This window comes from Candidatus Solincola tengchongensis, assembly GCF_015711935.1.
Classification (GTDB): domain Bacteria; phylum Actinomycetota; class Geothermincolia; order Geothermincolales; family RBG-13-55-18; genus Solincola_A; species Solincola_A tengchongensis.
In genome coordinates this window covers 1-57201 of the sequence record NZ_JACVJJ010000103.1, presented here as the reverse complement: position 1 = coordinate 57201, position 57201 = coordinate 1, and the positions used below count along the sequence as shown (strand labels likewise).

Below are 57201 nucleotides of genomic sequence, written 5' to 3'. Positions count from 1 at the left end.
AGAACCCCTTCAACTATCCGATCGTGGCCGGTATCACGGCCGCCTTCCTGTCGCGCGGGGAGCCGGTCTCCTGGGAGTGGGAGAGGACGAGCAAAGCCCGCCTGGAGGTCCGGGTGAGGTTCCGATGACCCTTTCCGCTCCAGGCCCCTTTCCTGGGAGACCCGTGTTCGACGCGCGTGGCGATGCCGGAAGGCATCGCAAGGAGAGAGTGGTCCTTACCCACTCCTGAGGATGAAAAAAGTTTTCCCGACCCCCCGTGACCGCACCTCGTCTGCCACCTCTTACGTGTCGCGGTGACGACATAGCGGCAGGAGAGAGATTTCGCGGTGACGGCATGGCCGCAAGAGGCCACAAGAGATAAGCAAAACCTGTCTTGAAGGTGCTCGTGAGAGGAGGCGAAAATATCGACCGGCCGCGCATTTTTCTTCATCGTCTTCCCGGCCGCCTGGGTTGGAGGCTCTCAGGTCCCGGGATTGCCGGTGTTGCCCTGGGGAAGGAAATCGCCCCATTCCTCCTTCAGGCGGCTCAGGATCTCCCTCACCTCTCCCCGTATCTCGGACTTGCGCGCCTCCTCCCGCAACCTCCGCCTCGTCTTGAAGTCGGGATCGTGGAAGACGCGTCTGATGAGCTCAGCAGCCTCGGGGCCGCTGAACTCGGGGAGAAGGAACAGGGCCTGGCGGTCCTCACCGTCCTCGCGGTTCCATTTCTCCACCGCGATTCCGTAGTAACGGCAGAGGATGTTCTTGGCCTTGATGACCTCGAAGTCGTCCACGCCGAACTCGTAGCCGATGTCCTCGTCGTAGAGGTGCCCCCTCTCCAGGAGGAGCAAGGCGATCTTTTCCGCCAGTTCGCGAGCTTCCATGGGGAAGTTTGACCTCCGATTCAAGCGTGAACATGCAGCGCGTTATATTTTATCGGAGGATGCGAGGCGAAATTTAACCCCCAGGACGGCGGAGAAAGCGAGTGGTGCGGTTGCATGTCGCCGCCACTGGCCGACCGGCAGGAAGGGCTTCACCGAAAGATCCGGGAGGGATGCGTTCCCCACCACACTCGGCTGGAGCGTCAGGCTCGTTGTGAGGAGGGGTGATGGTGCAGTATAGCCGACCTCAGCGTTTCGCCCGCATCGGTTGAGGCCTCAGGCTCTTTGGGAGGAGAGGTTAGTGATATAGGAACGGCTGCCGGTCTCGTTGCGCAGGAACTCGTCGAACTCCTCCTCGGACACCTTGACCCCGGAGTGGAGGAAAAGGGTGTAGAGGTAATAGCTCATATAGGACCATTCCCTGCGCAGTTCCTCGATTATCTTCTCCCGCTTGCTCTTCACGGGGATGAGTTTTTCCCCCTCGTATTCCAGCTCGTTGAGCTTCCTGCGCAGGTCCCGGCAGGTGCGTATGGCGTCCCGGGTCTCGTATTCCAGATCCGTCTTGCTCATGTTGTTGATGTTGCGAATCCAAGGCGGGACGCTGTCGGAAGGCGTGCCGTGTTTGTACAGGTTGTAGTACCGAGCCAGCTTCTTCAGGACCTCTTCCGGCACTTCCTCCATCTTCACACTCCTAAACCCGGTTCTTCAGGGTGATATGTGAAAGGTCCAGGGTCAAGATCTTGCGGGCCAGGTCCGGGTAGCGGGCGATAAACAGGAGCTCGTCCTCCACCAGCGGCTTCTGGGTGGTGACGTTGGCATAACGCACCAGCTCAAGTATGTCGCGAGCCTCCTCTTCCGACTGGAACTCCACCTCCAGCTTCTCGTAGACGTTGCGGAATCCCTTGATGCCCGAATATTCCCCCAGGGTGATGTTGCGTCCCGTCTCGATGATCTCCGGTTCTCCGCGGCCCAGTTCCTCGTAGTCGTAGAGCTCGTAATTGCGCCGGCTCTTGAGGGCCCCGTCGGCGTGTATGCCCGATTCGTGAGCGAAGGCATTTTCGCCCACACCGGGCTGGTTGATGGGAATGGGGACCCCGAAGGCATAGGAGGCGTACTTGGCCGTCTTCCAGGCGGCCATCAGGTTCACCGCATCGTCCAGGACGTCCTCACCGTCGAAGAGGGAGGATTTCTTTATGGCCAGGATGACCGAGACCAGGTCCGCGTTGCCCGCCCTTTCCCCCATCCCGTTGATGGTGGTGTTGATGTAGGCGTTGACCCCCCCGTCCAGGGCGCCCTTGGCGCCGGCCACCGAGCAGGCCACGGCCATTCCCAGGTCGTTGTGGCAGTGGAGCTCGATGTCCATGCCCGTTTCCCTGGCCAGGAGGTTTATGCGTTCGTATATGGTGAAAGGGTCGTTGTAACCCAGGGTGTCGCAGTAGCGCATGCGCTCCGCCCCGTGTTCCTTTGCCGCCAGCGTGAACTCTATGAGGTGCTCGTCTGAGGTGCGGGATGCGTCCTCCGCGTTGACCCCCACGGACTGGAAGCCGAGCTCGTGTGCGCAGTCCAAGGCGTCGGTCATCATGCGCACCACGTCCTCGAACTGGTAGCGGCCGTTCCACTTGCCGCGGATCATCTGCTCCGAGGTGGATATGGATATGTTGATGTACTTCAGGTTGGGAACCAGCTCCCGGGCCAGTTCCACGTCGGAGCTCACGGCCCGTACCCAGCCGGAGAGTCGGGTATGGTGGATGACCCCCATCTCCGCCAGTTCCAGGTTGGCCTGCAGGTAATTGGTCTCGTGGCGTGTGGTGGGGAACCCGAACTCGCTCTGCCAGATGCCCATCTCGTCCAGGAGAAGGTTGATGATGGTCTTCTGGAGCTTGGCCAGCCCAAGGCGGGACGTCTGGACTCCGTCCCGGTTGGTGACGTCGACGATATATATCCGTTTGGAGCGCTCCCTGTTTCCGGCCTTACCGTTATCCGACAATTTCATCCTCTCTTTCCCGATATCGTCCCTCCATAAATCCCCTTTCCCGGCTTCACCGGACGCCGCCTCTTGATCGCTTCCCTGGAGGAGGAAATCTCCCCGCTCTCCCTGTCGGAAGGGGGTAGGCCCTGTCCCCTTGCCGGGTGGGTCAGCCGCCCGGCGTCTCCCCTTCCCCGACTTCCCGGACGGCATCATAAAGTATATCAAAGAGGTCGGCTATGTGCTCCTTTTCCAGGCAGGAGAAGGCGATGCGCAGATCGCGTGGGCCGGTGGCCACAACCCCCACCCCATACTTTTGCAGCAAGTGGCGGCGCAGGGTCTCCGCATCCACGTCGTGGAGGCGGAGGCACATGAAATACCCGCTGTTGAAAGGATAGGGCGTGAAGGCCTCAGCGAAGCGCGGGTCGCGGAGCACCGTTTTCACCTCATGGTATCGCTCTTTGAGGATGCGGAATTTTTCCTCTTTCTCCTCCCGGTATCCCGCGGTCTTGATGGCCTTGACCAGAAGGTGCTGGGAAGGAGTGGGACATGTGGATATGGTGCCCCGGATGAGCCCGGCCACCTTTTTCTCCAGGGCCTCATAGACCGCTTCCCCACCTTCCGGGCATCGATGGCTGAAGGTTATGAAGCCCACGCGGAATCCCCAAACGTAGTCCTCTTTGGTGGGTCCGTCGATCTTTATCGCCGTTATGCGGGGGTGGCTGTCGGCCAGGATGGAAAAGATCGATTCCGGGAAGCAATCGTCTTCGTAGAAGAGGCCGGTATAGGCGTCGTCCACCCCTACCACCAGGTCAAGGCCGCTTTCGGCGGCTTCAAGAAGGCAATCGGTAAGCTTGGTGACCTCATCACGGTTGGGGGTATACCCGGTGGGGTTATGAGGAAAGTTCAGGATTACCAGGGCCTTTCCGGGACGGGGAAGGGATTTGAGGGCTCCGGAGAAGGCTTCCAGGTCAAGGCCGCCGTGGGCGCCGAAAAAGGGGTAACGGACGATGTCCGCTCCCCTGCGGATCCCGAAAATCATGCGGTAGTTGCCCCAGCACGTATCGGGCAGGAGGAGGCGGTCTCCGGGGTCGCAGAACATGTCCGCCATGATGCTCAGGGCGTGGGTGAGGCCGCTGGTGACCACGGGGTGGGAGAAGCCCTTGCCAGCCAGGCCGGGATTCATGGCCAAAAGGTGCTCCCTCCACAGGCGCCTAAGCTCCGGCACGCCGGCAGCGGGAGAATAGGGAAAGGCCTCCTCCGCCTTGAGGTTCTTGACGTACCTGCGGAGAGCGCGCAGGTACATGGGCTTTCCGTCGCGGGTGGCCATGCCGATGGTGGCGTTGTAGCGATGGGCCATGCTTTTGGCCTCCGCCGTCTGGGTCAGGATTCCCCTGGGAAAGAACAACTCCTTCCCCAGGGACGAAAGGCAACGGTGGAGGCTGGGGGCGTTGTCTTCCAGGACCCGGTTCAGTTCCACGGCCAGCGGGTCTATGGTCCTCACCTCCCTACGTCCCGCCGCGATCAAGTACTTCCTTGTGTCGCTTAATCTTTCCTGTTCCGCCGAAAACCACTTTGAACGAGCGACCTTTACGCGGCCCACGGCCGCCTTCGATGTTAGCGCCCGGTTACCGGGTTAAACCATTATAATGGAATGGCACACGTTTGACATATCCCCTATGATCCTCCCTTCGGCGCCTCACCGCGAGCTCCCGCACCGCGTTACGGTCGGCAGTCGGCCGAGAAGGGCTTACAAGCCGACGCCTTTACTGCCGGTCGGAGGAGGAGTGGCTCTCCGGATTGCCGTGTACCCACTTCCCCGTCAGGCCCTGGTTCTGGCTCATGATTTCCCCAGGCGTATCTTAGCCAGCTCCCACGCATACTCGTAGAGGTGCATGCCCTTGGAGAGGGCGATGGTCTCTCCGGGCTCCACACCGATCTCCTCCGCCATGTATTCCTTGAGCAGCTGGATGCCCGCCAGGTTGGAAGGAAACCCGGCCCAGAGGTCCCAGGAGCGGAAATAGACCACGAAATGCAGCTTGCGCTCCTCCGGATAGATGCGGGTGTCTATCTGGCGGAGACAGGGCGGGTCTTCCAGATAGATGGATTGAGGGTCGCACACCGCCATGCATGCCTGGTTGGTGCCGAAGCCCTCCTCCCGGTACATGCGGATGACCTCCTGTATCTGGTGTTCGAGGTACATGCCGTAGGTGTAGTCCTCGTTGTCCGCCTTGGAGCTCGCGGAGCATAGCTTCTCCAGATATTCCTGAACGTATTCCATGTCCGTGGGTGGCGGCAGCCCGATGCCGGGGGGGATATCCGGTATGAGAGGGCGGGTCTCGGGATACCTTATCTTCACCACCACGAAGTCGTATTCCAGGCGGCGGTTCCCCTTAAAGCTCCCGCGGTCGATGACGTACTCCCTGCCCTTGTCGAAGATGTTGTACACGCACTGGAACCAGGCGTCCGGAAGGTCCCTGGCCTCTATGAAGGTTATCTCCATCCCTCACTCCCCCGCCTTCGCTTAACCTCTTCAGTCTGGATCGACGAGCGCCCCCGCCTCCGCCGGCAGCCCCCGGCGGAAGGGCCTTTTGGGGATAATGCTAACACCGGGCGGTGACGAAGAACATATCGGGCGAATCCGTGATCCGCCCTTCCCGCGGTCGCGTAGAGACCCGGCGAATAGATGCGCCTCCCGGTGTTCGCCGCCGGGCGCACGGCGTGGGTATGCGAAATCCAAGGCTCGCCCCACCGGAGGGCGATGTGTGGGAGAGGACGCTGGTTCTGGTAGAATGTCCCTGGACCGGGGCTTGTGATCGCCGGCCAGAGACCTTCAGGACGAGGAGACGGGAAAGATGGGCCTTCCGCGGATAGTTGCCGGATGCGACGTGGGATCCACCACCGGCAAAGCGTTGCTCATGAGGGGGGACGAGATACTCGGCTTCTCCGTCATCCCCTGCGCCGTGAGGCCCGAGCTGACCGCCGAACAGGCCCTCGAGCTGGCCATGCGCGAGGCGGGCGTCTCCTCCCGGGAGGAGATCGCCTATGTGGTGGGCACGGGCTACGGCCGGGTACGCATCCCCTTCGCCGACGAGAACGTGTCCGAGATAACCTGTCACGGGCTGGGAGCCTTCTTCCTCAAACCGGGGGAGCGCACGCTCATCGACATAGGCGGGCAGGATTGCAAGGTCATCCGTGTCAATTCCCAGGGGCGGGTGGTGGATTTCGCCATGAACGACAAGTGCGCGGCGGGCACGGGGAGGTTCTTCGAGGCCATGGCCCGTGTACTAGAGGTCTCCCTGGAAGAACTTACCATGTTGTCCCTGCGCTCCGGTAACCCGGCGCAAATCACCAGCCAGTGCAGCGTCTTCGCCGAGTCGGAGGTCATAACCCTGCTCAATGAGGGCGTGGGACTTGAGGACATCGCCGCGGGCATCAACGAGGCCATCGCCTCCCGGTTGGCGGTTCTGGTGCGCAAGGTAGGCCTTGAGGGGAGGGCTTCCGTATCCGGAGGTTGCGCCAAGAACCGCGGACTCATCCTCTCCCTGGAGAGGAGGCTTGATGTGGAGCTCGAGGAACTGGGCATGGATCCCCAGGTCATAGGGGCCCTTGGAGCGGCGGTGATCGCGGGCAGAAAGGCGGGAAGCGCGGACACCGGGGGTGGGTGATATGGAGCGGGCCGGGATACCCGAATCGGGGGAAGAGAGGTACATCCGGAAGATAAAGGAGCTGGACATGATCTGGCGGCTCAACGAGCAGATCATGTCCTTCCGGGACATGGGGAGCCTTCTGCAGAGCATACTCAAGGGAGCCCTGGACGTCATGGAGGCCACCTCGGGTTCTTTGATGCTCATCGACCCTCCGGGCAGCGACACCCTGGTCATAAAGGCCGCCCACGGACTGCGCCGGGATGTGGTGGACAAGGCACGAACCCGGGTGGGGGAGGGAATAGCCGGGCTGGTGGCGGAAAGACGTGAGGGCATGCTCCTCCTCGATGACCTCATGGACCCCCGACTGCGCACGCGGCGCAAGGTCAGCGATGCCCTGAGCGTGCCCATCATAGCCGAGGGCGAACTGCTCGGAGTCCTGAACCTCAACACCAAACGCGGCCAGGCCTTTGGAGAGTTCGACCTCTTCCTGCTCAACACGCTGATCAAGCAGATCGCCACGGCCATAGTGAGGGGCGAACGCCTCGAGGAACTGCGCTCCAAGCTGTCCGGGATAGAGGAGAAGGAGCGGGTTGTGGTGGAGGAGATAAAGCGCCTGGACCGCCTCCTGGACGAGAAGCGCCGGGAGTACCAGAGGCTGCGCCAGGAACACGAACGGCTACTTCGCGAGATGCAGGGGCTGACGGGGCCGGTGGCCTGAACGCAGCCGCCGTTTCCGGGCGGGGAGAGCGCAACGTCATCAAGGGGGCCAACGCATATGAGACCGGAGAACCGTTACCTCCTGGCGCTCTATGCCAGCCCGCGTCGCCGGGGAAACACCTCCCTGCTCCTCGATTCCCTCGTGGAGGGAGCGGGGGAGGCGGGTGTGGAGGCAGTCTCCTTCCGGGTGGCGGAGATGGACATTCGCCCCTGCCGGGGATGCGAGGCATGCTCCCGCGACGGGGAGTGCGTCCAGAGGGACGACATGCAGGCCATCTACCCTCACCTGGAAAGGGCGGGCGCCGTGGCCCTCGCGGCCCCCATCTTCTCCATGCACATATGCGCCCAGGCCAAAGCCCTCATCGACCGCTGCCAGCGGTTCTGGGCCCTGACCTATGTCCTCGGAAAGCACCCGGTGGACGACGGCCTCGCCGCCCGGAGGAGGGGGCTTTTCATCTCCTGCTGCGGGAGGGACGCGCCGGAGACCTTCGAGTGCACCCGGCCCACCGTAGCCTATTTCTTCCATGTCATCCGCGTGAAGGACTGGGATTCCCAGACCTATGCCGGGGTGGACGCGGCGGGGGAGATAAGGAAGGTGACCGGGGCGCTGCAAAGGGCGGCGGGGTGGGGCAGGAGCCTCCGGGACTGGGGGAGCGGCGCGCCATGAGGAGTGTCGTCCCGCCGTACCGTTGCCCCCCTCCGTTTTCCGGGGGAGCGGCGTTGGCGGCCGGACTGGAGGGCGCAAAAAGCGGGAACGGTGCCCACGAATGGGGGATACCGGCCTACCGTGTCTCATCGGCCCTCTACGACCGGTTGGTGGGCGAGGTCCTCCACGAGCTGTGGAGGGAGAACTTCGAGCGCCTGGCCAGGAGGTACGCGCTGGGGCTCGACCGGGTGGCCGACGTGGCCTGCGGAACCGGGATGGCCTCACTTTATTTGGCACAGAGGGGCAGCAGGGTCATCGCCGTGGACCGATCGGAGGAGATGTTACGGGTCGCCGCAGCCCGCCTCAGGGGCAGAGGAAGTGTGCTCCTCCTCCGTCAGGACATGCGCCATCTCTCCCTTCCTTTCAAGGTCCAGACCATGGTGTGTGCCGCCGATTCCCTGAATCACCTGCTCCACGAGGAGGACGTGCGCAGGGCTTTCCGTTGCTTCGCCTCCGCGCTGGAGGCAGGTGGTCACCTGCTGTTCGATGTGAACACCGCTTACCAGTTGAGGGAGGGGCAGGACGACAGGGAGTGGGTCTTCCGGCTGGAGAACTGGCGTCTTTCCTGGAGGAGTGAATGGGAGGAAGAGACTTCCAGTGCCACCCTTACCATGCGCCTGGGGCAGGTGGACGGGCGGGGGGACGTGTGGGTGGAGGTGCATCGCGAAAAGGCCTATCCCGCCGACCTCCTGGCCGCCCTTCTCGAGGAGGCTGGCTTCCGGAGGGTGGAGGTTTGGGATGCCGCGGGTCTGGGCAAGCCGGGGGCGAGGACGAGGAGGCTGCAGTTCGTGGCACTGCGGGGGTAGACGCAGGCCGCGTATGAAAGGGGTCTCCCGCCCGTAGGAGGGGGAGCGGACACCTATGGCCCTGAGGTCTTGCGCTGCATATAATAGGAAAGAATCGGTTCCCGATTAGGCTGTAGCGGGTTCCCGATGAGGCTGTAACGATAAACGATATAAAGATCCGGAAAACTCTGGCAACCTCTGGGTGTTGTTGTAAATATCTTCCAATAGGTTGCGAAGGGATCAGTGATGAGGGAGGAAGAGCAGGAGGAGGGATGGTCATGGCCCTGATGAACGGAGGGGAAGTGCTGGTGCGGGCGCTGCTCAAGGAGGGGGTGAGGTGGGTCTTCGGCATCCCGGGGGGGCAGCTCTGTACCTTCACCGACGCCATCGCCCGCGTGGGACGCCCCAACGGCATGGAGTTCGTGATGACCCACCACGAGGCGGTTGCGGCGCATATGGCCGACGCCGTCTCCCGGACCTCGGACATGGTGGGGGTGTGCACGGGGACAGTGGGTCCGGGGGCGGCCAACCTGGTGGCGGGGGTCTACGTAGCCTATAACGACAGCATACCCATGGTGGTCATCACCCCCCAGATACACTCCGACCGCTCCTACCCCTTCAAGGGGTCCCAGCAGCAGCTGGACCAGGTGAACCTCTTCCGGCCCATCACCAAGTGGAACGCCCTGGTGAACCGCTGGGACCGCATCCCGGACCTGGTGCACTGGGCCTTCCGGGAGGCCACCACCGGGAGGCCGGGGCCCGTGCACCTGGACTTCAACGTGGACGTCCTCTTCCAGAACGGGGAGATAGACGAGAAGGTCTTCCTGCCCCCCGAGCGCTACCGCACGGAGGTCCGCCCCTGCGGCGACCCGGAGGCGGTGGACAGGGCGGTGGAGATGCTCCTTTCCGCGGAGAAGCCCCTCATCCACGCCGGGGGAGGCGTGATGCGCTCCAAGGCCTGGGATGAGGTGCGGGAACTGGCAGAATACCTGCAGATCCCGGTGACCACCAGCGTGTCCGGGCGGGGCACCCTGCCCGAGGACCATCCCCTGCTGCTCCTGCCCAAGGGCATGGGGGCGATTATGGCCGAGTCCACCTCCGACCTGGTGCTCAACGTGGGCTGCACCATGTCCGAGCTCGACTTCTGGGGGCAGCCAAACATGTGGGGGGATCCCTCCACGCAGAAGTTCATCTACGTGGACATCGACCCCGCCAACATCGGGCTCAACCGGGAGTTCGACCTGGGCATCGTGGGTGACGCCAAGGCCGTTCTGCGCCAGATCATCGAAAGGGTCAAGAAGGAGACCGGACCGGTGGAGGGTCCGCGCGACTTCATGGCCGGATACCGCGAGCTGGAGGAGCAGGCCCTGAGCTCCTACGAGGAGATGGCGCGCTCCGACGCCAAACCCATCCATCCCCTGCGCCTGGTGACCGAGGCGGTGGAGTTCCTGGGCCGGGACGGCATCCTGGTCATGGACGGCGGCAACACCGCCCTGTGGACCAACATCGCCGGCCGGGTCTACCATCCCCGTTCCTACCTCTTCGCCGAGGGGACCGGGCAGCTGGGAGTGGGCATCGGTTTCGCCATGGGGGCCAAGCTCACCAACCCAGATCGCCCGGTGTATATCATCCACGGGGACGGCTCCTTCATGATCAACTGCCAGGACATCGAGACCGCGGTGCGCTACAAGCTCCCGATCATCGACATCATCGCCAACGACAGCGCCTGGGGGATGATCAAGGGCGCTCAGCACGCCGCCTTCGGGCAGCGGTACTGCGGCGTGGAGTTCGGGGAGATCCGCCACGACCTGCTGGCCGAGGCCATGGGGGCCAGGGGCATCCGGGTGGAGAGCCCCGACGAGATACGACCCGCCCTGGAGGAAGCGGCCGCTTCGGACCGCCCGACGGTCATCGACGCCGTGGTGGACAAGGAGGCCAACCTGGATGTGCCGGTGCTCTTCCAGATGATCGTCCAGCTCTGGCTTAAGGGGTGCCCGGAGCCCTACTGCGGGACCTGATCCGCATCATCTTCCAGGATCTCCCAATCCGGGGGCAGAAGCTCCCGGACTTTATCGCGTATGAGGCGGGTGAGCTCCGGGAGGACCTTATGGGGCCTCCCCTCCAGGCGGGGCACCTGGAAGGGTTTGCCGATGTTTATGTGGTAGTCCTTCCCTTTCTCCTCGGTGATGCCGATGGGGAGCACTGGCACCCCGGTCTTCCAGGCGAAATAGGCCGCCCCGTGGGTGAAAGGGTGGAGCTTGGTATCGTCGTGGCGAGTGCCCTCAGGGAATATCCCCACGCAGTCGCCGCGTTCCAGGTATTCCATGGTGCGGCGTATGGCTTCCGGGCCGGGCTTCTCCCGGTCCACGGGATAGGCGAAGAAGATGCGCACCATGAGGCATTCGAAGAGGCTGTTGCGGGGGTCGAAGGCCTCCTTCTTGGCCATGAAGCGGACGGGTCGCTTGAGGGCTAGGTTGATGGCCACGGGGTCTTTGCGGCTGTTGTGGTTGGCCACCACCAGAAGAGGCCCCTTGCGGGGGACGTTCTCGTATCCGGTGCAGCGGAAATGGTAAAAGAGAGCGACCACGCGGAAGATGGGCCAGCCGATCCAGAAGCGTATCACTCGAGACACCTCCTGCCCCTCCAGGGGAGCGGGTTGGCCCCACCCGGATTCCCATCCGCGGAGCGGTGCCCGTGTGGGGTTGCCTTTCCCAAGGTTTTCCCTCTACTCCTGATTCAGAGGCGAGACGCCTTCCCCATAAAAGGTATCACAGCCGCGGCAGAGAAGAATATAGTCGGGAGGGGAGTTGAGGATGTGAGAGGAAGGATGAGAAAAACGACGGGGTTTAAGAGGATCTTGAGGGGCGGGGTCGACAGTTTCAACGGTCCTCGCCCGGGGAGGCGGGAAGAACCATGGTGAAGCACAGAGCTTTCTTTTACGCCTACCAGGGGACGCCCGGGGTGGGGGTGTTGGCCCGCCACCAGCACGAGGGGTGGCAGAGGGTGAACCTGTACGCCTTCGGGGTGGATATGGACAACCTGCAGCGGTTACTGGAGGAGGAGAGAGGCTCCTCCCTCATCGATGGCGGCATACTGTCGGCCAGGCCCGCACAGTCGAAAGTGATAATCGCCGGGGGCGTGGTCTTCAAGGGCATCACCTGTCTGGCCGGCGAGGGGCGCGCAGCCGAGGAGGTGGTTTCCGCCCTGGAAAAGACAGTCCCGGATTTCAGGGTCATGGGCACCGAGGATTTCCGAAGGCCGGAGATAATCTCTCCTCTCGAGGTCTACGGGTTCTCCTACCGGGGGAAGCTCATCGGCATCTCCCGGGTGGTCTTCTTCGAGTACGCCACCCAGTTCTCACTGGCCGGCATCTTTAGGGATCAGGACAGCAACCTGATGGACGAACTGCACCACTCCCTGGCTGAGCTTCATCCCTACCTCACCATCCCCAACCCCCTGCATACCGAGGAGAGGGACCAGAGGGTGGAGGTGAACCTCTTCATGGAGAGGTTTCCCCTCAAGGAGGACCTGCAGGAGGACTTCGTGCGCGCCATTCAGGCCCTGCCCGAACTCTCTTTCTATGCCATCTGATCGGCCCTACCCGGGCCTCACCTCTGCCCCCCACTCATTAGTGCAGAGGTGAAGGGCACCCCAAGATGTCGAAAGACATGCTGCATGGCGTTTGTGCGGGCCGAATCGGCCGGGACCTCCACGGGGAAAAGGGTAGCGGGAGGCCGCACTGGCGGGGAGAAGGTCCACGACGGGTTCAGAGGGTCCTCCCGATGGCCGTGGCCACCTTCCGTAGTTTGCCCATGAGGTTGGAGAAGGTCTCGAAATCCAGGGACTGCGGGCCGTCGCATAGGGCGGCATTGGGGTTGGGGTGGATCTCGATGAGCAGACCGTCGGCGCCCGCCGCTACCGCGGCCAGGGACATTGCCGGCACCAGGGAGGCGATGCCCACGGAGTGGCTGGGGTCCACCACCACCGGGAGGTGGGTGAGCTTCTTGAGCGCGGCAACCGCGGAGAGGTCTAATGTGTTGCGGGTGTAGGTCTCGAAAGTGCTAATCCCCCTCTCGCAGAGGATGATGTTCCGGTTGCCCTCCTTGATTATGTACTCCGCCGCCAGAAGGAGGTCCTCTATCTTGGAGCTGGGACCGCGTTTGAGCAGTACGGGATGTCCGCTGCGGCCGATCTCGGTGAGGAGGACGAAGTTCTGCATGTTGCGCGCTCCCACCTGGATGATATCCGTGTACTGACAAAAGACGTCGATGAGTCGTGGGTCGGTCAGCTCGGTGACCACCGGGAGGCCGGTCTCCTCCCGGGCCTCCGCCAGGTAGCGCAGCCCCTCCTCCCCCAGGCCCTGGAAGCTGTAAGGGCTGGTGCGGGGCTTGAAGGCTCCGCCGCGGAGAACGGAACCGCCCGCCAGCTTCACCAGCCGGGCGGTGTTGAGTATCTGTTCGCGGCTTTCCACCGCACATGGTCCGGCCATGACCACGACCCGGTCACCACCGATGCGCACCCCCGCCACCTCGATCACCGTGTCCTGGGGATGGGTCTCGCGGGCGGCGAACTTGTAGGGCTTCAGGATAGGGATTATCTGCTCCACGCCGGGATAACCGGCCATGGTCTCCACGATCTTCGTCTTGTCGTCCCCGATGACCCCGATGACCGTCTTGCGGACACCGTAGATAGGATGGGTCTTTAGGCCGAACTCCTCGATCTTGCGCATCACCGCTTCGACCTGCTCGCGGCTTGCGCCCTCGGACATGACCACGATCAACGATACCACCTCGCGAAAAAGGGTTTGAGAAGAAAGCTACCACCGGGGGGCTGGGGTGTCAACGAGCGCACCGGGAAACGGCGCTTGCCGTGGCGCAGCGGCGTGGAGATGGCCTGTTTCTTTTTGCGAGCGAGGGATGAAAGGGGGTGGCCGGTTTCCGCCCCGCAGCCATCCTCTTTGTGGCGACTTGGGAACCGATCCGGCCGGGGAAGAAGTGAAGACGCGTCCACCGTGCCTCGAGCGGACGGGGCGCGGGAAGAGGGCCTAAGAGGTGCGCCCGCTCTCCAACATCTCCACCAGGGTCCTTATGAGGTCGGTCTCGGTTATGATGCCCACCAGCCTTCCTCCCTCCACCACCGGGAGGCCTCCTATCTTGTTGTCCAATATCAGGCGCGCCGCCTCCTCGAGGGGGGTGTCCGGGGTGACGGTGATGGGGTCCGGGGTCATGATGCCCCTCACCTGTATGCGGTCCAGGATATATTCCACGTAACGCCTTTCCTGCACCACGGCCGAGCTCATGTCCGCCTGGCGCACGTCCCTGTCGGTGACGATGCCCACCAGCCTGCCCTCCTCCACCACTGGAAAACGGCGCAGGCCCAGTTCCCTTATCAGCCGGCGGGCTTCCCTCAGGGTGTCATCTGGGGAAAGGGTCACGGGATCGGTGCTCATGCGTTCCCTCACCAGCATGGGGACCTCCTTGCTCCGGGTCGCCAAGGCGTGCTTTTCAACGGCAATAATTATAAACCATCCCGCCGTTGAACCCCGGGAAAGGGTTGTTTTTCCCTTCCTGATATTTCCAACGAGGACCGGTCCGGAATCCCGGGGTCAACGGGGAACGAGAGAAAAGCTGGAAATCTACACGCGGCCATCATGCGCTCAGGTCCGGACTTCCGGTGAAGGACCGTTGCATACTTCAGAAGGGCATGGCGAATCAGTGTCTGCGGCCCTCAATACACCCAACCCGGGAAGGTGCATACGTTGGCCGGCCGATCCACGCTGCGATACATTTCCACATCCTTCCAGGGCTCGCCCAGGATACCGTCGTGGATGGCCCAGCTCCTTCCGCGGACCGTTTTCTCCGCGCCCGGCATGCGGAAGGGCGTGCTCCCGTCAAGTTTGCGGAAGAGCTCCCCACCAGGGCGGAATTCCCGGTCGATCTCCTCCATCTTCTTCCTGCCCCGCACATAATTGAAGCCGTGGTGCTCGAAGATTATGGCGTCGTGGTAGGCGAGGGGCTCGGCGAGCAGCATGTCGTGGCCCATAGCGGAGACGAAACTCAGGGCCAGGGGAAGGAAATCACGCAGCATACGCAGGCCCCGCCTGACCTGTCCTGGGGCCAGACCGGCCTGCATGGCACGGATCTCCTCGGGGATGTTGCGCCGGGTTGTACCGAACTTGGTGCGGCGGCCGGCGTCGTCGATATCCGTGTTGAAACGGGGGGAACGCGGGTCGTTGACGATGAGGAAGGTCACCTCCACTTTAAAGAACGCGGTGTCCGCGATCTCCAGGAAGAAGATGCAGTCCCGGTCCCCGGGATGTTCGCGGACCTCAATGATGGCGAAACCGGCCTGGCGCGGCGCCGTGATTTTGACCACCCGCTCGCCCGCCGGGTTTGTGAAGTCCACACGGTCGATGAGGAAGAGGTCGAAGATGCGTTCCGGGATGAGCAGGGCGTATACCCTTTCCTTGACCTCCGGGTCGAGCTGGTTGAGGGCATGGATGCTGTGGTGAGGGGCGTTTCCCACCAGGGAAAGCAGGCTCTCTCCCGTCCTCTGCGCGCTGTTCAGGGGCATGGCTCCGTTCCGTCATGCATGACCGTAAGACCGCCTCGGGCGGGTACTATTATAGTGGATGCCAAGACGGTGGAGGGCAGGCGATACGGAAAATCAGCCTCCGGGAGGAGGATAATCCCCGGGGATTACCGGTAGGGCGGGAGCGCATGGATAGCGGCGCCGGAGCGGGAGCGGGGAGGGAAGGCATCGCTGGCGGATTGGCATATCCTACCATTCGGGCGGCTCCTGAATGGTATACTTTCGGAGTCCGACGGCTCAGGACGTACGGCGGGGAAGGCGGGACGAGGAGGAGAGGCGGCGGATGTGCTCCACGGAGGAGGAGAGGGACGAATACCTGGATACCCCGCGCGGGAGGGTGTGGATAAGGGCCCACTCCCGGCCCGAGTTCATCGCCTCGATGCGGCTCGACGAGGGAATGGGCATATTCGCCGCGCCCCATTATCCGCCTTCACGCGAGAAAAAGGCCCTGGAGAGGCTGGCCTCCAACCCGGAGAGCAACATCATAGTGGCCTACAACCAGGAGGGGGTCATCGTGGGTTTCGTGGCCATCGCACCTCCCAGCCCGGCGGAGAGATGGGGAAAGCTCTCCGGGAAAGGCCTGCTCGAGGCCATGGCCATCGAGGTCAGCAGGGGCTGGCGGTCCATGGGGATTGCGGACAAGATGCTCGAATGCGCCGTCAACGACGATTTCTTTTACGACAAGATCGTCATCTGCACGGGATATTCCTGGCACTGGGACCTGGAGTCCACAGGACTGAGCAAGGAGGAATACCGCCGCATGCTCCTGCGCTACCTGGAAAAGGCCGGTTTCATGTACTATGACACGGACGAACCCAACGTGAATCTTGATCCGGCCAACTTCTTCACCGCCCACATCGGTGCCGGGGTGGAGGAAAAGCTGCTCCACGAGTTCGAACGCTTGCTGTTCAAGGACCCCGGATGGGCCGATTTCCGCGGCCGACCGCGCACTATAGCGGAGGTGCTGGGCAGGAACGACCTCCTCAACGGCGGCGACGGCGCGCGGGGAGGGAGCGAGGGTGGGTGAAGGGTGCTATACTTTCATCGTGATGCGGCCATGTGCCGCAGGGGTTGAGGGAGAGAGATGCGATATCGCGGCCTGGTGATCAGGCCTCCCAGCGAGGCCGGCAGCTACATCCTGCAGGTCACCTACGGGTGTTCCCATAACGCCTGCACCTTCTGTCCTACCTATAAAGGGGTGCGTTTCAGCCCCCGTCCCCTGGAGGAGGTTGAGGAGGACATAGCCGCAGCCTCACGCCTCATCCCCTACACACGCCGCGTCTTCCTGGCCGACGGGAACGCCCTGTGCCTGCCGACAGAGGAACTGGAGAGGATACTTCGCCTGTTGCGGCAGTCCTTCCCGCGCCTGGAGAGGGTGGGGATCTACGCCAACGGCAGGGACATTAACGGAAAACCGCGGGAGGAGCTGCGCCGGCTGGCGGAAATGGGGCTGGGCATCGTCTACCTGGGCCTGGAGAGCGGCGATGACGAGGTGCTCCGAAGGGTACGCAAGCGGGACACCTGCGAGGAGATGGTCCAAGCGGTGCTCAAGGCCAAGGAATGTGGGATTCTCACCTCGGTGATCGTTCTGCTCGGGCTGGGCGGGAAGGAGGGCTCCCTGCGCCACGCGCGCCTGAGCGCCGAAGCCGTCTCCAGGATGAACCCCCACTACCTGAGCGCGCTCACCCTGATGGTTGTCCCGGGGACTCCCCTCCACGCGGAATGGGAAAGGGGGGAGTTCGAGATGCCGGATCAGAGAGGGCTCCTGGAGGAGCTGCGGGAGTTCATCTCCGCCTGCCGCCTCGAGGGCTGCGTATTCCGCACCAACCACGCTTCCAATTATTTACCATTAAAGGGTGTTCTTTCCAGGGATAGGGAGAGGCTGCTGAATACCATAGAGCGGGCCTTCCAGCGGCCGGAGATGCTCAGGCCGGAGTTCATGCGGGCGCTTTAGGCCGTCTGAGGGCGGCATGGCGCAACGGCTGTTATATTTTACCGCATGTGCTCAAGGCGGTAGTGCGGGCAAACGATACTTAAAGTGAGGCCGTGGGAGGCAAAAGAGGAGCGCGCAAGCATGAGGACGGTTGCCTACATCGAGGACGACCCGGACATGATAGACCTGGTGTCCATCATCCTCCGCAAGCACGGATACCAAGTCGCCGGGTTCACCGAGAGTAAAGATATAGCCGACAGGTTGAGGGAATTGAAGCCCGAGCTCATACTCCTGGACTTGATGATGCCCCATGCGGACGGGCTGGAGGTGTACAGGGAGATAAAGAGCCGTCGGGAGATCGCCGAGGTTCCGGTGATCATCATCTCGGCCATGAAGAGGGCGGTGGAGGAGATAGAGAAGGAGGGGGAGGTCAAGGTGGAGGCCTGCCTGGTCAAGCCCTTCACCATAGGGGAGCTCCTGGAGACCGTGAACCGGGTGATGGGAGAGCGTGGCTCGTGAGTGGCGCTACCGCTCCCGACTTGAACGCATCCGGCTGGAGCGGTAGAGAAAGGGCTTACCCCACGGCCTCCTTTTCCATGATGCCGCCCAGTTCCTGGGCCGGCGGGTTGGAGGGCACGGCTACCGGGCCCTTCATGCGTCAGTGGACCAGCACACGGGGTTGACTTGGTGGGGTGAAGGGAACAAAATGTAGAGGGTCCGACCTGGAGAAGGCCGGGCCTTTCCCGGAAGGTTGAAGTACGGAGGTGAACCAGATGACGGAGCATGACGAGGTCCTCACTACGGGAGAGAAGGCTCCGGCCGGAAAGTATTATTGCGACAAGTGCGGTTACGAGTACGAGCACAAGGACGAGGACCAGCCCCTTCCCAACTGCCCCGACGAGGGGATCTACACCATTTGGAACCCGGTACGGCTGAAGCCCCGTTTCGTGGAGAGCATCTGACCGCGGAGAGGTCTTCTCCCGTCTACCGAGCCCCTGCGGGGGCTTGTCTTTTAAGTCTCAAAACATGCCGTAAAGACGGTCTTCGGGGCTGACGGCGCCGATCGTGAACGTACCGGATAAGCCTTGAGGGGCAATGGCATGGGGGTGCCACGGAACGGCTTGCGCGTCCGCGAAGGGCTGCGGCGTGGATAGAGGGCGCCGGTATAGCCCTTCGCCCTCATCCCGCGTTGGACCAGGTGCGGTCCACGCCCATCCTCTGCAGGTAGCGGCGGTAGCGGAGCATCTTGGACAGGATGCCTGCCGCCTTTTCCGGGGCGGTGAAGATGACCGTCTCCCCGGCCTCCAGGTCGCGGAGGTTTTCCTCCCCGATGAACTGCATCTCCACGAAGACTATGGGTTTGCCGTAGGAACGCATGAGCTCCTTGGCCCGGGCGAGGAGCCTCAGGTTGCGCTCCTTTAGCTCGGTGAAGAACCTCTTCAGGGCATCCTCGCTCATCTCCATGATCAGGTTCTGGGAGACCAGGACGTTGAGGCCGATGATGGTGCCCGTCCCCAGGGAGCCGAGCACCACCACGGCGTCCACCTCCGGCGAGGCGGCCATGGCTTCCAGGATGGCCAGGTGGGTCTCCATGTAGATGTTCCCCACCAAATCCACGGGATTGCCGTGGCTCCAGAAGGGCGGAAGCAGGCTGTCGCATACTTCCATGACCTTCCGGTCCAGTTTCGCCAGGCGCAGGCCGGCCAGGGCCGTGGCGTCGGTGGCCAGTACCCCCCAGCCTCCTCCCAGGGTGATGATGCCCAGGCGGTCTCCGGCGGGGAGGGGGAGCCTCTCGAAGGACTTGGCCAGGTCCAGCATCTCCTGGGAGGTGTCCGCCCTGATGGCCCCGCACTGCCGGAAGGCCGCCTCATATACCTCGTCGGATCCGGCCAGGGAACCGGTATGGGACATGGCCGCCCTGCTCCCCTCCTCGGTGCGTCCGGACTTGATGACGATCACCGGCTTGCTCAGGCTGGTGCGGGAGACGACCTCCATGAGCCTGCGCCCGTCCTCCACCCCCTCCAGGTAGGCGAGGATGAGCGAGGTGTCGGGGTCCCTTCCGAAATAATCTATATAATCCGAGGCATGGAGGAGGGCCTCATTGCCGCTGCCCACGAACTTCCCGAAACCTATTCCCTGATTCATGGTCCACCCCAAGAGGTTGGCGCCCACGTTCCCGCTCTGGGAGACGAAGGATATCCGTCCCGGCCTGAGCTGCACGGGAGCCCCGACGGCATAGAGGTCGTGCGCGGCGTTGACCACTCCCATAGTGTTGGGCCCCACGACGGTCAACCCCTTCGCCTGCGCCACCCGGACGAGCTCCCTTTCCAGGAGTGCCCCCTCCTCTCCCACCTCGGAGAAATTGGAGGAGATGACCACCACGTGCGTGATCCCGCGGCGGGCGCATTCCTCCAGCACACCGGGTACCGTATGCGCTGGAGTGGTGATGATGGCCAGGTCGGGCACCACGGGAAGTTCGGCGACGGAGGAATAGGCGGGAAGGCCGTGGATGCTCCTCTCCCTCGGGTTGACGGGGTAGATCCTGTCCCGCGGAAAACCCCCAGCCATCAGGTTCACCAGGAGGAAAGAGCCCCACTTGGAGGGCACGTTGGACGCTCCCACCATGGCGATGTCGCGGGGTTTGAAGATCCTGTCCAGGTCCGGGTGCATGTGTGACCTCCTTTCCGAATCGTGGACGATTATAGGCCAAGGGGAGAGGGGGGACAAGGAAAAGACACGGGTCGGGGCCGTCCTCGGGGATGGCGGACAACTGGGGTTGACAAATTTTGTTCTTATGTTATATTAATGTTGAAATTGTTAAATATATATAATTTTGTTCAACATGAGTAACGAGGTGGGAGCATGAAAGAAGCACCAAAGCTGCGTTTGGACGACTTCTACTGGTGCGATGACCTGCATGTCCTGCGGGAGCTCCGCGACGCGGAGACCCTCGAGCTGCGGGGCTTCCGGGCTTACTGCGGGAGGATGAAGAAGGATATAGACGATTCCTTCTGTCATCGCTGCTTCCTGCATTGATCGAGCGGCCTCATCGCATCTCGTCCTTCAACCGGTCGGGGCGGCTCCTGCCGCCCCGACACCCCTTTCGGGGAAAAGGGGATGGAGAAGAGTGAGGGCAGGTGGGGGGATGGTCGCAGCCTGGAAGAGAGGTACACCCGACAACGTTGCCGGGGATGACTCCCGCGATGCTCGACGGGGCATCGCGGTGACTCCCTTAAGCCAGGGAGAACGAGAGGCAGGAGAGAATGATTCAAGCGCTGTGGTCATCGAAGTGAGCGAGGTGTTGCGGAAGGAAGACCGAGCGCGGGAGAAAGCCGAGCGCCGCAGGGGTTGAACGCCGAGCCAGGGACGGGTGATAATCATGTTTATGAGCGAAAGCAGCGCGAGGAACGAGAACTCGGAAAGGGTTCCCACGGGAATATCAGGGCTGGACGAGATGTTGGGGGGCGGTCTCCTCTCCAACTCCGTAGCCGTGGTCAAAGGCGCTCCGGGGACCGGTAAGAGCTGTATTGGCATGGAATATATTGCCAAAGGGATAAGGGATTACGGGGAGCCGGGCCTGATCATAACCTTCGAGGAGTTCCCGCGCCAGCTCTACCGCGACGCGTTGTCCATAGGCTTTGACCTCCGGGAGTTCGAGCGGCGGGACCAGTTGCGCACCATATTCACCACGCCCGCCGTCTTCCTGCGTGAGATCCAGCAACCGGGCGGAATCTTCGACCGCACCATCGAGGAGATCTCCGTGAAGAGGGTCTTCGTGGATTCCATGACCCAGCTGGAACGCATCACCCAGGACCCTGTGGAACTCCGGGAGATAATGTACACCTTCCTGAACGGCCTGCTCCGCTACAACATAACCGCGGTAGTGACCCAGGAGGACGCCTACATCACGGGGAACATGAGCGTTGCCGAGGCCGGGCTCTCCTATATCGTGGACACCATCATCCAACTGCGCTACGTGGAGATAAGCTCCAGCGTGGACCGGGCCATCTTCGTGCTCAAACACCGGGCGTCGGATCACGACAAGAGGATCAGGCGCATGAGCATCACCTCCCAGGGGGTGAGGGTGGAGGAGGCCTTTGAGGGGAGAGAGGGCATCCTGACCGGAAATCCCTCCGTGAGCCGCAGGGTGCGCAGGGCTGAGGAGTTCTTCAAGTGAAGCGGTTGAAGTGTACGGCTTGAAAGGTCGCAAGAGGTAATGCTCGATTTCGAGAACCTGGATCCGCAGGTCGGCGCTTTCGTGGAGGAATATATAGATTCCTTCATCAGCTGGGATCTCATACTCTTCTTCCACGAGAATCCGTACACCGTCGGCTCCCCTTCCAGCATCGCCATGAGCATCGGGCGCCTGGGCTCGGATATCGAGCCCTACCTGGAAAGGTTGGCCGACAAGGGCATCCTGGTCAGGGAGTACAGGGGCCAGGGAGGGACGGAGACCATATACGCCTATAAACCGGAGCCGGATTTCGAGAAGATGGTCATCGAGTTCAAGCGGGCGTTAAAGGACAGGGCCAGCAGGCTGATAATCGTGAGTAAGGTGCTCCAGAAGGAGGCCAGGCGCTGACGGGCCGGGGTATCGAAAGTTGATGCATCTCGAGGAGCGAAATCTTGAGAAACGGCACTCCTGATGTTAAAATAAGCACCGGTGGATCGGGCGGAAGTGGCTCAGTTGGTAGAGCATCACCTTGCCAAGGTGAGGGTCGCGGGTTCGAGTCCCGTCTTCCGCTCCAGAGAGGAAGGGTAGGCGGAAAGCCTACCCTTAATTGCGATATTGCGAGACCGGGCGGCGTGGCCAAGTGGTAAGGCAAAGGTCTGCAAAACCTTGATCACCGGTTCGAATCCGGTCGCCGCCTCCAGCACCTGAAGGGCCCGGAAGGGCCTTTTTCGTTCGTCCATCTCGGAGGCCAAGGCCACCCTCACTGCAGGCGAGCCACTCCGCCGGAAATGAAAGCTCGTCCCGGCTCGCCCCTTTTTACGGATGCATTGCCTCCGGATGAGGCCCTTCGGGAGGGTGGGGCAACCTGTCCGTGAATCGGAGCGGCGATGCGGGGCGGATAGCGTGGCTGCTTTATCGCCGTCAGGAGGCCGGGTGACGCTCCCCGGTGGAGAGAGCCGGAAAACACTCTTCCAGGCGGCGCATGCGCTCGGCCATGGTAGGCTGGGTCCGAAAGGGGCGATAGGAGGCGTAGTCCACCACCGGGTGGAAGAGAATGGCGTCCAGGTTGCGAGGGAGGAGCATGATGTCCCGCACGTCCTCGGAGGCGTGTTCCACCGCCAGGTACACGGCTTCCGGGTCGCGGAGGATGTAGGAGGCCTGAAGGTCGGCATAATATTCCCTCTCCCGGTCGAGGAAGAGGCGCATGAGGCGGTACAGGAGAAGGGACATGAGGGACGCCAGTACGGCGAAGAGAAGGGCCAGGGAAAGGGGATAGAGGAAGGCGGGAGAGGGCTTGCGTCCCGAGTTCAGTGCCGCGGTCAGGACCAGGGCCGTGAGGGGGATGGCGAGGAGGGCCGGCAGCCCCCGGTATGATGCCCTGGTGAACCACGAGGTGGAGCGGCCCAGGGAGGGCCCCGGCCCCACCAGCCGGAGGAGGACGCTCTGGATCATGGTGTCCCCGGATGTGATGTGCGCCAGCTCGTGAGCCATTACCGCTTCTCGTTCCCGTTCCGGAAGCTTCTCCGCCACCCCTCTGGTGACGAAGAGGGCATGGGAGCCGTCAGGGAGGGCAAAGGAGAAGGAGTTGATGTCCGGGTGCGGGATCTCCAAGAGGCGTACGTGGATGTCCGTCCCCGTGCCCAGCAGAGCTGCCTGTAAGGCGTTCTCCAACCTGCGGTCCACCTGTCCGGGCGGCAGCGCGGCCACCAGATTGAGGATCCACCTTCCCCCCAGGGCGAAGCGCAGGATGGCGTACAGGAGGTAGAGAAGCCAGAAGAGCAGGAGAGTGAGCCAGAAATCCGCCCTGGCAGCGAGGAGCCGGCGCACGAGGAAGACCCCGGCGGAGGAAAGCCCCATTACCAGGCAGGAGAACACGAAGAAGAGCAGGAACATGCGCCGCCTGTTGGCCTGGAGCAGCGAGAAGAAGTCCTTTGGCTGCATGCTCATCACCTTCAAAGGGATATGGTGAAGCACCGTCTCGGCCGGCCGTCCCCTCTCCGTCGATGCCGGAAAGGGAATCCGCGAGCCCCTTTGACCGGAGGGCCGTAAACCCGCACGTCGACCACGGGGATCACATGAGGACCCGACCTTATCCGGCTCCACACGGGCGCGGCTCCCTTCCGGAATGGCGCCCCTCTTTTCATCGGCGCGGGAAAGGCGTGGGTTGACCCCGGACCAGCTGCGACCCAAGACGTTCCGGCCCTTGGCATTCGGGAGAAGGAAGGAGAGCGAGTGAACCTCTGGCGGTCTGGCGGTGGCTCAAGACCGGAGCCGGCTTGCCCGATAGCATAGATCGGACGGTATCTCGACGCCCGGGGAAAGCATGCGGCTGACTGCGGAAGGAGTGAGGGAGCCCGGATTCCGGCTTCGCCAGAATGGTTTGTGACCCATAAGGAATACGCTTTCTCGCCTTGGGAAGGTTACCTGTAGAGAGCGGAATGCCCATCGTGCGGGGATTGTGGGGGCAGTTGCCAAAAAGGAATAAATACCCGAAAATAATGAAGCTGCGGGCGCGTAGCTCAGTGGGAGAGCGCTTCCTTGACGCGGAAGAGGTCGTGGGTTCAATCCCCTCCGCGCCCACCAGCCAGAAACTTCCCGGAACTGAGCGGGGTCTGGTGATAGACGGATGCTCAAGGCGCGGTGGCGAAGGACATCGCCTGCCGCGCGCCTTTTTAGGGCTTAGGGAAAGCGGAAAAGTGGAGCGGCGGAGACGTCGCCGGTATGAGATCGATGCGCCGGGCTTCAAAGGCGCCCGGTCGGTCGGAGGGAGCGGAGTGAGATGAAATGTCCGCAATGCCAGGCCGAGAACCCTGACGACGCCCAGTACTGCTACCTCTGCTACACGCGCTTCAAGGTCATGGAGAGGTCGGCGGAGGCGGAGGAGAGGGCACGGCGCTTGAGGGAGAACAACATCGGTGCGCGATTGCGCTGTCCAAGCTGCGGGGAGCTCAGCCCCGTCGAATCCCCCTTCTGCCTGCGTTGCGGCTTCGCCTTCGAGGATCCGGAGGCCCTGTTGGTGCCCGAGGAAGAGGTGCGTGAATACACGGAGAGAAGAACGTGGAAGGAGCGCCAGGAGGAGGAGGGCCTGCACTCCCAGCCCATCCGTGTGGACGGTGAGATGGACGGGGCGGAGCTCATGAGGCGGTTGGACGACATACTGAATGCCGGGTACAGGGCCCGGTTGCAGGCCAGAGGACGCCAGAGCATAGCCCATGCCCTCAAGGTCCTGGCCCTCCTGGGTGAAGAGTGGGAAGGGAAGGGAAAGGAGATAACCCTCCGGGTGCGCATGCTGGGGGAGCAGATAGTGAAGGACCTCGAGGACCTGGATTTGGAGATAGAGGCCGAACTGGTGGATATCAAGGGAGGCGCGGGTTGAAGGTAAGGTTCGGCGGAACGGAATACCACGTGGAGGAGGGGACCACGGTACTGGACTTCCTGGTTCGCACGGTGGGGATGGACGAGGACAGCGCCGTCGCCGCCCGGCTGAACGGGGAAATCGTGGACCTCTCCCGTCCGTTGGAGGAGGGTTCACTGGAGCTGGTCACCTGGGATGACGAGGAGGGAAAGGAGATATACCGGCACACCGCCTCCCATGTCATGGCCCAGGCGGTCATGGAGCTCTTTCCGGGGACCAAACTGGCCGTTGGCCCGGCCATAAAGGACGGGTTCTATTATGATTTCGACCTCCGGGAACCCATAACCCCCGAGGACCTGCCGCGCATCGAACAGCGCATGGCGGACATAGTGGAACGCGACCTGCCGCTGCGTAGGGAGGTCCGCTCCCGGGCGGAGGCCGTGGAGCTCTTCCGTAGCCTGGGCCAGGACTACAAGGTGGAGCTGCTGGAGGAGATCCCCGAAGAGGAGGTGACCCTCTACCGCCAGGGGGATTTCGTGGACCTCTGCCGCGGTCCCCATCTCCCATCCACCGGCCGGTTGCGGCACTTCAGGCTCCTCAGCCTGGCCGGGGCCTACTGGCGTGGCGACGAGACGCGGCCCATGCTCCAGCGCATCTACGGGACGGCCTTCCGGCAGGAGGAGGAACTGGCCGCCTACCTGGATTTCCTGAGAGAGGCGGAAAGGAGGGACCACCGCAGGCTGGGGAGGGAGCTGGACCTCTTCAGCTTCCACGAGGAAGCGGGTCCGGGGGTGGTCTTCTACCATCCGCGCGGAGCGGTCCTACGGGGCATAATAGAAGATTTCCTCAAGGAGGAACACCGCAAGAGGGGGTACCAGATGGTCATCACTCCCCATCTGTTCCGCGGCCGCCTCTGGCACGAGTCCGGACACATGGACTACTACCGGGAGAACATGTACGTCTTCGAGAAGGAGGGCGTGGAATACGTGGTCAAGCCCATGAACTGTCCCGGGCACGTGCTGATATACAAGACCCGTCCCCGCTCCTACCGGGAATTGCCCCTGAAGTTCTTCGAGCTGGGGACGGTATACCGCCATGAGAGGTCCGGGGTTCTGCACGGCCTCATGCGGGTCCGGGGCTTCACCCAAGACGACGCGCACATCTTCTGCCGCGAGGACCAGCTGCGGGAGCAGGTGGAGGAGTGCCTGGAGTTCGCCTTTCACTCCCTGCGTACCTTCGGTTTCCGCGACTTCGAGGTCTATTTGAGCACCCGTCCGGAGAAGTCGGTGGGGAGCGACGAGCTGTGGGAGAAAGCCACCTCCGCACTGCGGGACTCCCTGCAGGAGATGGGCATCCCCTTCCAGGTGGACCCCGGGGAGGGCGTCTTCTACGGGCCCAAGATCGACGTGAAGCTCAAGGACGCCATCGGGAGGTCATGGCAAGGGCCCACGGTGCAGGCGGACTTCAACCTCCCGGAAAGGTTCGACCTCCATTACACGGGGCAGGACAACCGCCCCCACCGTCCCGTGGTCATCCACCGCGTGGTTCTGGCCGGGATAGAGAGGTTTTACGGCGTGCTCCTGGAGCATTACGCCGGCGAGCTGCCCCCCTGGCTGGCGCCGGTGCAGGTGGTGGTGGTCCCCATCGCCGACCGGCACCTGGAGTACGCCCGGAGGGTGCGGGACGTCCTGGCGGCGGAGGGCCTCCGGGTGGAGGTCGACGAGGACCGGGAGACGGTGAGCATGAAGGTGAGGAGGGCTCAACTGCTGAAGATACCCTTCACCCTGGTGGTGGGGGACCGCGAGGTGGAGGGGGAGACGGTGAGCGTCCGCGACCGGGCGGGCCGTGACGTGCGGGGAGTGCCCCTGCGCGAGTTCCTGGACCGGCTGAAGGCGATGGTCGAAGGGCGAGCCGAGACCGGGGAGTGGGTGGAGTGATGGAACGCCTGTGGAGGCCATGGCGCATGCAGTACATCCGCATGGCCCAGGAGGACCGGGAGGGGGAGTGCATCTTCTGCACCAAGCCGAGGGAGGGCGACGACCGCTCTTCCCTCATCCTGCACCGCGGGGAGAGATGCTTCATTATCATGAACCTCTTTCCCTACAACACAGGCCACCTGATGGTGAGCCCTTACCGGCACGTGGGGGAGCTGGAGCGCCTGGAGCCCGCGGAGATGGAGGAGCTGATGCGCCTCACCGTGCTGGCCGTGGAAACCATAAAGGAGGCCATGCAACCCCAGGGTTTCAACCTGGGGATGAACCTGGGCAAGGTCTCCGGGGCGGGATACGACGAACACCTGCACATGCACGTGGTCCCCAGGTGGCAGGGGGACACCAACTTCATGCCCGTGGTGGCTGGGGCCAAGGTGATGCCCGAGTCTTTGGAGGAAAATTATTCCAGATTAAGGGAGGCGCTGGAGCGCCTGCTGCGCAGGGAGGAGTAGGCCGCGTAACCGCTCATCTCCGCTGTCCCGAGAAGGTACGTCGCTACATCTACACCACCAACCAGCTGGAGAGGAACTGAAAGGAAGTAAAAAGGCGAACCAAGACCATCGAGCCTTCTCCTCGGAGCAAAGTCTCCTCTCCGTTCTTTACCTCATCTTAAAGAATGAGAACGAGAGGCGCGGCCAGAGGAGGCTTCGTGGCTTTGCGAAACCGAAGCTGGAGGAGGAAGGCTAAATGGTGGATACAAATCTCTTGACGCCATCTTTTTCAAGACTGAAGTTGTAGGAGGGAGGCTTGAGGGTGGACATGAATTTCTTGGCGCCATCTCAGGGGTTTCCGGAACCCAGGATGGAAGCCGTAATGGGATGAGGGCTGGTATTCGGGCACCATCGTCTTGGCGCTGTCCTCGCCCACGTCGGGAGGAGGTTCTGGAGCCGGTGGATACCACCGCCGGTGTGCAGCGGTTGGGCCAGCCCCTGATGCGGGGTGGGATTAAACCGCTTTGGAGGGGATGAAAGCCTTCACGGGCACCGGGATGTGAGCAGGATGTCCCCTGTGCGGCGCCGTGGAGGCGGGCGATACGGCCGGACTCGCGAAGGGTGGGCTTCTGTCCGGCGGCCGGTGCCCTGCAGCCACTATCTCTTCTATCTCTTGCCCTTGAGAGACCGAACCGAGGCGCCTATTCTTTCTTCTCCCGCTCCTGCTTGGCGGCCTCGATGATCTTGGCCGCTATGTGCGAGGGGACTTCCTCGTAATGGGACAGCTCCATGCGGAAGGTGCCCCGCCCGCCGGTTATGGAGCGCAGGTCGATGGAGTAGCGGAGCATCTCCGCCAGGGGAACCTGTGCCCGCACGCGCTGGAGCCCGCCCACGGCCTCCATGCCCAGGATGCGCCCCCGTTTGGCGTTGAGGTCGCCCATGACGTCTCCCATGAAGGCCTCGGGGACCAGTATCTCCACGTTCATGATGGGCTCCAGGAGAAAGGGGTCGGCCTCGGCCATGGCGTTCTTCAGGGCCAGGGAGCCGGCTATCTGGAAGGAGATGTCCGAGGAGTCCACGGGGTGATACTTTCCGTCGTACACCGTGGCCCGCAGGTCCACGATGGGGTATCCGGCCAGGTACCCCTCCTCCATGGCTTTGCGGATGCCCTTCTCAACCGAGGGGATAAACTGCTTGGGGATCACGCCCCCCACAATCTTGTCCACGAACTCGAAGCCCTTGCCTCTCTCCAGTGGCTCTATCTCCACCCAGGCGATGCCGAACTGGCCGTGCCCGCCGGTCTGTTTCTTGTGTTTTCCCTCCGCCCGGGCCGTCTTTCGTATGGTCTCCTTGTAGGGGACACGGGGGAGTTCCGTCCTCACGTTGACCCCGAACTTGCGGGACATGCGCTCCATCATGATGTCCAGGTGCATCTCCCCCATGCCGGAGATGATGGTCTGCTTGACCTCCGTGTCCCGGTGAACGGTCAGGGTGGGGTCCTCTTCGGCCAGGCGGGCGAGGGCCGTGGAGAGCTTGTCCTCGTCCCCCTTGCTCAGGGGCTCCACGGCCAGGGACATGATGGGCTCCGGGAACTCGATGGGGGGCAGCAGGATGGGATTCTCCTTGTCACAAAGGGTGTCTCCCGTGGAGGTGTCGGAGAGTTTGGCCACACCGCCTATGTCCCCGGCGGGCAATTCTTTCACCGGTATCTGGGTCTTTCCACGCACCACGAAGACCTGTCCCACTCTCTCCTCCCTGTCGCGCGAGGCGTTGTACACCGTGCTGTCGGACCTCAGGGTGCCCGAGAAGACACGGAAGTAGGAGAGCCGTCCCACGTAGGGGTCGGAGATGGTGTTGAAGACCAGCGCCGCCAGGGGCGCGTCCTCGCGAGCGGGGAAAGAGAGCTCCTCCCCTCCACCCCTGCGGGTACCGCGCACCTCCTGAAGGCGGAGCGGCGAGGGAAGGGTGTTGACCATGGCTGCGGTCAGGAGGTCTACGGCGACGTTGCGCGTGGCGCTCCCGCAGAGGACCGGGACCAGGGTCCCCTCCGAGACCCCCGAGAGAAGGGCGTCGAGCACCTCCTTCTCGTCGAGCTCCTCGCCCTCCAGGTATTTCTCCATCAGCGCGTCGCTGGCCTCCGCCGCTCCCTCTATGACCTTCTCCCGGGCCGCCTGCACCTGCTCGGCCATCTCCGAAGGTATCTCCGTCTCCTCCGCTTTCCCGCCCTCGCCGTAGACGAAGGCCTTATTGGCGATGAGGTCCACCACTCCACGGAACTGGTGTTCCTCTCCTATGGGCAGCTGGAAGGGGACCACGCGGGAACCGTAGAGCTCCGTCAGCTGGTCGAGGCAGCGCTGGAAGCTGGCGTTCTCCCGGTCCATCTTGTTCACGAACACGATGCGGGGGTATCCGTATTCGTCGGCCATCTTCCAGATTATCTCCGTCTGTACCTCCACCCCGGCCACGGCGGAGATGACGAAGACGGCCCCGTCGATGACCCTCAGGGTGGAGACCACCTCGCCGATGAAATCGGCGAAGCCCGGGGTGTCGATGAGGTTTATTTTGTGCCCCCTCCATTCGAAGGTCAGGGGAGTGGCCTTTACGGATATCCCGCGCTTCTGTTCATCGGGGTCGAAATCGCTCACCGTGTTGCCCTCGTCCACCTTGCCCAGGCGCTTGATCACCCCGGCGTTGTAGAGGACGGCCTCGGCGAGCGAGGTCTTCCCGGAGTCGTTGTGGCCGAAGAGGCCCACGTTGCGGATCTTTTCCGTCGCGTACTTTTCCATGCCTATCCCTGTCCTTTTCGCTCGGTCCCGTTCTTAACCCTAAATATTATAAGCGCGCCTCCGGCCCTAAGCTACAGCATGGATGGAAAACCCCGCCCAAAACGCATCCGGATGGAAAACGCTATGGGGGAAGGCCACGACCACGCACGCGCCTTCGCCCCTGAGCTACGGCATGGAAGGAGAACCCCGCCTCGAAGCGCCGCTCGACGCGGGATTTCGAGAGTGGGCCTATATTGTTGACCCACAGGGAGTATGATATAATTCGCCCAGAAACGAGAGCGGAAGCCGAGGTGGGCAAGCGCCCACTTTTTGTTTGGCGAGAGGGGTCGTGATGCACGCTTCGCCCTTCGAGGAGATGGAGGAGAGGCTGGAGGGGATCATCGAACCGTGCCTCGAGGGCAGTGGCGTGAGGTTGATCTCCGTCTTCGTGGAAAGGAGGGGGCGGCGCCTGGTGGTGACCGTCTGCCTGGACCGTGAGGGCGGCATAGACGTGGACACCTGCGCGGAGATGAGCGAGCTCATAGGGCGGTACCTGGACGTGGAGGACGTCATCCAGGAGAGCTACAACCTGGAGGTGGAATCGCCGGGCCTGCAGAGGGTGCTGCGCAAGCCGAGGGAGTTCCGAAGCTTCCGCGGCCGGGAGGTGGAACTACTGCTCAGGCAGTCCTTCGAGGGGAGGCAGAAGCTACGCGGACTGCTTCTCGATGCCGACGAGGAAGGCATAACCGTGAAGGTGGAAGACGAGGAGCTGGTATTCCCCTACCAGGCGCTCAAGAGGACGAGGCTCTACTTTGAGCCTCCCTGGTGATGGTGCTCCGCCAGGGGGAGTGGATGCCGATGAACCACGATTGGCTTGAAGCCCTGCGGCAGATAGAGAGGGAAAAGGGCATCGACGCCGAGCTGATCATCCAGGCTCTGGAAGCTGCCCTCCTTTCGGCCTACAAGAAGAACTATCCCCATTCCGAAGACGCCAGGGTGGAGGTCAACCGGGAGACGGGAAGCATCCACGTCTTCGCCCGCCGTGAGGACGAGGAAACGGGGGAGGTTCGCGATGTGGAGGTGACCCCCCGGGACTTCGGCCGCATCGCCGCTCAGACGGCCAAGCAGGTCATACTGCAACGCATACGTGAGGCGGAGCGGGATCTGGTCTACGAGGAGTATCAGGAGAAGGTGGGGGATATCGTCACCGGCATAGTCCAGCAGTCCGAACAGCGCTACACTCTCGTGGACCTCGGAAAGGTGGAGGCCCTCCTCCCCCACTCGGAACAGATGCCCGGGGAGAGGTACCGCCACGGGATGAGGATTAAGGTTTATGTAGTGGAGGTGAGGCGCTCGAGCAAGGGGCCGCAGATCATCGTCTCACGTACCCACCCCGGGCTCCTGAAGCGCCTCTTCGAGATGGAGGTCCCGGAGATAGCCGACGGGTACGTGGAGATAAAGGCGGTGGCCAGAGAACCCGGACATCGCTCCAAGATAGCCGTGATGTCCAACGACCGCAACGTGGACCCCGTAGGGGCCTGCGTGGGAGCCAGAGGTTCCCGGGTGCGCACGGTGGTGAACGAACTGAGGGGCGAGAAGGTGGACATCGTCCCCTGGAGCCCGAAGCCGGAGGAATTCGTGGCCCACGCCTTGAGCCCGGCCACGGTGAAGAAGGTCATCTACCATCCCGAAGAACAGATGTGCGAAGTCATCGTCCCCGACAGCCAGCTTTCACTGGCCATCGGCCGAGAGGGACAGAACGCCCGCCTGGCGGCGAAGCTGACCGGCTGGCGCATCGACATCCGTAGCGAATCCCAGGCGGGCGAGGGAGAGGAGGCCTTCGTAGCACAGGCGGGAAAGCCGAGCGAGGCCTGGAGGGCATCCGGCGCCGAGGAGGAGTCGGAGGGGCCGGAAGAGACCACGGGATCCGTAGAATCGTCGGGGCCGGGACAGACGACGGAACCAGCAGGGGTGGGTGAAGAGCCTGCGGAACCGGCAACGGAAGCGGGGGATTCGGGGACCACCGAGGAAGGGTGAGGAAGCATGCCGCTCTTGGTTTATGATATATCTGTGGCCGTCAAGAGATCTTGGCCAACAACTGCCGCGTGACGGAGTACATCCGGCCGGGAAGGAAGGGTCATGGCGGGGAAAAGGGTTCACCAACTGGCCAAAGAACTGGGTATCACCAGCAAGGAGCTCCTGGAGGTCCTCCAGTCCATGGGGCAGGACATCCAGAACCCGCTTTCCGCCGTGAACGAGGAGTTGGAGAAGGCGGTCACGGAGAAGGTCAAGGGCAAGAAAGCCGCCACCCCACGGAAGAGGGCCCCGGCGAAGGCTCCCGCGGCGAAGGCGGAGGCGAAAGAGGAGAAGGCAGACAAAGGACCGCGGAAAGAGGGAAAGCCGGCGACAAAGGCCGCACCCACCCCGGCCGCCCGTTCGGGGAGGAAGGAGAAGGCCTCTCCAACCTCCGCGGAGGGGACCGCGGTGAAGGAAGCGGAGCCGGGGAAGCCCACGGCTGCAGAGGCAAAGGAGGAGGAAGCTCCTCAAGCCGTTACTTCCGGCACGAGAGCCGCGGAAGCCGTACCCCAGGCCAAGCCCCAAGCCTCGGTGGGAGAGGGGCAGGAGGTCCGCCGGGAGACCCGCCCGCGAGCCGTACCGCCTAAGGAGAGGCGCGAGGTCCCGAGCAGCAGGGGAAGGCCGGAGGCGGCACCCGCAAGACATCACCCGGTCCGTGAGAGGGAAAAGGCGGCCCGAGAGAGGGCGGCACGGGAGCCGATCACCAAGCCCATGCGCAAGGCTCTCCGCGTCCCCTCGGGCATAACGGTCAAGGAGTTCGCGCAGAGGGTGGGGAAGAGGCCGATAGAGATAGTCCGACTCCTGGCCGGCCTGGGAGAGAGGTTGGACTTCGACCACCCCATCCCTGACGATTACCTGCAGTTGCTGGCGGTGGAACTGGGGATAGAGCTGGAGATAAAGACCAGGATGACCGAGGAGATAACCCTTGAGGAGGACGCACCGGAATCACTGCGCCCCCGCCCCCCCGTGGTCACGGTGATGGGGCACGTGGATCACGGGAAGACCTCCCTTCTGGACGCCATCCGTAAGACTAACGTCACCGATCGCGAGATGGGCGGCATCACGCAGCACATCGGCGCCTCGGTGGTGGAGTATCAGGGACAGAGGATCACCTTCATCGACACGCCGGGCCACGAGTCCTTCACCGCCTTGCGGGCCAGGGGGGCCAAGGTTACCGACCTCGCTGTACTGGTGGTGGCCGCCGACGACGGGGTCATGCCCCAGACCATCGAGGCCATAGACCATGCCCGGGCGGCCGGGGTGCCCATAATGGTGGCGGTGAACAAGATCGACAAGCCGGAGGCCAACCCCACCCGAGTACGGCAGCAGCTGACGGAGTTCAACCTGGTGCCGGAGGAATGGGGAGGGGATACGGTGTTCGTGGACGTCTCGGCAAAGGAGGGGACCAACCTTGACCACCTGCTGGAGATGATCCTCCTCCTGGGCGAGATCCACGACCTGCGTGCCAATCCGGACGCCGCGGCCAGGGGATACATCATCGAGGCCCGCCTGGAAAAGGGGAGGGGCCCGGTGGCCACCTTGCTGGTGAAGAGGGGTACCTTGAGGCGGGGGGACGCCCTGGTGGCAGGAAAGGCCTACGGGAGAGCCCGGGCCCTACTCGACGACCGGGGCAGGACCGTGGACCATGCCGGGCCCTCCATGCCCGTGGAGGTCCTGGGCTTGAACACCGTGCCCGAGGCCGGCGACGAGTTCGTCGTGGTGGAGGACGAGAAGAAGGCCCGAGCCCTCGTGGAGGCCAGGCTGGCCAGGGAAAGGGCCGAGGGAGAGCGACGGCCGGCCCGCACGCTCACCCTGGAGGACCTCTTCCGCCAGATCCAGGAAGGGGAGGCCCAGGAGTTCAACCTGATAATCAAGGGGGACACCCAGGGCTCCGTGGAGGCGGTCCGCGACTCGGTCCTCAAGCTGAAGGTGGGGGACATAGCGGTCAAGATCATCCATGCCGGCGTGGGAGCCATAAACGAGAACGACGTCATGCTGGCCAAGGCCTCCGGGGCGGTGATACTGGGTTTCAACGTGCGCCCCGATTCCAAGACCCAGGAGATGGCGGAGAGGGAACGGGTGGAGATCCGTACCTACCGGGTCATCTACCAGCTCCTGGAGGACATGGAGGCGGCTCTTCGAGGCATGCTCAAGCCGGAATACGAGGAGGTAAGGACGGGCCTCCTAGAGGTCAGGGCCACCTTCCGTATACCCCGTCAGGGAACGGTGGCCGGAGCCCTGGTCAAGGAGGGGGAGATCACCCGCAACTCGAGGGTGCGCCTGGTGAGGGACGGAACCATAATCTACGAGGGGGGCGTCGCTTCCCTCCGGCGCTTCAAGGACGACGTGAGGTCGGTGTCCGCGGGCTACGAATGCGGCGTGGGCCTGGAGAACTTCCAGGACATCAAGGAGGGAGACATAATAGAGGTAATCGAGGTGCGGGAAAAACCGCCGGAAGAGGGGGCGTCGGTTTCCTGAGGAGGTCGCCGCCGTGTACGTGGGGGCGCTTAGGATGGAACTTTACCTGCCGGAGTGTCGCAGCCTCAAGGAGAAGAGGCAGGTGGTTAAGAGCATCATCGACCGCACCCGGAGCCGTTTCAACGTGGCCGTGGCGGAGGTGGACAAGCACGACCTGTGGCAGGTGTGCAGTCTGGGTATAACCTGCGTGAGCAACAGCGAGTACAGCGCCAGGGAGACCCTGAGCCGCGTGGATCGTGCCGTCCGTTCCCTGGGCAAGGCCGAGGTCCTGGATTCCCCGATCACCATCTTCACTCCCTGAACGCCGTCCAGCGAAGAGAGAGCATGAGGCGGCGGGATCGGTCCATGAGGTGAAAGCCGTGATACCCGAGCGCATGAAGAGGGTGAACGAGGCTTGCAAGGAGGCCCTGGGGGAGATACTCCAGGCGGAACTCAAGGACCCCCGTGTGGGATTCGTCACCGTGACCAAGGTGGAGGTCTCGCCGGACCTGCGTGTGGCCAGGGTGTGGTTGAGCTTCCTGGGCCCGGACGAGGAATCGGAGGCTTCCCTGCAGGCCCTGACGAAGGCCAGAGGTTTCCTGCGCCGTGAGCTGGGAAAGCGAGTTCGCCTGAGGTATACTCCAGAGCTGGTCCTGCAGCGGGACCGTGGGGCGGAGACCAGCCAGAAGGTTCAGACCATAATCCGCCACCTCCAGGAGGAGGGCGACGCCGGGAAGCCGGAGGAGGAGACCGGCGGGGAGTTTGTGGACTGATGTAAGTTGAGGAGCCCGCTTCCCGGCCAGATAGGCGCGGCGGGGGAGTGAGGAGGGGAGGCGGGTTCCGGGTCTGCAACGACGGGGAATGGTAATTGTGGCCGACAAGCCTGATGCGCGAGGGCGCACCGTGAGGGAGGAAGACCTGCAGGCCGCCGTCCGGGCGGTGGAGAAAAGCACGGTGGTCTGCCTCTCATCGCATGTGAACCCCGACGGGGACGCGCTGGGTTCCCTGCTGGGGCTGACGCTGGCCCTCTCAGCCCAGGGAAAGGCGGTCTATGCGGCCCTTCCCCGGCCCGAGCAGTTCCCTCCGCAATACCACTTCCTTCCCGGGCGCGAGATGCTGCGCGACCCCGAGGAAATCCCGGAGGGAGCGGACCTCTTCATAGCCCTGGATTGCAGCAATGCGGAACGGCTGGAAGGGCTGAGACCCAAGGCCGAGGGGGCCCGCTTCCTGGTGAACGTGGATCACCACGAGGACAACAACCTCTTCGGGCACCTGGACCTGGTGGATCCGGGAGCCTCCTCCACGTCCGAGCTTGTCTACCGCCTCCTGCGTGCGGGGGGGTGGGAGTCGACGCCCGAGGTGGCCACCTGCCTCTACACGGGGCTGGTGACCGATACCGGGCGATTCCAACACCGCAACACCAGCCCGGAGGCGCTGGCGGTGGCCTCGGAGCTGGCCGCCGCAGGAGCGGACTTGGCCCTGATATCCAGGGAGGTCTATGAGAGCCAGTCCCTTTCCTATACACGCCTTGTAGGTCGAGCCCTGGAGAGGGCTGAGGTGCTCGAGGACCTCGGCTTGGTGTTCAGTTACATAACCCAGCGCGATCTCCGGGAGACGGGAGCTTCCCTCCCGGAGACGGAGGACCTCATAGACCACCTCCGCACGGTGAGGGGGACCAGGGTAGCCGCGATCCTCAAGGAGCTCGAGGATGGGAAGGTCAGGGTCAGCCTGCGCTCCCGCGACGGGGCGGAGGTAGGGCCCGTAGCCAGGGCGCTGGGAGGCGGAGGGCACGCCAACGCCGCCGGTTACACCTCCGACCTGGACATCGAGGGGAGCCTGGCCCGTCTGCTTGAGGTCCTGCGAAGAGGCCGCCATGGCTGAAAGGAGCGTCGACGGCCTGGTTCTCCTGGACAAACCGCCGGGTCCCACATCCCACGACCTGGTCCAGGAGGTGAAAAAGAGGTTGGGGGCAGGCAAGGCGGGCCACGCCGGGACGCTCGATCCCCAAGCCTCCGGGCTCATGGTGGTGCTCACAGGGAGGGCCACACGTCTGGCGCCCTTCGTCCCCGGCGATCCCAAGGTGTACGAGGGAACGGTGATCCTCGGGTTGGAGACCGAGACCCTGGACCTGGAGGGAAAGGTAACCTCCCGGAGCGCCTTCCGGGGGAGCGAGGAGGAGGTCCGCCGGGCGGTGCGTTCCCTCGTGGGGAGCTTTGACCAGGAACCCCCCCGTTTCTCGGCGGTGAAACATCGCGGAAAACCACTGTATTATTATGCCCGGAGGGGGGAGGAAGTCCCCCGCAAGCCGAGGCGGGTAGAGGTCTATGAGTCGGAGTTGCTGGCCTTCCGCCCCGGCGAGGGGGAGGTGGACTTCAGGGTGAGCTGCTCCCCCGGGACCTACGTCAGGGAGCTGGCCCAAAGGCTGGGAAAGAGCTTGGGATGCGGAGGGACGCTGGCGCGCCTGAGGAGGCTGGCCTCCGGCCCTTTCCGCATCGAGGAAGCGCTGACCCTCGAGGAGCTCTCCCTCCGGGTGGAAAGAGGGGAGCCCGGACTGCTCAGCCCCCTGGAGGCCCTGAGGGGCTTGGGGGTGGCGGAACTGCGGCAGGATGGTATACGGGCGGCACGTCACGGTGCCCCCCTCATGCCGGAGATGCTGGAGGAGTGGAAAGAGTGGACGGAGGGAGAGTTCCTGGCTGTGACCTGGAAGGGCGAGCTGGTGGGGGTCTACGAGGTCGAGGGGAAGCCGATGCGGTTGCGCCCGATGCGCCTCATGGTCTGACGGATAAGGGATGCTCGCTTCGGTCGGGAACCGGTGTATGCGGGTCGCGAGGAGTGGCATGCGAAGGACGTGATTATCCGCCGCCGTAAAACGACCCAAGGGAAGAGGAAGCGGCGTGAGAGCGGGAGAAAGGGCAGGATATGGAGATAATACCCGGCCTGGAGGCCGTACCGCACAATCTGGGCGAGACGGTGGTCACCATCGGCATGTTCGACGGCGTGCACCTGGGGCATCGCCGGATAATCGACATGGCCCACCGGGAGGCCCGGGAGCTTGGGCTGCGCTGCGTGGTCTTCACCTTCGATCGCCACCCCATAGAAACGCTCAACCCCGGTAAACACCCCCGCCTTCTCTCCTCCAGCGCCCAGAAGCTGCGCCTCCTGGAGGAGATGGACGTTGACCTGGTGCTCATGGTCCATTTCGACCGGTCCTTCGCGGACATAACCGCCGAGAGGTTCGTCTCCGAAATCCTGGCGGAGAAGCTTCACGCCCGGGAAGTGGTCTTGGGTGAGAACTTCCGCTTCGGCCGGGGCGGGGAGGGGGACATATCCCTCCTGGTGTCCCTGGGGGCGCATTACGGCATGGGGGTGACGCCGGTACCTCTGCTCACCGTGGACGGGGAGGTGGTATCCAGCACCTCCATACGGCGCCTGGTGGAGGAGGGAAAGGTGGAGGAGGCCGCCCGCCGGCTGGGATGGGACTACCTGGTGGAGGGGGTGGTGGTCAGGGGAGACGGGAGGGGGAGAGAACTGGGATTCCCCACCGCGAACGTCGAGGTCCACGACGACCGCTGCATCCCCGCCAATGGGGTCTATGCCGGAGAGGCCCATCTTGAGGGCACGGTGATGCCCGCGGTAAGTTACATCGGTCGGGCACCCACCTTCCCTCATCCGGAGTCCCGGCGCCGGATAGAGGTGCACATACCCGGATGGGAGGGCGGGGACCTCTACCAGCGGTATCTGGGGGTCTCCTTCCGCCGGAGGTTGAGGGGGGAGATGACTTTCGAGAGCCCGGAAGCCCTACGGGAGCAGATAACCAGGGATGTCCGAGAGGCCATGGGCGAATAGCCCACCGGGGCTCGCCACATCTCGTGATGCGGCCCGACCGGCGTGAAGAGGCCATGGGGGGAGGGGCGAACGAGATTCTCCGGCCCCTTTCGATCCTCCTTACGCTTCCATTTCCGGATGCGCAGGGTTTGGGGCGCCGGAAGGACCAACGTGAGGGGCCGCGAGTATAACGGACCTGAGGGTGCCCCCGGCTCAAGGGGCCTTTCCCTCGCCCTGCGCAGCTCCACCGTGATTTACCCGCCTCACGCCACTGTGCTATCATCGAGTAGACGTAATGAAAGGATGAAGAGTTTGGGCGGGCGATTCCCGCCCGAACCTAGGCCTAGGGAGGGTGGTTGCCGCCCCCTGCTTGGGTCTATGGGGATCGAGGAGGTGAAAAGGCATGACCCTCTCCAGCGAGGAGAAGCAGTCCATCATTCAGGAATTCCGTGCCCACGACAAGGACACGGGCTCCGCAGAGGTCCAGATAGCCCTCCTGACCAAGCGCATCGAGGAGCTCACCGAGCACCTCAAGGTACACAAGAAGGACCATCATTCCAGGCGGGGCCTTCTGAAGATGGTCGGAAAGCGGAGGAGGTTGCTCAACTACCTGCGGGAGAAGGACGTGGAGAGGTACCGACAGCTTATCGAACGGCTCGGGCTACGGCGGTAGCCGGCGGGCGGCTGAACGCCGGCCGAATTTTATTTACGAATGGAGATGAGAAGAGAATGACGGACGGAGAAGTGAAGAGGTTCTCGACCGACCTGTTCGGCAAGACCATCAGCTTCGAGGTGGGGAAGCTGGCCAGCCTCGCCGACGGCGCGGTGGTGGTCTCCTGCGGGGGGACGGATATCCTGGTCACCGCCATGGGGTCGAAGAACGAGGTGGATCGCGATTTCTTCCCCCTGGTGGTGGACGTGGAGGAGAGGATGTACGCGGCGGGGAAGATCCCCGGCGGGTTCTTCCGCCGGGAGGGCCGTCCCTCCGAGAAATCCATACTCACTGCGCGCCTCATCGACCGTCCCCTGCGGCCGAACTTCCCGGAGGGGATGCGCATCGAGGTACAGGTGATCGCCACCATCCTCAGCGTGGACCAGATAAACCACCCCGACGTGCTGGCGGTCAATGGGGCCTCGGCGGCCCTGTGCATCTCCGACATCCCCTTCAACGGACCGGTGGGCGCGGTGAGGGTGGGCCTCTTCCCGGAAGGGCTGGCCATCAACCCCACCATCCCGGAGATGGAGAGGAGCACGCTGGACCTGGTGGTGGCCGGGGTCCTGGACCCGGAGAGCAACGAGGTGGACATCATCATGGTGGAGGCGGGGGCCTCGCAGGTCTCGGAGGCCGACCTGGTGGAGGCCATGGAGTTCTCCAAGCAGGGCATCCGGGAGATGATCCGCATCCAGCAGCAGATGATCGAGGAGATGGGAAAGCCCAAGCGGGAAGTGAACCTGCGCAAACACGACTTCGAGGCGGTGGAGAACCGCTTCCCGGAGTTGAGGTCCAAGGTGGAGGGCCTCCTGCGGGAGATGGCCCGCAACCAGGTGGAGAAACCGGAGCGGGACAAGGCCCTGGAGAACCTGCTGAACGAGTTCGTCCTGGCCGCGGAGATAGAGGGGACCACGGAAGAGTTCCTGGCCGCGCTGAAGGAATATTTCGACCAGCAGGTGGGCAGGTGCATGCGCCGCATGATCGTGGAAGACGACCTGCGCGTGGATGGCAGGCGTCCCGAGGAAATACGGCCCATCACCTGCGAGGTGGGACTGGTCTCCCGCACCCACGGCTCGGGCCTCTTCGCCCGCGGTCTCACCCAGGTGCTCACCCTGCTCACCCTGGGGCCCATAAGCGACATGCAGCGCATAGACGACCTCTCCCCGGAGGAGAGCAAGCGCTTCATGCATCACTACAACTTCCCGCCCTTCTGCGTTGGTGAGACGGGCATACTGCGCGGCCCCCGTCGACGGGAGATCGGGCACGGCGCCCTGGCGGAGAGAGCCCTGGTGACCCTCATACCCGACGAGGACGAGTTCCCCTACACCATCCGCCTGGTCTCCGAGGTCCTTTCATCCAACGGCTCGACCTCCATGGCCTCGGTGTGCGCCTCCAGCCTGGCCCTCATGGATGCCGGCGTGCCCCTCAAGGAGAAGAAGGCCGTGGGAGGCATCGCCATGGGGTTGATAAAGGAGGAGGACCGCACGGTGGTGCTCACCGACATCCAGGGGATCGAGGACAAGTACGGGGACATGGACTTCAAGGTCGCCGGCACCGAGGACGGGGTCACCGCCCTGCAGATGGACATGAAGATCCGTGGCATATCCGTGGAGACCCTGGAGAAGGCGTTGGAGCAGGCCCGTGAGGCCCGCATGTACGTTCTGAAGAAGATCCGGGAGACCATCGCCGAGCCGCGGCCCGAGCTCTCGCCTTACGCCCCGCGGGTCATAGCCTTCGAGGTACCGGTGGACAAGATACGTGAGGTCATCGGCCCCGGCGGCAAGGTCATTCACCGCATCATAACCGAGCACGACGTAGAGCTGGACATAGAGGACGACGGGAGGGTCTTCATCACCGCCAAGGACCTGGCCAGCGCGGAGGCGGCCAAGCGGATGGTGGAGCAGATAATCCGAGAGGCCCAGCCGGGTGAGCAGTTCGAGGGTACGGTCACCCGGACCACCAGCTTCGGCGCCTTCGTGGAATACCTGCCCGGAAAGGAAGGCCTCATCCATATCTCCAAGCTCTCCGACCGGCGCGTGGACCGGGTGGAGGACGTGCTCAACGTGGGCGACAAGATACGGGTCGAGGTCATGGAGATAGACAAGCTGGGCCGGGTCAACCTGCGCGGTTTAGACCTCAAGGTCCCCGAGGAGAGCGTGGTCGCCGGGGCGCCCCGGGAGGAAGGGAAGGCCAAGGGCTTCAAGGAGGCCCGTCCCCAGCCCCGGCATTCCCCTGGTTCGCAGGGCCGGCCGTCCCCCCGCAACCGCGGCAAGGGGGAGGGTAACCGGTTCAAGCAGGACAGGAGAAACTGGTAAGGGGACCGTAGCCTCCATGAGGGAAACCGGCTACCTGCGGACGGAGAACGCCAATGGCATACGCATCCTCACCGAGAAGATGCCTCACCTGCGGAGCGTCACCACCGGGTTCTGGGTGGGGGTGGGCTCCAGGGACGAGCCGCAGGAGCTGTCCGGCATCAGCCACTTCATCGAGCACCTCCTCTTCAAGGGAACCGAGCGGCGCTCCGCCCGGCGCATAGCCGAGGAGTTCGACGCCATAGGGGGGGAGCTGAACGCCTTCTCGGCCAAGGAATACACCTGCTATTACGCCAAGGTGCTGGACGAGAACCTCGGGAAGGCCATGGACATCATGGTGGACATGCTCCTGAACTCGCGACTTTCCCCCAAGGACGTGGACGCGGAGCGCAAGGTCATCCTGGAAGAGATCGCCATGCACGAGGACTCGCCAGACGACATCATCCACGACCTCTTCGTCTCCGCGCTCTGGGAGTCCCATCCGCTGGGGCAGAGCGTGCTGGGAAGCCAGAACGTCATCCGCACCCTGCAGAGCACCGACATAAGGGAGTTCTTCGACAGATACTATTACCCGGAGAACATCGTCGTTGCCGTGGCCGGGAACGTCGAACACGAGGACATCGTGGACATGGTGGAGAGGCTCATGGCCGTGGACGGCGGTCGCGGCCGCCATGTCCGTCACAGTGTGGTCCCGGAGATAAGGCCCCATACCGTGGTCTACGACCGCCCTACGGAGCAGGCCCACATCGTGCTGGGCACCCAGGGACTCCCGCGGCGGCACCCGGCCCGCTTCGCCCTGGCCGTGCTGGACAACATCCTCGGAGGGGGGATGAGTTCCAGGCTTTTCCAGAAGATAAGGGAGGAGAGGTCCCTGGTCTATTCCATCTTCTCCTACCATTCCATGTACGCGGAGACGGGGCTCTGGGCCGTTTATGCGGGGACCAGCCCGGAGAACGCGCCCGCGGTCATGGAGCTCATCAAGCAGGAGATCGACCTCCTTCTGGAAAAGGGTGTGAGCGGGGAGGAACTGGAGCGCGCAAAGGGCCACATCAAAGGGAGCCTGGTGCTCAGTCTGGAGGACAGCGGTAGCCGCATGACCCGCTTGGGCAAGGCGGAGATAAGCGGGGGAGAGATATTGACCCTTGACGAGCTGCTGAAACGGGTGGAAGAGGTGACCCTGGACGACGTACAGAGGCTGGCTAACGAGATCTTCGGCTCCCGGAGGCTGGTGGCCGTGATCATCGGGCCCTTCGGGGACCGGGAATTCCAGGCCCACCTCTTCTGAATCCTATGGGCAGTGACAGGAGGGAAGCGGGCATGAGAGTCGGCGTCTGCGGAGCGGGTGGCCGCATGGGCAGGGAGGTCTGCCGGGCAGTGGTTGGGGAAGAGGACCTGCAGCTGGTCTGCGCGGTGGACCCGGCCTTCGAGGGGCGGAGGCTAGCGGAACTGGTCCCCGGCCTGGAAAGCGACGTGGTGGTCCGCGGAGACGTGGGAGCCATGCCGGAGGCCGGGGTGGAGGTGGCGGTGGATTTCACCGTCGCCGAGGCGGCTCGCGCCAACCTGCCGCGCTTGCTCCGGCAGGGGATCCCCTGCGTGGTGGGCACCACGGGCTTCACGGAGAAGGACCTCGAGGAGCTGGATCGCGCGGCAAGGGAGGGCGGCGTGGGGTGCCTGGTGGCACCCAATTTCGCCGTGGGGGCGGTGCTGATGATGGATTTCGCCAGGCGCGCCGCCCGTTACATGGAGGAATGCGAGATAGTGGAGCTGCACCACCCGGCCAAGCTGGACGCCCCCTCGGGCACGGCTCGGAACACGGCGCGGCTGGTGCTCGAGGCGCGGGGAAAGGAAGAGGCGGAGGAGAGCGAGGAGGGACCGCGCGGGCTCTCCATGGGGGGGATACACATCCATTCCGTGCGCCTTCCCGGGCTGGTGGCCCACCAGGAGGTCATCTTCGGGGGGAAAGGGCAAGTGCTCACCATACGCCACGACTCGCTGGACCGCACCTCCTTCATGCCGGGAGTTCTCCTGGCGGTGCGCCGGGTAGGGGAGGTCTCCGGCCTGGTGCTGGGGCTGGAGAAGGTCATGGATCTTTGAGCGGAATCGGCGATCCCGCCGGAAGCGCCTCCATCATCCTCCTAAAACCGGGGTCCGTGAATCCGGCTTAGCTGACGAACGCCGCTCGCCGACAGGCAAACTGCGCCCCCCTTCGCCGCGGAGCATTTATCCGCGACGCGTGATCGGTCCGCGTTCGGGAAAAACGTCGGCGGTGGGAAAGGGTTCCGACGGATCGCGGTTTGCTCGCCTTAAGCCGCGATAAAAGGGCGTCGAGGCGACATAAAGGTATGAAAGTGTCGTTGGTGGAAGTTAAGTTTAAACCGGGATGAGCGAGGAAGCCCGGCGGGGACGGCCGCGGCCGGGCGTACACCTTGGCGGGAGGTGCGGGGTGGCTTCATCACCTGGGAGGAAAAGGAAAAAAGGGACCTCCGGGGCCCGAAGGGCCGCTCCTCCGAGAGGACGGGGCAAAGGCGGGTCACGAGGGGGATTGCCCCGCAACCTGCGGGAGATATACGGTGTTTCCCTCCTGTTGGCCGGCGTTATGCTCCTTCTTGCCTTCCTCTCCGCACTGGGCCCGGTGGGCAGGGGGCTGGAATGGTTCTTCTCCTACCTTCTCGGTTACCTGCGTTTTCCGCTGCCCTTCCTGGTGGCCGGGGTGGGACTCGCCCTTCTGCTCGGAAGGCTGGGGGACATCGGGAAGGCGGGTGAGGGCAGGTGGAGGGTCACCTGGGTGGAGCTTGCGGGGGTCTCCGTGCTTCTAATGGGAGCCTGTGCCCTCTTTCACCTCCGAGCCGGTGGGCCGGAGGAGATGTTCCTCCTCGACAACCTCTTTCACGGAGGCGGCTTGGTAGGGGCGGCCCTTTCCTGGCCGCTGGTCAAACTCCTGGGGCGCACGGGCGCTTATGTCCTGGTGGTGGGGATGCTCCTGGTGGGGTTCCTCCTCCTCACCGGCCTGACCCTATCCCAGTACCTGCAGGAGAGGGTGGAGAAAAGGCTCAAGGCCAGGCGGGCGAGAAGGGCCGCTCTGCAGGGGAAGCGGAGGGAGCCGAGGGAGGCGCGCGAACCACTGCCGGCGGAGGAAAGAGCACCGGCACCGCCGCCGGTAAGCACGGCGGAGGAGACGGCCGCCGGGGAGGTAAACCCTCCCCGCCCGCGAACGGAGAGGGTCTCCCATCCGCCCCTGGTGATAGAGGAGGGCGGCCAGGTGGCCCTGGAGGTGAGGGAATCCGGGAAGCCCTACCGGCTACCGCCACTGGAGCTCCTGGTGCGCTCGGAAAGATCTTCCATCTCCCACAAGAGCGTCAACGAGAGCATAGCCGTGCTGGAGCGGACCCTCAGGGACTTCGGCGTGGACGCGGCGGTGACCAGGGTGACCCGCGGGCCCACGGTAACCCGCTTCGAGGTGGAGTTGGGTTCCGGCGTCAAGGTGAACCGCGTGCTCAACCTGAGCGACGACATCGCCTACGCCATGGCTTCCCCGGACATACGCATCATAACCCCCATTCCGGGAAAGTCGGCCATCGGCATCGAGATCCCCAACCGGGAAAGGGACCTGGTGACCCTGGGGGACATCCTGTCCGCTCCCCGGGCCAGGAAGCCGGACTCGCCCCTTCGCGTGGGGCTGGGCATGGACGTCTCCGGGCATCCGGTGCTCATCGACCTGCGGGACATGCCCCATCTTTTGATGGCCGGGGCCACGGGGACCGGCAAGAGCTGCTGCATCAACGCCATCATCGCCTCCGTGCTCATGACCGCTTCGCCCGATGAGGTCCGCATGCTGCTTGTGGACCCCAAGTACGTCGAGCTCAGCCACTTCAACGGCATCCCCCACCTGCTGGCGCCGGTGATCACCGATCCCAAGAAAGCCTCCAGCGCCCTGGCCTGGGTGGTGAGGGAGATGGAGTACCGCTACCAGGTCCTCTCCAGGGCGGGGGTGAAGAACATCGTGGCCTATCTGGGGGCATTGAAGGAAGGGCTAAGCGAGGAAAGGGACGAGAACGGCGAGCCGCTCTTCCCGCCCATGCCCTACATACTGGTGGTCATAGACGAGCTGGCGGACCTGATGATGGTGGCTCCCGCGGAGGTGGAGGACTCCATCGCCCGCATCGCCCAGATGGCCAGAGCGGTGGGGATCCACCTGGTGGTGGCCACCCAGCGTCCCTCGGTGGACGTCGTGACCGGGCTCATAAAGGCCAACATGCCCTCGCGCATAGCCTTCACCGTGGCCAGCCAGGCGGATTCGAGGGTCATCCTGGACGTGGGCGGGGCGGAGAAGCTGGTGGGCCACGGCGACATGCTCTTCTTACCCGCGGGGACCTCAAAACCCGTACGGGTACAGGGTGCCTACGTCTCGGAGAGGGAAATAGCCGCCATAACCGGTTACATAAAACGGCAGAAGCGTGCCGATTATCGGGAGGACATCCTGGAGGAGGCCGGGGGTGAGAGAAGGGAGAAGGATCACGAGGACGAACTCCTGGACGAGGCCATCGAGATCGTGGTGCGCTCCGGAGTGGCCTCAGCCTCGCTTTTGCAGAGGAAGCTGCGCGTGGGGTACGCTCGTGCCGCCCGGCTGGTGGACATCATGGAGGACATGGGCATCGTGGGCGGGTTCGAGGGCAGCAAACCGCGGGCCGTCCTGATGACCGAGGAAGAGCTGGAGGAGATGAGGCGCCGCCGGGACAGGTCGCGCCAGGAAGGCGGCGAGTCCGGCACGGCGGGAGGCGTTGGCTGATCTCATCGACCTTACGTTCATCCTTGCATCGAGCCGCTCATCGCGTCCGGGCGTTGACTTTGAGGGTAATCGGCCGTCCAAGGGGAAGAAACAGTGTGGAGAACGGTGGCCTCAAACCCCTGTAGATAAGAACTCAACGGATGTGCGAGAGGAGGGCGCGTTCACGGTTTAAACCCTCGCAGTGGAGGGAACAGAAAAAGAGTCGGAGCCTTGCTCGAGGATGGCATCCGCTGCCCCGCGCCATGCGTGGAAGGCGATACCACGCCCCCGCCAGAGCCCAAGGCCTCCTCCCGGCGCGGCGGAGGATTCTGAGGGGAAGGGAAGGCGTTGCATTCCCTATAAAAAGGGGATGGAAGGATATTCAGGCCAAAACGGCAGGTTTGCTATAATCAAGGTGAAGACCTGTAGCCGTATATGTGCATGAGGCAGCCGGTTCCTCGACGAGGGCGATCGTGAAGGGGGAACGGAGGGGGAATTGGCCAACAAGCTGGCTATGGAGGTGGAGAAGATACTGTCCGCGGCGGTGGGCGACTTCATCGCCAAGGCTACGGTAAAGAAGAATTGCGAACTGATTGGCACCACGCCGGACGAGCTCACCATGGAGCACCTCCCTGCCCTGGCGGAGAAGATCGAGAGATCGGTCTCCTTCTTCTCCGGCCGGGAAGTGGGCATGGGGGTAGCGGAGAAGATAAGGTCCATAAGAATCTGACCCCCGGCAGCTGGAGAGCTCCCCACTTCGAACGTTTTCTGGAAGACTTGGAGAAGCAGTCTCCGGTTTCTCTTTACGGGGGGGTCACCCCGTGACCATGTTCTTCCATCTGACCACCCTAGGCTGCCCGAAGAACCAGGTTGACTCGGATTATATTTCCGGCCTGCTCCAGAGGGTCGGATGGAAATTTCAGGAAGACCCTAGGCGGGCGGATCTGGTAATCGTGAACACCTGCTCCTTCATCGTGCCCGCGGTGGAGGAATCCGTGGAGACCGTACTGGAGCTCGCGGAAGCGCGCCGCGAGGGAAGCCGCTTGGTGGTCGCGGGATGCCTCGTGGCCCGCTACGGAGAGAAGACGCTCTCGGGGCTTCTGCCGGAGGTGGACATCTTCGTCACCCCTGCGCAATATCCTGAACTGCCTTCCATTTTGGAAGGCGGTGGAGAGCGGGGGAGAAGGGGCCTCCAGGAACCGGTGCCGCGGGCCTATTCCTCCACCCTGTGCAGGGGTTACGTTTACGTGAAGGTGAGCGAAGGATGCCACCGGCGCTGCGCCTACTGCGCCATCCCCGACATAAGAGGCCCCCTGGTCTCCCGCCCCACGGAGGAGATAGTGAGGGAGGTCTCCTTCTTCCTGCGGCGGGGAGCGCGCGAGATAGTCCTGGTGGGCCAGGACACTACCTCCTACGGCAAGGATTGGGGTGGGAGGAGCCGCCTCCCCTCGCTCCTTGAGGAAATCACCGCTTTGGAAGGCGATTTCCGCGTCCGGGTGATGTACATGCACCCGGAAGGGGTGGACGAGTGGCTCCTGGAGGCCATGGACCGCCCCAAGGTGTACCCCTATTTCGACCTTCCTTTCCAGCACGTGGATCCCGCGGTGCTCAGGGCGATGCACAGAAGGGGGGATTACGCTTCCTACAGGAGAATTGTGGAAATTATACGCCGCAGCTTCCCACAGGCGGCGTTGAGGGCCACCTTCATGGTCGGCTTTCCCGGTGAGGACGCCGCCTCCTTCCGGCTTCTATGCCGTTTCGTGGAGGAATCCCGCTTTGACTGGCTGGGGCTTTTTGGCTATTCTCAGGAGGAAGGCACCCCCGCCTTCCCTCTCGGAGGGGGCTCCTCGCGTCGGGTAAAACAGGAGCGCCTCAGGAGACTCTCCCTCCTGCAGGAGGAGATAATGCGCGAGAAGGCCCGCCAGACGGTGGGGATGGACCTTTGGGTGCTTGTGGAAGGGGAGAGCGAGGAGGCGCCGGGTCATTGGGAGGCCCGTTCCTACCGCGAGGCGCCGGAGGTGGACGGCGTGGTCTTCATACCCCATGGCGACGACTTGAAGGCCGGCGAGTGGTGCGAGGTGAGGGTAACCGCGGCGGAGGGAATCGACGTCGTGGCCGTGCCCAGGGGGCGGCTCGGGAAGAACGGGCGAAAAACCCCGGGGCGGAAGAGGCGGGGAAATTAAGGGAGAGGGCCTCTACGGGCCGGAGACGGCCGGCCGAGACCTCTGAGAATGTGGCGAAAGAACGGACCCGAAAGGACGGACCCCTTGTCTTTGCCAGATAATACCAGAAGGGAGGAAGCCCCGGGCCCTTCCCCGGGAGAGAACTGGAACCTGCCTAATGCCCTTACATTTTCGCGCATACTCATCTCGCCGCTAATCGTGGCCCTTTTGCTCAAGGAAAGCCGCCGCAGGAACAGGCTGGCGGCGGCGGCCCTGGGAGTGGCGGCGGCCACCGACTTCATGGACGGGTTCCTGGCCCGCAGGCAGGGCAAGGAGACCAGGCTGGGACAGTTTCTCGACCCTCTGGCGGACAAGATATGCATCTCCTCCGTCTTCGTCATGCTGGCGCGGCGCGGGCGCCTCGCGGGTTGGGTTCCCGGGGTCATCATCGGCCGTGAGGCCTTGATCACCCTTTTCCGGGTTTACGCCGGGGTCCGCGGGAGGTCGGTCCCGGCGAGCATGTGGGGAAAGCTGAAGACCAACTCCCAACTCCTTGCCCTTCTGGCGGTGATAATGGAGGAGGAGGGCAAGGGCTCCGGAACACTACGCCATGCCGCAGTGGCCGCGGCGGTGGCCCTCACCCTCTATTCGGGCTTGGATTACATCCTGAAATCGAGGCGATACCTGGCTCCCGCCGAAGGAGGTTGAGGGATGAAGGAATGCGCCCTGCTCGCCGTGGGGGACGAACTGCTCGACGGCAGGGTCACGGACACCAACTCCGACTTCATATCCTCTCGCCTGCAGTCCCTGGGGTGGAGGATTGTCCTCCGCGCCGCCGTGGGCGACGAACTCCGGACGCTGGCGGATACCGTGTCCTTCGCCCTCCGGGTCTCCGATCTGCTTATCGTCACCGGGGGGCTGGGCCCCACCCGTGACGACCTCACCCGGGAGGCCGTGGCTTCCGCCCTGGGACGGGAGCTGGAGAGGGACCCCGAGGTGGAGCAGAGGCTGCGCTCCTTCTTCGACGCCATGGGGAGGGAGATGTCGCCCTCCAACGCCAGGCAGGCGGACCGGGTGCGGGGCGCGGAATGGCTCCAGGCCCGGCTGGGCACGGCGCCGGGCCAGTGGATAGAGGAAGGGGGAAGGGTCATCGTCCTTCTCCCCGGTGTTCCGCGGGAGATGCGGGACATGTTGGACAACGACGTGATCCCCCGCCTCAAGGAGAGATACCCCGGTGGGGAGGCGTCCACGGCCGTACTCCTGGTGGCCGCCCGCCCGGAGTCGGAGGTGGGGGAAAGGGTTAGCGAGGTCCTCACGGGCCTGGAGGGCTTGAAGGTCTCCTACCGGGCGCTCACGGGGCAGGTGGAGGTCCGCCTCTCCGCGGCGGAGGCGGGCCTCGTGGAGGAGGGGAGGAAGAGGGTAAGGGGGGCGTTGGGCGACTGGGTGGTCGCGGAGGGCGAGGAGAGCCTGGAGGGAAACCTGGGACGCGAGCTTCGGGAGCGTGGTATGACCCTTGCGGTGGCCGAATCGTGCACCGGAGGGATGGTAGGAGAGAGGATAACCCGGGTGCCGGGAAGCTCCGATTATTTCCGGGGTGGCGTGGTGGCCTACAGCTACAAGGCCAAGGAGGAGCTTCTGGGCGTGGATGCCGGATTGCTCCTCGAGAGAGGGGCGGTCAACGAGGAAGTGGCCGCGGCCATGGCCCGCGGGGTCAGAGAAAAGCTGGGCGCGGACCTGGGCCTCTCCGTGACCGGGGTGGCGGGCCCGGGACAGGGAGTGGAGAGGGAACCCGTGGGGACGGTGGCCCTGGCCGTTGCCGACGGCAACGGGGTGTCCACCTTCAAGTACCGCCTTCCCGGGAACCGGGAGATGGTGCGCATGTTCGCCGCAAATATCGCCCTGGCACTGGCATACTTTCGAGTCCGGGGCGTGAGCACGCAGAACCTGCGCTGATGGACGGGGGCTCCTGGGCGAGCGGGCCTCTTCTCTCCCCCCTTCAGGACCACTTGCGCTTCCGGAAGGTAAGAAGGATAGAGATGGGAGGCGTGCAACGGTTGGGGATGGAGAAGGATATGGGTAGCGAAGCGTTCGATGACGGGGACGTGGGGTAATGGGAGGCAAGGAAAAGGGAAGCGGCTCCCTCCGGCTCTTCGTGGCCCTGGACCTTCCGGAGGGGGTCCGGGAGAGGATAGCCGCCGCGGTGAAGAAAAAAGCCGGCCTTCTTCCCCAGGCCCGCTGGGTAAAGGAGGAGAACCTGCACCTTACACTGAAATTCATCGGGGAATACCCGGAAGAGAAGGTGGAGAGGTTGGAGGGCATCCTAGAGAAGAAGGCACTTGAACACCGTCCTTTCACCGCCTCCCTGAGGGGTTGCGGAGGCTTCCCTTCTCCCGGCAGGGCCCGCGTCATCTGGGTGGGCATGGGGAAGGGGGAAGAAGAGGCGGCCTCACTGGCCTCCGGTCTGGACTCCGGCCTCACCAGGGTGGGGGTGAAGAGGGAAGCGCGCCCTTTCCGGGGCCACCTCACCCTGGCACGGCTGAAGAATCCCATGGACTGTTGCTCCTGGCTGGCTTCCCTGGAGGAGGAGCTCTCCGGCCTGGAGGAGATGGATTTCCAGGTGAGGGAGATCACCCTCTACCGGAGCGTTCTCTCCCCGCAGGGCCCCACCTATTTTCCCGTGAGGCGTTTCGAACTGGGGGGGAAGAAGGTTGAACGCGATTAAGTTGGCCCCTTCCCTGCTCAACGCCGATTTCGCCGACCTGCGGAGGGCCGTGTCGTACATAGAAGGGCTGGCGGACGCGGTCCACCTGGACGTGATGGACGGCAACTTCGTGCCCAACATCACCTTCGGCCCCCTGGTGGTGAGGGCGGTGAGGAAGATCACCCGGCTTCCCCTGGACGTGCACCTGATGATCGCCCACCCCGCCGAGTTCGTGGAGGACTTCGCCGCGGCCGGAGCGGACTGGATCTCCTTCCATGCCGAGGTGACCAGGTATCCCGGTGAGATACTGGGCATGATCCGGGGTTACGGGAAGAGGGCGGGCATGGTGATCAACCCCCAGACTCCCGCGCACAGCGTCTTCGACTACCTCGAGCTCTGCGATTACGTCCTGGTGATGACGGTGATGCCGGGCTTCGGGGGCCAGGCCATGATTCCGGAGGCCCTGGAGAAGGTGGGGGAGATCAAGAGGGAGGCGGCCCGCCTCGGCTTGCAAGTGGAGGTGGAGGTGGACGGGGGCGTGAAGACGGAGAACCTGGCCCGGGTAAGGGAGGCAGGGGCGGACATCGTGGTGGTGGGCTCCTCCATCTACGCCGCTCCCGACCCGCGGCGGGCCGCGGAGGAGATCCGCCGTCTTCTCGACAGTTAAAGGAAGGGGAACTCCGGCGTGGCCGTTGCGCGTGGTGAGGGTAGCCCCGTCAGGGCCTTCCCGGGAGAGTTGGAGAGGAAGGGGGAAGGCCGTACCACTACGCTTGGCCGTGTTGTTCGGCGGGCGCCTCCGGGGAGAGGAGGAACCCGAGCCGGGACCTCGGGATAACGAAACGGGAGTTCAAAACTTGTCTTTGCGGCCTGCGCTCTTCGGGGCGGAAGAAGCAGAACTCCTTTATCTCGGGACGGCGAACGTATTGGGGGTTTTAAGCGACCTTTCCGCAGGGCTGAACGCGCTCTGTTCGTCACCCCAAATCCCTTGAGGCACGGAGCGCCTTCCGCAGGCGAACCCGCTCCTCACCGGCGGTTTCCTTTGTCCTTCCGCGAGCCTACGGCGATTCCTGTCCACCCAGGTGATAAGCCTCGCTTCTTCCCCCGCCGTTCCTGTGGGCGTCCCCGAGAACCCCTTCCCTTTGAGGGTGGTTTCACATTCCGGGGTTGGGGAAGCGCCCGGAGGGGCTGGGCACTAGGCACACTCCTCGCCTGACGCCTCCGATCCGGGGTTTAGGAGGAGGACCTTCGCCTGGATCCCCCGTCCGGAGCTGGGGAAACGTCCGGAGGGGCTGGTCGTGAGGCGCTCTCCATCATGGACAGGAGGGTTGCGGGGCAATATAATCTTTCACGTGAAGGTCTTCGGGGCAGGGTGAAAACCCCGACCGGCGGTGAAAGTCCGCGAGCCTTACGGCAGAGCCGGTGAAATTCCGGCACCGACGGTGAAAGTCCGGATGGGAGAAGACCTGGAGGTGTCCCCTCGCGGGCGCCGGGTTTTCTCCCGGCGCCCTTCATCTTGCCCCGGCCTTTTGAGCGCCCGGCGGTGGACGCCCGGATACCGAAGGCAGCCCCGCATCACATACAGGATGCACCGGAGCCCGATCCACGCGGAGGTGGATGCGTGAAAGAGGCCGTACGCAGCGGCGATGATGACGTGAGGTTCATGCGGCTGGCCCTGGCCCTGGCCGCCAGAGGGAAGGGAATGACCCACCCCAACCCTATGGTGGGAGCGGTGGTGGTCAGGGGCGGAGAGGTGGTGGGGAAGGGTTACCATCGAGGCCCCTTCACCCCCCACGCGGAGGTGGTGGCCCTGGCCGAGGCGAGCGGGAGGACCGCGGGTTCCACCCTCTATGTCACCCTGGAACCCTGCAACCATCACGGGAGGACCCCACCCTGCACGGAGGCCGTGCTTAGGGCCGGTGTCTCCAGGGTAGTCATCGCCGCTCCCGACCCCAACCCGGAGGTCAAGGGCGGAGGCGCAGAGAGGCTACGCTCCGCAGGTATCGACGTGGAGATGGGCATCCTCCGGCAGGAGAGCGAGGAACTCAATGCCGCCTACATCAAGTACGTGACCACGGGGCTTCCCCTGGTGACGCTCAAGGTTGCCGCCACTGCAGACGGGAAGGTAGCGGCACGGAACGGGGTTTCGCGGTGGATAACCGGAAAGGCGGCACGCCGCCTGGTTCACGAGATGAGGCGCGTCAGCGACGCGGTGCTGGTGGGGCGAGGTACTGTGGAGGCGGATGACCCCGAACTGACCGTGCGCCATGTGCCCCTGCGGGGCGCCCACCATCCCCTGCGCGTGGTGGTGGATTCGCACCTCACCATGGGTCTCGACCGCCGGCTGGCCCGCGGCGGCCACCCTAAGGTGGTGGTGGCCACCACAGCGGAACACGACGCCGCCAAGGCAGAGGAGCTGCGCCGCCGGGGGGTGGAGGTCTGGGTGGTCGGAGCCTCGCCGGACGGGGGCGTGGACCTCTTGGATCTCCTGCGAGCCCTGGGGAGGGAGGGGGTGGCACACCTACTGGTGGAGGGGGGACCGACGCTCATGGCCTCCCTCCTTCGCGAAGGGCTAGCGGACAGGCTGGTACTTTTCCTGGCCCCCCGCGTCTTCGGTGACCGTGAGGCACGCTCGTGGGTGGAGGGGCTACGGGTGGAGGACCCCTCTCAGGGCCTTGACCTCCGCTGGACGCGGCAGAGGCGCGTGGGCGAGGACCTGATGCTGGAGGCGGAAGTGGTGAAAAGGAAGACGCCGGCAACGGCGAGGGGAGGCGCCTGAGGCCATGTTCACCGGTATCATCGAGGAACTTGGGACGGTGCTCGAGGCGGATCTCACCCCCCGGGGCGGGACCCTGCGCATCTCCTGCCCGGGCATGTGGAGGGAACTGGACCTGGGAGAGTCGGTGGCCGTGAACGGCGTGTGCCTCACGGTGACCGGGACCCGCGACGGCTCCTTCACGGCGGACGTATCGCCGGAGAGCCTGCAGCGGAGCACGCTGGGTAGCCTCCGCCGCGGGGAGGTGGTCAACCTGGAGAGGGCCCTGCGCCTGGATTCCAGGCTGGGCGGACACCTGGTTCAGGGGCACGTGGACGGAGTGGGCAGGATAACCGAGATAAGGGAGGAGGGCAGGGGGCGCACCCTGGTGATAGACGCCCCCCCCGGCATAGCCGCCTACCTGGTGGAGAAGGGTTCGGTGGCCGTGGACGGGATAAGCCTCACCGTGAGCGCCCTGCGCGGCACGAGCTTCAGCGTGGCGGTCATCCCCCACACCCTGGCGGCCACCAACCTGGGACGCAGGCGGGCGGGAGACGCGGTGAACCTCGAGGTGGACATCATCGCCAAGTACGTGCGCTCCTACCTGGAACGCGGATTCTCCTCCCGGGTGGGGGAAGGGGCATCCACCGAGGGCGGAGACCTCTACCGCAAACTGGTGGAAGGCGGCTTCGTGTGAGACGGATATCCAATGGAGCACGAGAAGGAGGAATCGGATGATGGAGAGGAGAGAAGGCGAGACGGTGGCCTCGGAGGAGGCGGAGGAGAGCCCCTTCGACACCATCGAGGAGGCCATCGAGGAGATACGCGCCGGACGGATCATAATCGTTGTGGACGATGAGGACCGGGAGAACGAGGGCGACTTCCTCATGGCTGCGGAGAAAGTCACCCCGGAGGCCATCAACTTCATGGCCAAATACGGGCGGGGACTTATATGTATGCCTTGCATCGCCTCGAGGTTGGACGAGCTGAACATACACCCCATGGTTGCGGACAACACCTCCACCCACGAGACGGCCTTCACCGTATCCATAGGGGCCAAGGGAAAGATAACCACGGGCATCTCCGCCTACGACCGCGCGGTGACCATCAAGACGGTGCTGGACCCCAACACCCGCCCGGAGGACATCTCCAAACCGGGCCACGTCTTCCCTCTGCGGGCACGGGAGGGAGGCGTGCTGCGCCGCGCCGGACACACGGAGGCCGCGGTGGACCTGGCTCGTCTGGCCGGGCTTTATCCCGCCGGCGTGATCTGTGAGATCATGAACGAGGACGGTACCATGGCCCGCGTGCCGCAGTTGGTGGAGATAAAGAAGCGCTTCGGCCTGAAGATGATCACCATTGAAGACTTGATACGCTACCGCAACCGGAAGGAGAAATTGGTGCGCCGGGTGGCCGAGGTGCGCATGCCCACCCAGTACGGGGAGTTCACGGCCATCGGTTACGAGTCCCTGGTGGACGGAAGATGCCATCTGGCGCTGGTGAAGGGCGAGGTGCAGGGACAGGAGAACGTGCTGGTCAGGGTGCACTCGGAATGCCTCACCGGGGACGTCTTCGGTTCGCTGCGTTGCGACTGCGGGCTGCAGCTGCGGCGGGCCCTGCAGATGATCGAGGAAGAAGGCCGGGGGGTGCTCCTCTATATCATCGGCCACGAGGGCCGGGGGATAGGCCTTCCTCACAAGCTGCGGGCCTATGAGCTGCAGGAGGAGGGAAAGGATACCGTGGAGGCCAACCTGGAGCTGGGTTTCCCTCCCGATGCCCGGGATTACGGCATCGGCGCCCAGATACTGCAGGACCTGGGCCTGACCACCATGCGCCTCTTGACCAACAATCCGGCCAAGAGGGTGGGGCTGGAAGGGTACGGGCTCAAGGTCGTGGAGCGCATACCCCTGGTGGTCGAACCATGCGAGGAGAACTACGCCTACCTGAAGGCCAAGAAGGAGAAGTTGAACCACATTCTGGACATCTGAGGAGAGGCGCGAGGAAAGGAGAAGGACATGGCCAGTTACGAAGGCCACCTGGTGGCCAGGGGTTTGAGGTTCGCCATCGTGGTCAGCCGGTTCAACGAGTTCATCAGCACCCGCCTCCTGGACGGGGCCCTGGACGCCCTTAAAAGGCACGACGCGGACATGGACCTGGTGGACGTAGCCTGGGTACCGGGTTCCTTCGAGATCCCGCTGGTGGCCTCCAGGTTGGCGGGCTCCGGGAGATACGACGCCATCATCTGCCTGGGAGCGGTTATACGCGGCTCCACGCCGCATTTCGAGTACGTGGCCGCCGAGGTCTCCAAGGGGATAGCTCGTGTGAACCTGGAGAAGGGCGTGCCCGCCGCCTTCGGCATCATAACCGCGGACAGCATCGAGCAGGCGGTGGAGAGGGCGGGCGCCAAGCAGGGGAACAAAGGCTGGCAGGCGGCGCTGACCGCCGTGGAGATGGCCAACCTGCTCAAGGAGATCCCCTCTTGAAGGGGTTCCGGGTTTAGGGGGCTGCGCAGCCGGGCGGCCCACACGTACCCAGGCCGCTTCCCCCGCCGGCCCCGTGCCGGCTTAAAAGGGCCCGTTGGGCTGCCGATAAATTAAGACGGCAGCCCCATTTTTTACGCCACTGAACCCGGAGGAGGACGAGGTTGGCCAACGAGCTCGCTCGAGGAATGGCTTGGGGTACGGGCATGGAGACCCGAGTGGCCGGCGCGCCGGAATCCACCATGTTCCATCCCGTGGGGATGAGCCCCTCGGGATTGGCACCTGAGGTCCTCGCGAGTCGCTATCGTGAGTTGCTTAAAGAGCGCCTGGATGGCGGTGAGGGACATGCGGAGGAGCTCGCCGCCCTGGCGGAGGAATGGGCAAGGAGGGACCCGCTGGCCGTGGAGCAGGTGGATGGGATAATCGCCCGTGCCGAGGCGCCTTTCCGCGAGGAGATGGGAACGGCTTCCCCCGCCGAGGACCATTGGAGGGTGGAGGTAGTGCTCCTGGAGGCCAGGACCCTCTTCATGGAGGCTTGCCTCAGGGGCCGCGAACGGAGGCTGCGGGATCTGGCGGATAAGTGGCGGCAGATAGAGGATTTCCCGGACACCCTGGCCGCGGTGGTCGATCCCGGAACGCTCGCCAGGGCCGGACTGGAGCGGTTGAAGGGATTGCTGGGCCTGCGGAAGGCGGCGCTCCTGGAGCTGGACCGTAACGGGCACCTGGTCCCCGTGGCCGGGGATACGGACGGCCTGGAGGAACCGCTGCGGCTTTCCGGGGAGGCTTCCGGGGTCTTCCTGGGGAAGAGGAAAGCGCTGTATGCGGATGAGCTTCGGGAATCCTGCGCCTGGGAGCCCGGAAAGGGGTGGGGTGGGGATGCCGTTCTGGTCCCCCTCACGGTGAGGAAGCGGGTCATCGGTGCGCTGCTGCTGGGCACGCTAACTGGTGACGGGTGGGAGGAACAGGCATATCTGGAGCTGGAGACGGCAGAGGCTTTCGCCGAGCGGCTGGCCGTGGCCCTGGAGAACGCCCGCCT

General features: G+C 63.8%; 53 protein-coding genes, 3 tRNA genes and 1 riboswitch (1 of these 57 only partly in view). Of the genes, 44 read left to right on the top strand and 12 right to left on the bottom strand.

The genetic code is table 11. The annotated features are described in order from the left end of the window. On the top strand, positions 1 to 128 hold the 3' end of the coding sequence (locus tag H7007_RS10260) for a hypothetical protein (protein ID WP_287155160.1). It extends 1033 nt beyond the left edge of the window; the window shows 128 of its 1161 coding nt (coding positions 1034–1161); its start codon lies beyond the left edge, outside the window; its stop codon occupies positions 126 to 128. Between the two features lie 332 nt (positions 129 to 460). Here the strand turns inward: H7007_RS10260 and H7007_RS10255 are convergent, their stop codons facing one another. The 5 genes from H7007_RS10255 to H7007_RS10235 form a co-directional block, all read right to left on the bottom strand. Further along, entirely contained in the window at positions 461 to 862 is a 402-nt protein-coding gene (locus tag H7007_RS10255) for a hypothetical protein (protein WP_287155159.1), read from the bottom strand. A 273-nt stretch (positions 863 to 1135) separates the two neighbouring features. Further along, a complete protein-coding gene (locus tag H7007_RS10250; RefSeq protein ID WP_287155158.1) occupies positions 1136 to 1540 on the bottom strand; it encodes a hypothetical protein in 405 nt (134 codons plus the stop codon). A gap of 10 nt (positions 1541 to 1550) precedes the next feature. Then, positions 1551 to 2852, bottom strand: a complete 1302-nt coding sequence (locus tag H7007_RS10245; protein ID WP_287155156.1) for a hydroxymethylglutaryl-CoA lyase-like TIM-barrel protein — start codon at positions 2850 to 2852, stop codon at positions 1551 to 1553. 142 nt (positions 2853 to 2994) lie between these two features. Further along, positions 2995 to 4329, bottom strand: a complete 1335-nt coding sequence (locus tag H7007_RS10240) for an aminotransferase class I/II-fold pyridoxal phosphate-dependent enzyme (RefSeq protein ID WP_287155155.1) — start codon at positions 4327 to 4329, stop codon at positions 2995 to 2997. Positions 4330 to 4665: 336 nt separating this feature from the next. Beyond that, a complete protein-coding gene (locus H7007_RS10235) occupies positions 4666 to 5328 on the bottom strand; it encodes a thymidylate synthase (RefSeq protein ID WP_287155154.1) in 663 nt (220 codons plus the stop codon). 352 nt (positions 5329 to 5680) lie between these two features. Here H7007_RS10235 and H7007_RS10230 point away from each other — a divergent pair, with 352 nt between their 5' ends. From H7007_RS10230 to H7007_RS10210, 5 genes are all read left to right on the top strand, one after another. Continuing rightward, complete coding sequence (locus tag H7007_RS10230) at positions 5681 to 6493, top strand: acyl-CoA dehydratase activase (protein WP_287155153.1); 813 nt, start codon at positions 5681 to 5683, stop codon at positions 6491 to 6493. A 1-nt stretch (position 6494) separates the two neighbouring features. After that, on the top strand, positions 6495 to 7193 hold the full coding sequence (locus H7007_RS10225; RefSeq protein ID WP_287155152.1) for a GAF domain-containing protein: 699 nt from the start codon (positions 6495 to 6497) through the stop codon (positions 7191 to 7193). Positions 7194 to 7250: 57 nt separating this feature from the next. Beyond that, the gene (locus H7007_RS10220) at positions 7251 to 7859 is read left to right on the top strand and encodes a flavodoxin family protein (protein ID WP_287155151.1); all 609 of its coding nucleotides are present in this window, start codon (positions 7251 to 7253) and stop codon (positions 7857 to 7859) included. Between the two features lie 53 nt (positions 7860 to 7912). Further along, entirely contained in the window at positions 7913 to 8704 is a 792-nt protein-coding gene (locus H7007_RS10215) for a class I SAM-dependent DNA methyltransferase (protein ID WP_287155150.1), read from the top strand. Positions 8705 to 8961: 257 nt separating this feature from the next. Next, positions 8962 to 10701 (top strand): thiamine pyrophosphate-binding protein, encoded by a 1740-nt coding sequence (locus tag H7007_RS10210; RefSeq protein WP_287155148.1) that lies wholly within the window; start codon positions 8962 to 8964, stop codon positions 10699 to 10701. On the opposite strand, the gene H7007_RS10205 is transcribed toward H7007_RS10210, so the two are convergent. Further along, positions 10686 to 11306, bottom strand: a complete 621-nt coding sequence (locus tag H7007_RS10205; RefSeq protein ID WP_287155147.1) for a lysophospholipid acyltransferase family protein — start codon at positions 11304 to 11306, stop codon at positions 10686 to 10688. The genes H7007_RS10210 and H7007_RS10205 overlap by 16 nt on opposite strands. A gap of 290 nt (positions 11307 to 11596) precedes the next feature. Between H7007_RS10205 and H7007_RS10200 the strand changes: the two genes are divergently transcribed. Further along, positions 11597 to 12274, top strand: coding sequence for a hypothetical protein (locus H7007_RS10200; RefSeq protein ID WP_287155146.1), 678 nt, complete (start codon positions 11597 to 11599; stop codon positions 12272 to 12274). A 175-nt stretch (positions 12275 to 12449) separates the two neighbouring features. On the opposite strand, the gene aroF is transcribed toward H7007_RS10200, so the two are convergent. The 3 genes from aroF to H7007_RS10185 all read right to left on the bottom strand — a co-directional run bounded on the left by aroF (position 12450) and on the right by H7007_RS10185 (position 15256). Continuing rightward, positions 12450 to 13463 carry a 3-deoxy-7-phosphoheptulonate synthase gene (aroF, locus tag H7007_RS10195; protein ID WP_303646195.1) on the bottom strand — a complete coding sequence of 338 codons (1014 nt, stop codon included), beginning with the start codon at positions 13461 to 13463 and terminating at the stop codon, positions 12450 to 12452. Positions 13464 to 13727: 264 nt separating this feature from the next. Continuing rightward, positions 13728 to 14150, bottom strand: coding sequence for a CBS domain-containing protein (locus H7007_RS10190; protein ID WP_287155144.1), 423 nt, complete (start codon positions 14148 to 14150; stop codon positions 13728 to 13730). Positions 14151 to 14410: 260 nt separating this feature from the next. Then, entirely contained in the window at positions 14411 to 15256 is an 846-nt protein-coding gene (locus H7007_RS10185) for a hypothetical protein (RefSeq protein WP_287155143.1), read from the bottom strand. Between the two features lie 301 nt (positions 15257 to 15557). Here H7007_RS10185 and H7007_RS10180 point away from each other — a divergent pair, with 301 nt between their 5' ends. From H7007_RS10180 to H7007_RS10165, 4 genes are all read left to right on the top strand, one after another. Further along, positions 15558 to 16301, top strand: a complete 744-nt coding sequence (locus tag H7007_RS10180) for a GNAT family N-acetyltransferase (protein WP_287155142.1) — start codon at positions 15558 to 15560, stop codon at positions 16299 to 16301. Between the two features lie 57 nt (positions 16302 to 16358). Further along, on the top strand, positions 16359 to 17228 hold the full coding sequence (locus H7007_RS10175) for a radical SAM protein (protein WP_287155141.1): 870 nt from the start codon (positions 16359 to 16361) through the stop codon (positions 17226 to 17228). A gap of 120 nt (positions 17229 to 17348) precedes the next feature. Continuing rightward, entirely contained in the window at positions 17349 to 17726 is a 378-nt protein-coding gene (locus H7007_RS10170) for a response regulator transcription factor (protein WP_287155140.1), read from the top strand. 254 nt (positions 17727 to 17980) lie between these two features. Next, complete coding sequence (locus H7007_RS10165) at positions 17981 to 18169, top strand: zinc ribbon-containing protein (RefSeq protein ID WP_287155139.1); 189 nt, start codon at positions 17981 to 17983, stop codon at positions 18167 to 18169. A gap of 217 nt (positions 18170 to 18386) precedes the next feature. Here the strand turns inward: H7007_RS10165 and H7007_RS10160 are convergent, their stop codons facing one another. Further along, a complete protein-coding gene (locus tag H7007_RS10160) occupies positions 18387 to 19877 on the bottom strand; it encodes an acetate--CoA ligase family protein (RefSeq protein ID WP_287155138.1) in 1491 nt (496 codons plus the stop codon). A 192-nt stretch (positions 19878 to 20069) separates the two neighbouring features. On the opposite strand from H7007_RS10160, the gene H7007_RS10155 reads away from it, so the two are divergent. The 5 genes from H7007_RS10155 (at position 20070) to H7007_RS10135 (ending at position 22081) form a co-directional block, all read left to right on the top strand. Then, positions 20070 to 20243 (top strand): hypothetical protein, encoded by a 174-nt coding sequence (locus H7007_RS10155; protein WP_287155137.1) that lies wholly within the window; start codon positions 20070 to 20072, stop codon positions 20241 to 20243. A 343-nt stretch (positions 20244 to 20586) separates the two neighbouring features. Continuing rightward, entirely contained in the window at positions 20587 to 21384 is a 798-nt protein-coding gene (locus tag H7007_RS10150; RefSeq protein WP_287155136.1) for an RAD55 family ATPase, read from the top strand. Positions 21385 to 21423: 39 nt separating this feature from the next. Next, on the top strand, positions 21424 to 21789 hold the full coding sequence (locus tag H7007_RS10145; protein WP_287155135.1) for a hypothetical protein: 366 nt from the start codon (positions 21424 to 21426) through the stop codon (positions 21787 to 21789). A gap of 90 nt (positions 21790 to 21879) precedes the next feature. Then, positions 21880 to 21955: transfer RNA gene (locus tag H7007_RS10140), tRNA-Gly, on the top strand. Between the two features lie 52 nt (positions 21956 to 22007). Further along, positions 22008 to 22081: transfer RNA gene (locus H7007_RS10135), tRNA-Cys, on the top strand. A 221-nt stretch (positions 22082 to 22302) separates the two neighbouring features. Here H7007_RS10135 and H7007_RS10130 read toward each other — a convergent pair. Next, positions 22303 to 23328, bottom strand: coding sequence for a M48 family metallopeptidase (locus H7007_RS10130; RefSeq protein WP_287155134.1), 1026 nt, complete (start codon positions 23326 to 23328; stop codon positions 22303 to 22305). Positions 23329 to 23889: 561 nt separating this feature from the next. On the opposite strand from H7007_RS10130, the gene H7007_RS10125 reads away from it, so the two are divergent. The 4 genes from H7007_RS10125 (at position 23890) to H7007_RS10110 (ending at position 27179) form a co-directional block, all read left to right on the top strand. Continuing rightward, positions 23890 to 23964, top strand: a tRNA-Val gene (locus H7007_RS10125). A 196-nt stretch (positions 23965 to 24160) separates the two neighbouring features. Beyond that, a complete protein-coding gene (locus tag H7007_RS10120) occupies positions 24161 to 24757 on the top strand; it encodes a zinc ribbon domain-containing protein (RefSeq protein WP_287155133.1) in 597 nt (198 codons plus the stop codon). Beyond that, the gene (gene thrS / locus H7007_RS10115) at positions 24754 to 26673 is read left to right on the top strand and encodes a threonine--tRNA ligase (RefSeq protein ID WP_287155132.1); all 1920 of its coding nucleotides are present in this window, start codon (positions 24754 to 24756) and stop codon (positions 26671 to 26673) included. The genes H7007_RS10120 and thrS overlap by 4 nt, the downstream gene beginning before the upstream one ends. Then, entirely contained in the window at positions 26673 to 27179 is a 507-nt protein-coding gene (locus H7007_RS10110; protein ID WP_287155131.1) for an HIT family protein, read from the top strand. The genes thrS and H7007_RS10110 overlap by 1 nt, the downstream gene beginning before the upstream one ends. A gap of 680 nt (positions 27180 to 27859) precedes the next feature. Here the strand turns inward: H7007_RS10110 and fusA are convergent. After that, positions 27860 to 29944, bottom strand: coding sequence for an elongation factor G (fusA, locus tag H7007_RS10105; RefSeq protein ID WP_287155130.1), 2085 nt, complete (start codon positions 29942 to 29944; stop codon positions 27860 to 27862). 331 nt (positions 29945 to 30275) lie between these two features. On the opposite strand from fusA, the gene rimP reads away from it, so the two are divergent. The 24 genes from rimP to H7007_RS09985 all read left to right on the top strand — a co-directional run. After that, positions 30276 to 30752: a ribosome maturation factor RimP gene (gene rimP / locus H7007_RS10100; protein ID WP_287155129.1), complete on the top strand. Its 477-nt coding sequence runs from the start codon at positions 30276 to 30278 to the stop codon at positions 30750 to 30752. Positions 30753 to 30781: 29 nt separating this feature from the next. Then, positions 30782 to 31960, top strand: a complete 1179-nt coding sequence (gene nusA, locus H7007_RS10095; RefSeq protein ID WP_287155128.1) for a transcription termination factor NusA — start codon at positions 30782 to 30784, stop codon at positions 31958 to 31960. Positions 31961 to 32062: 102 nt separating this feature from the next. Further along, on the top strand, positions 32063 to 34477 hold the full coding sequence (infB, locus tag H7007_RS10090; RefSeq protein ID WP_287155127.1) for a translation initiation factor IF-2: 2415 nt from the start codon (positions 32063 to 32065) through the stop codon (positions 34475 to 34477). Between the two features lie 13 nt (positions 34478 to 34490). Further along, positions 34491 to 34778 carry a DUF503 domain-containing protein gene (locus H7007_RS10085; RefSeq protein WP_350340643.1) on the top strand — a complete coding sequence of 96 codons (288 nt, stop codon included), beginning with the start codon at positions 34491 to 34493 and terminating at the stop codon, positions 34776 to 34778. A 58-nt stretch (positions 34779 to 34836) separates the two neighbouring features. Then, complete coding sequence (gene rbfA, locus H7007_RS10080; protein WP_287155126.1) at positions 34837 to 35229, top strand: 30S ribosome-binding factor RbfA; 393 nt, start codon at positions 34837 to 34839, stop codon at positions 35227 to 35229. A 97-nt stretch (positions 35230 to 35326) separates the two neighbouring features. After that, positions 35327 to 36337, top strand: coding sequence for a DHH family phosphoesterase (locus tag H7007_RS10075; RefSeq protein WP_287155125.1), 1011 nt, complete (start codon positions 35327 to 35329; stop codon positions 36335 to 36337). Next, positions 36330 to 37235: a tRNA pseudouridine(55) synthase TruB gene (gene truB, locus H7007_RS10070; RefSeq protein WP_287155123.1), complete on the top strand. Its 906-nt coding sequence runs from the start codon at positions 36330 to 36332 to the stop codon at positions 37233 to 37235. Before H7007_RS10075 ends, truB begins: the two co-directional genes overlap by 8 nt. A gap of 140 nt (positions 37236 to 37375) precedes the next feature. Beyond that, positions 37376 to 38302, top strand: coding sequence for a bifunctional riboflavin kinase/FAD synthetase (locus tag H7007_RS10065; RefSeq protein ID WP_287155122.1), 927 nt, complete (start codon positions 37376 to 37378; stop codon positions 38300 to 38302). A gap of 382 nt (positions 38303 to 38684) precedes the next feature. Continuing rightward, complete coding sequence (gene rpsO, locus H7007_RS10060) at positions 38685 to 38954, top strand: 30S ribosomal protein S15 (protein WP_287155121.1); 270 nt, start codon at positions 38685 to 38687, stop codon at positions 38952 to 38954. A 56-nt stretch (positions 38955 to 39010) separates the two neighbouring features. Beyond that, positions 39011 to 41308, top strand: coding sequence for a polyribonucleotide nucleotidyltransferase (locus tag H7007_RS10055; RefSeq protein ID WP_287155120.1), 2298 nt, complete (start codon positions 39011 to 39013; stop codon positions 41306 to 41308). Positions 41309 to 41324: 16 nt separating this feature from the next. After that, a complete protein-coding gene (locus H7007_RS10050; RefSeq protein ID WP_287155119.1) occupies positions 41325 to 42590 on the top strand; it encodes a M16 family metallopeptidase in 1266 nt (421 codons plus the stop codon). Between the two features lie 32 nt (positions 42591 to 42622). Next, entirely contained in the window at positions 42623 to 43399 is a 777-nt protein-coding gene (gene dapB, locus H7007_RS10045) for a 4-hydroxy-tetrahydrodipicolinate reductase (protein WP_287155118.1), read from the top strand. Positions 43400 to 43847: 448 nt separating this feature from the next. Further along, on the top strand, positions 43848 to 46091 hold the full coding sequence (locus tag H7007_RS10040; protein ID WP_287155117.1) for an FtsK/SpoIIIE family DNA translocase: 2244 nt from the start codon (positions 43848 to 43850) through the stop codon (positions 46089 to 46091). A 475-nt stretch (positions 46092 to 46566) separates the two neighbouring features. Then, positions 46567 to 46800, top strand: a complete 234-nt coding sequence (locus H7007_RS10035) for a hypothetical protein (protein WP_287155116.1) — start codon at positions 46567 to 46569, stop codon at positions 46798 to 46800. Positions 46801 to 46897: 97 nt separating this feature from the next. Further along, positions 46898 to 48253 (top strand): 30S ribosomal protein S12 methylthiotransferase RimO, encoded by a 1356-nt coding sequence (gene rimO / locus H7007_RS10030; RefSeq protein ID WP_287155213.1) that lies wholly within the window; start codon positions 46898 to 46900, stop codon positions 48251 to 48253. 84 nt (positions 48254 to 48337) lie between these two features. Beyond that, entirely contained in the window at positions 48338 to 48940 is a 603-nt protein-coding gene (gene pgsA / locus H7007_RS10025; RefSeq protein WP_287155115.1) for a CDP-diacylglycerol--glycerol-3-phosphate 3-phosphatidyltransferase, read from the top strand. 3 nt (positions 48941 to 48943) lie between these two features. Beyond that, positions 48944 to 50185 (top strand): competence/damage-inducible protein A, encoded by a 1242-nt coding sequence (locus H7007_RS10020; protein ID WP_287155114.1) that lies wholly within the window; start codon positions 48944 to 48946, stop codon positions 50183 to 50185. A gap of 157 nt (positions 50186 to 50342) precedes the next feature. Beyond that, positions 50343 to 50954, top strand: coding sequence for an RNA 2',3'-cyclic phosphodiesterase (gene thpR / locus H7007_RS10015; RefSeq protein ID WP_287155112.1), 612 nt, complete (start codon positions 50343 to 50345; stop codon positions 50952 to 50954). Further along, positions 50950 to 51600, top strand: coding sequence for a ribulose-phosphate 3-epimerase (rpe, locus tag H7007_RS10010; RefSeq protein WP_350340644.1), 651 nt, complete (start codon positions 50950 to 50952; stop codon positions 51598 to 51600). Before thpR ends, rpe begins: the two co-directional genes overlap by 5 nt. A gap of 684 nt (positions 51601 to 52284) precedes the next feature. Continuing rightward, a riboswitch (FMN riboswitch) is annotated at positions 52285 to 52400 on the top strand. Positions 52401 to 52551: 151 nt separating this feature from the next. Then, positions 52552 to 53709 (top strand): bifunctional diaminohydroxyphosphoribosylaminopyrimidine deaminase/5-amino-6-(5-phosphoribosylamino)uracil reductase RibD, encoded by a 1158-nt coding sequence (ribD, locus tag H7007_RS10005; protein ID WP_287155110.1) that lies wholly within the window; start codon positions 52552 to 52554, stop codon positions 53707 to 53709. Between the two features lie 4 nt (positions 53710 to 53713). Next, entirely contained in the window at positions 53714 to 54382 is a 669-nt protein-coding gene (locus H7007_RS10000) for a riboflavin synthase (protein WP_287155109.1), read from the top strand. A 37-nt stretch (positions 54383 to 54419) separates the two neighbouring features. Beyond that, positions 54420 to 55673, top strand: a complete 1254-nt coding sequence (locus H7007_RS09995; protein ID WP_287155107.1) for a bifunctional 3,4-dihydroxy-2-butanone-4-phosphate synthase/GTP cyclohydrolase II — start codon at positions 54420 to 54422, stop codon at positions 55671 to 55673. A 27-nt stretch (positions 55674 to 55700) separates the two neighbouring features. Continuing rightward, positions 55701 to 56168 (top strand): 6,7-dimethyl-8-ribityllumazine synthase, encoded by a 468-nt coding sequence (ribH, locus tag H7007_RS09990; RefSeq protein WP_287155106.1) that lies wholly within the window; start codon positions 55701 to 55703, stop codon positions 56166 to 56168. A 161-nt stretch (positions 56169 to 56329) separates the two neighbouring features. Further along, positions 56330 to 57201, top strand: an 872-nt coding sequence (locus H7007_RS09985; protein WP_287155105.1) for a GAF domain-containing protein, incomplete at its 3' end; no start/stop codon positions are given.

Coding starts and splice junctions, on each gene's coding strand:
- H7007_RS10165 (WP_287155139.1), top strand. CDS start 17,981: ATGACGGAGCATGACGAGGTCCTCACTACGGGAGAGAAGGCTCCGGCC.
- rpsO (WP_287155121.1), top strand. CDS start 38,685: ATGACCCTCTCCAGCGAGGAGAAGCAGTCCATCATTCAGGAATTCCGT.
- rimP (WP_287155129.1), top strand. CDS start 30,276: ATGCACGCTTCGCCCTTCGAGGAGATGGAGGAGAGGCTGGAGGGGATC.
- H7007_RS10210 (WP_287155148.1), top strand. CDS start 8,962: ATGGCCCTGATGAACGGAGGGGAAGTGCTGGTGCGGGCGCTGCTCAAG.
- H7007_RS10055 (WP_287155120.1), top strand. CDS start 39,011: ATGACGGACGGAGAAGTGAAGAGGTTCTCGACCGACCTGTTCGGCAAG.
- H7007_RS10235 (WP_287155154.1), bottom strand. CDS start 5,328: ATGGAGATAACCTTCATAGAGGCCAGGGACCTTCCGGACGCCTGGTTC.
- H7007_RS10020 (WP_287155114.1), top strand. CDS start 48,944: ATGAAGGAATGCGCCCTGCTCGCCGTGGGGGACGAACTGCTCGACGGC.
- H7007_RS10120 (WP_287155133.1), top strand. CDS start 24,161: ATGAAATGTCCGCAATGCCAGGCCGAGAACCCTGACGACGCCCAGTAC.
- H7007_RS10050 (WP_287155119.1), top strand. CDS start 41,325: ATGAGGGAAACCGGCTACCTGCGGACGGAGAACGCCAATGGCATACGC.
- H7007_RS10255 (WP_287155159.1), bottom strand. CDS start 862: ATGGAAGCTCGCGAACTGGCGGAAAAGATCGCCTTGCTCCTCCTGGAG.
- H7007_RS10225 (WP_287155152.1), top strand. CDS start 6,495: ATGGAGCGGGCCGGGATACCCGAATCGGGGGAAGAGAGGTACATCCGG.
- truB (WP_287155123.1), top strand. CDS start 36,330: ATGGCTGAAAGGAGCGTCGACGGCCTGGTTCTCCTGGACAAACCGCCG.
- nusA (WP_287155128.1), top strand. CDS start 30,782: ATGAACCACGATTGGCTTGAAGCCCTGCGGCAGATAGAGAGGGAAAAG.
- H7007_RS10145 (WP_287155135.1), top strand. CDS start 21,424: ATGCTCGATTTCGAGAACCTGGATCCGCAGGTCGGCGCTTTCGTGGAG.
- H7007_RS10190 (WP_287155144.1), bottom strand. CDS start 14,150: ATGCTGGTGAGGGAACGCATGAGCACCGATCCCGTGACCCTTTCCCCA.
- H7007_RS10065 (WP_287155122.1), top strand. CDS start 37,376: ATGGAGATAATACCCGGCCTGGAGGCCGTACCGCACAATCTGGGCGAG.
- H7007_RS10200 (WP_287155146.1), top strand. CDS start 11,597: ATGGTGAAGCACAGAGCTTTCTTTTACGCCTACCAGGGGACGCCCGGG.
- H7007_RS10130 (WP_287155134.1), bottom strand. CDS start 23,328: ATGAGCATGCAGCCAAAGGACTTCTTCTCGCTGCTCCAGGCCAACAGG.
- H7007_RS10230 (WP_287155153.1), top strand. CDS start 5,681: ATGGGCCTTCCGCGGATAGTTGCCGGATGCGACGTGGGATCCACCACC.
- thpR (WP_287155112.1), top strand. CDS start 50,343: ATGGGAGGCAAGGAAAAGGGAAGCGGCTCCCTCCGGCTCTTCGTGGCC.
- H7007_RS10185 (WP_287155143.1), bottom strand. CDS start 15,256: ATGCCCCTGAACAGCGCGCAGAGGACGGGAGAGAGCCTGCTTTCCCTG.
- H7007_RS10250 (WP_287155158.1), bottom strand. CDS start 1,540: ATGGAGGAAGTGCCGGAAGAGGTCCTGAAGAAGCTGGCTCGGTACTAC.
- H7007_RS10000 (WP_287155109.1), top strand. CDS start 53,714: ATGTTCACCGGTATCATCGAGGAACTTGGGACGGTGCTCGAGGCGGAT.
- infB (WP_287155127.1), top strand. CDS start 32,063: ATGGCGGGGAAAAGGGTTCACCAACTGGCCAAAGAACTGGGTATCACC.
- H7007_RS10110 (WP_287155131.1), top strand. CDS start 26,673: ATGGAACGCCTGTGGAGGCCATGGCGCATGCAGTACATCCGCATGGCC.
- ribH (WP_287155106.1), top strand. CDS start 55,701: ATGGCCAGTTACGAAGGCCACCTGGTGGCCAGGGGTTTGAGGTTCGCC.
- H7007_RS09995 (WP_287155107.1), top strand. CDS start 54,420: ATGATGGAGAGGAGAGAAGGCGAGACGGTGGCCTCGGAGGAGGCGGAG.
- H7007_RS10155 (WP_287155137.1), top strand. CDS start 20,070: ATGAAAGAAGCACCAAAGCTGCGTTTGGACGACTTCTACTGGTGCGAT.
- H7007_RS10245 (WP_287155156.1), bottom strand. CDS start 2,852: ATGAAATTGTCGGATAACGGTAAGGCCGGAAACAGGGAGCGCTCCAAA.
- H7007_RS10220 (WP_287155151.1), top strand. CDS start 7,251: ATGAGACCGGAGAACCGTTACCTCCTGGCGCTCTATGCCAGCCCGCGT.
- H7007_RS10175 (WP_287155141.1), top strand. CDS start 16,359: ATGCGATATCGCGGCCTGGTGATCAGGCCTCCCAGCGAGGCCGGCAGC.
- H7007_RS10180 (WP_287155142.1), top strand. CDS start 15,558: ATGTGCTCCACGGAGGAGGAGAGGGACGAATACCTGGATACCCCGCGC.
- H7007_RS10170 (WP_287155140.1), top strand. CDS start 17,349: ATGAGGACGGTTGCCTACATCGAGGACGACCCGGACATGATAGACCTG.
- fusA (WP_287155130.1), bottom strand. CDS start 29,944: ATGGAAAAGTACGCGACGGAAAAGATCCGCAACGTGGGCCTCTTCGGC.
- rimO (WP_287155213.1), top strand. CDS start 46,898: ATGTTCTTCCATCTGACCACCCTAGGCTGCCCGAAGAACCAGGTTGAC.
- H7007_RS10160 (WP_287155138.1), bottom strand. CDS start 19,877: ATGCACCCGGACCTGGACAGGATCTTCAAACCCCGCGACATCGCCATG.
- H7007_RS10150 (WP_287155136.1), top strand. CDS start 20,587: ATGTTTATGAGCGAAAGCAGCGCGAGGAACGAGAACTCGGAAAGGGTT.
- dapB (WP_287155118.1), top strand. CDS start 42,623: ATGAGAGTCGGCGTCTGCGGAGCGGGTGGCCGCATGGGCAGGGAGGTC.